The sequence below is a fragment of the Roseibacillus persicicus genome, from assembly GCF_014651675.1.
GTDB classification, from domain to species: domain Bacteria; phylum Verrucomicrobiota; class Verrucomicrobiia; order Verrucomicrobiales; family Akkermansiaceae; genus Roseibacillus; species Roseibacillus persicicus.
The window spans coordinates 1-57,671 of the sequence record NZ_BMXI01000006.1 but is presented as its reverse complement, the minus strand read 5'-3'; the positions used below and the strand labels follow the sequence as shown (position 1 = coordinate 57,671).

General features: G+C 55.0%; 49 protein-coding genes and 1 pseudogene (1 of these 50 running past the window's edge). 27 read left to right on the top strand and 23 right to left on the bottom strand.

The window, feature by feature from the left end; genetic code table 11:
- The 7 genes in view from nqrF to IE099_RS08230 are tightly spaced (at most 22 nt apart) and all read left to right on the top strand, a layout consistent with a single transcriptional unit that may run on beyond the window.
- Positions 1 to 343: the 3' portion of an NADH:ubiquinone reductase (Na(+)-transporting) subunit F gene (nqrF, locus tag IE099_RS08260; RefSeq protein WP_189569443.1), read on the top strand. 1,952 nt of this gene lie to the left of the window's left edge; the window shows 343 of its 2,295 coding nt (coding positions 1,953–2,295); the start codon falls outside the window, past its left edge; its stop codon occupies positions 341 to 343.
- 22 nt (positions 344 to 365) lie between these two features.
- Positions 366 to 1,346 (top strand): aldo/keto reductase, encoded by a 981-nt coding sequence (locus IE099_RS08255; protein ID WP_189569442.1) that lies wholly within the window; start codon positions 366 to 368, stop codon positions 1,344 to 1,346.
- A gap of 6 nt (positions 1,347 to 1,352) precedes the next feature.
- Entirely contained in the window at positions 1,353 to 2,042 is a 690-nt protein-coding gene (locus tag IE099_RS08250) for a polysaccharide deacetylase family protein (protein ID WP_189569441.1), read from the top strand.
- Positions 2,039 to 3,067 carry a Gfo/Idh/MocA family protein gene (locus IE099_RS08245; protein ID WP_189569440.1) on the top strand — a complete coding sequence of 343 codons (1,029 nt, stop codon included), beginning with the start codon at positions 2,039 to 2,041 and terminating at the stop codon, positions 3,065 to 3,067. Before IE099_RS08250 ends, IE099_RS08245 begins: the two co-directional genes overlap by 4 nt.
- Positions 3,064 to 3,966 carry a sugar phosphate isomerase/epimerase family protein gene (locus IE099_RS08240; protein WP_229809445.1) on the top strand — a complete coding sequence of 301 codons (903 nt, stop codon included), beginning with the start codon at positions 3,064 to 3,066 and terminating at the stop codon, positions 3,964 to 3,966. Before IE099_RS08245 ends, IE099_RS08240 begins: the two co-directional genes overlap by 4 nt.
- The gene (locus IE099_RS08235) at positions 3,963 to 4,172 is read left to right on the top strand and encodes a hypothetical protein (protein WP_189569439.1); all 210 of its coding nucleotides are present in this window, start codon (positions 3,963 to 3,965) and stop codon (positions 4,170 to 4,172) included. Before IE099_RS08240 ends, IE099_RS08235 begins: the two co-directional genes overlap by 4 nt.
- A gap of 9 nt (positions 4,173 to 4,181) precedes the next feature.
- Entirely contained in the window at positions 4,182 to 5,774 is a 1,593-nt protein-coding gene (locus IE099_RS08230) for a sodium:solute symporter family protein (RefSeq protein ID WP_189569438.1), read from the top strand.
- Positions 5,775 to 5,813: 39 nt separating this feature from the next.
- On the opposite strand, the gene IE099_RS08225 is transcribed toward IE099_RS08230, so the two are convergent.
- Positions 5,814 to 6,530: a metallopeptidase gene (locus tag IE099_RS08225; RefSeq protein WP_189569437.1), complete on the bottom strand. Its 717-nt coding sequence runs from the start codon at positions 6,528 to 6,530 to the stop codon at positions 5,814 to 5,816.
- 105 nt (positions 6,531 to 6,635) lie between these two features.
- Here IE099_RS08225 and IE099_RS08220 point away from each other — a divergent pair, with 105 nt between their 5' ends.
- Positions 6,636 to 7,232 (top strand): MBL fold metallo-hydrolase, encoded by a 597-nt coding sequence (locus tag IE099_RS08220; protein WP_189569436.1) that lies wholly within the window; start codon positions 6,636 to 6,638, stop codon positions 7,230 to 7,232.
- 60 nt (positions 7,233 to 7,292) lie between these two features.
- On the opposite strand, the gene IE099_RS08215 is transcribed toward IE099_RS08220, so the two are convergent.
- Positions 7,293 to 7,910 (bottom strand): outer membrane protein, encoded by a 618-nt coding sequence (locus IE099_RS08215; protein ID WP_189569435.1) that lies wholly within the window; start codon positions 7,908 to 7,910, stop codon positions 7,293 to 7,295.
- A 173-nt stretch (positions 7,911 to 8,083) separates the two neighbouring features.
- Between IE099_RS08215 and IE099_RS08210 the strand changes: the two genes are divergently transcribed.
- From IE099_RS08210 to IE099_RS08200, 3 genes are read left to right on the top strand one after another with little or no spacing between them, the layout of a single operon-like run.
- Positions 8,084 to 8,764 (top strand): succinate dehydrogenase cytochrome b subunit, encoded by a 681-nt coding sequence (locus IE099_RS08210; protein ID WP_189569434.1) that lies wholly within the window; start codon positions 8,084 to 8,086, stop codon positions 8,762 to 8,764.
- A 24-nt stretch (positions 8,765 to 8,788) separates the two neighbouring features.
- A complete protein-coding gene (locus IE099_RS08205) occupies positions 8,789 to 10,762 on the top strand; it encodes a fumarate reductase/succinate dehydrogenase flavoprotein subunit (protein ID WP_189569433.1) in 1,974 nt (657 codons plus the stop codon).
- Between the two features lie 33 nt (positions 10,763 to 10,795).
- The gene (locus tag IE099_RS08200; protein WP_189569432.1) at positions 10,796 to 11,548 is read left to right on the top strand and encodes a succinate dehydrogenase/fumarate reductase iron-sulfur subunit; all 753 of its coding nucleotides are present in this window, start codon (positions 10,796 to 10,798) and stop codon (positions 11,546 to 11,548) included.
- Here IE099_RS08200 and IE099_RS08195 read toward each other — a convergent pair.
- From IE099_RS08195 to IE099_RS08185, 3 genes are read right to left on the bottom strand one after another with little or no spacing between them, the layout of a single operon-like run.
- The gene (locus IE099_RS08195; RefSeq protein WP_189569431.1) at positions 11,512 to 12,528 is read right to left on the bottom strand and encodes an alpha-L-glutamate ligase-like protein; all 1,017 of its coding nucleotides are present in this window, start codon (positions 12,526 to 12,528) and stop codon (positions 11,512 to 11,514) included. The two genes, IE099_RS08200 and IE099_RS08195, sit on opposite strands and share 37 nt — an antisense overlap.
- The gene (locus IE099_RS08190) at positions 12,525 to 14,051 is read right to left on the bottom strand and encodes a UUP1 family membrane protein (RefSeq protein ID WP_189569430.1); all 1,527 of its coding nucleotides are present in this window, start codon (positions 14,049 to 14,051) and stop codon (positions 12,525 to 12,527) included. The genes IE099_RS08195 and IE099_RS08190 overlap by 4 nt, the downstream gene beginning before the upstream one ends.
- Positions 14,052 to 14,061: 10 nt before the next feature.
- A complete protein-coding gene (locus IE099_RS08185) occupies positions 14,062 to 14,799 on the bottom strand; it encodes an ATP-dependent zinc protease family protein (RefSeq protein ID WP_189569429.1) in 738 nt (245 codons plus the stop codon).
- Positions 14,800 to 14,958: 159 nt separating this feature from the next.
- Between IE099_RS08185 and IE099_RS08180 the strand changes: the two genes are divergently transcribed.
- Entirely contained in the window at positions 14,959 to 16,239 is a 1,281-nt protein-coding gene (locus IE099_RS08180) for an efflux transporter outer membrane subunit (protein ID WP_189569428.1), read from the top strand.
- A gap of 9 nt (positions 16,240 to 16,248) precedes the next feature.
- Here IE099_RS08180 and IE099_RS08175 read toward each other — a convergent pair whose 3' ends face one another.
- The 6 genes from IE099_RS08175 to IE099_RS08150 form a co-directional block, all read right to left on the bottom strand.
- Positions 16,249 to 16,827, bottom strand: a complete 579-nt coding sequence (locus tag IE099_RS08175) for a CAP domain-containing protein (RefSeq protein WP_189569427.1) — start codon at positions 16,825 to 16,827, stop codon at positions 16,249 to 16,251.
- Between the two features lie 325 nt (positions 16,828 to 17,152).
- Positions 17,153 to 18,718 carry a citramalate synthase gene (gene cimA, locus IE099_RS08170; protein WP_189569426.1) on the bottom strand — a complete coding sequence of 522 codons (1,566 nt, stop codon included), beginning with the start codon at positions 18,716 to 18,718 and terminating at the stop codon, positions 17,153 to 17,155.
- Positions 18,719 to 18,846: 128 nt separating this feature from the next.
- Positions 18,847 to 19,569: a ZIP family metal transporter gene (locus IE099_RS08165; protein WP_189569606.1), complete on the bottom strand. Its 723-nt coding sequence runs from the start codon at positions 19,567 to 19,569 to the stop codon at positions 18,847 to 18,849.
- Positions 19,570 to 19,698: 129 nt separating this feature from the next.
- Positions 19,699 to 20,361, bottom strand: a complete 663-nt coding sequence (locus IE099_RS08160) for a phytanoyl-CoA dioxygenase family protein (protein WP_189569425.1) — start codon at positions 20,359 to 20,361, stop codon at positions 19,699 to 19,701.
- A 105-nt stretch (positions 20,362 to 20,466) separates the two neighbouring features.
- Positions 20,467 to 20,862, bottom strand: coding sequence for a 50S ribosomal protein L17 (gene rplQ / locus IE099_RS08155; RefSeq protein ID WP_189569424.1), 396 nt, complete (start codon positions 20,860 to 20,862; stop codon positions 20,467 to 20,469).
- Between the two features lie 14 nt (positions 20,863 to 20,876).
- Positions 20,877 to 21,998 carry a DNA-directed RNA polymerase subunit alpha gene (locus tag IE099_RS08150; protein ID WP_189569423.1) on the bottom strand — a complete coding sequence of 374 codons (1,122 nt, stop codon included), beginning with the start codon at positions 21,996 to 21,998 and terminating at the stop codon, positions 20,877 to 20,879.
- A gap of 217 nt (positions 21,999 to 22,215) precedes the next feature.
- On the opposite strand from IE099_RS08150, the gene IE099_RS08145 reads away from it, so the two are divergent.
- A complete protein-coding gene (locus IE099_RS08145) occupies positions 22,216 to 22,476 on the top strand; it encodes a hypothetical protein (RefSeq protein ID WP_189569422.1) in 261 nt (86 codons plus the stop codon).
- Positions 22,477 to 22,485: 9 nt separating this feature from the next.
- Positions 22,486 to 23,919 (top strand): cryptochrome/photolyase family protein, encoded by a 1,434-nt coding sequence (locus IE099_RS08140; protein WP_189569421.1) that lies wholly within the window; start codon positions 22,486 to 22,488, stop codon positions 23,917 to 23,919.
- Positions 23,920 to 23,966: 47 nt separating this feature from the next.
- Here IE099_RS08140 and IE099_RS08135 read toward each other — a convergent pair whose 3' ends face one another.
- Positions 23,967 to 32,804, bottom strand: a complete 8,838-nt coding sequence (locus tag IE099_RS08135) for a tetratricopeptide repeat protein (protein ID WP_189569420.1) — start codon at positions 32,802 to 32,804, stop codon at positions 23,967 to 23,969.
- A gap of 190 nt (positions 32,805 to 32,994) precedes the next feature.
- On the opposite strand from IE099_RS08135, the gene IE099_RS08130 reads away from it, so the two are divergent.
- On the top strand, positions 32,995 to 33,804 hold the full coding sequence (locus tag IE099_RS08130) for a hypothetical protein (RefSeq protein WP_189569419.1): 810 nt from the start codon (positions 32,995 to 32,997) through the stop codon (positions 33,802 to 33,804).
- Positions 33,805 to 33,855: 51 nt separating this feature from the next.
- Here IE099_RS08130 and IE099_RS08125 read toward each other — a convergent pair whose 3' ends face one another.
- Both IE099_RS08125 and IE099_RS08120 read right to left on the bottom strand, forming a co-directional pair.
- Positions 33,856 to 35,631, bottom strand: coding sequence for a DUF6288 domain-containing protein (locus IE099_RS08125; protein ID WP_189569418.1), 1,776 nt, complete (start codon positions 35,629 to 35,631; stop codon positions 33,856 to 33,858).
- A gap of 48 nt (positions 35,632 to 35,679) precedes the next feature.
- Complete coding sequence (locus IE099_RS08120) at positions 35,680 to 40,902, bottom strand: glycosyl hydrolase (protein WP_189569417.1); 5,223 nt, start codon at positions 40,900 to 40,902, stop codon at positions 35,680 to 35,682.
- A gap of 358 nt (positions 40,903 to 41,260) precedes the next feature.
- Here IE099_RS08120 and IE099_RS08115 point away from each other — a divergent pair, with 358 nt between their 5' ends.
- Complete coding sequence (locus tag IE099_RS08115; RefSeq protein ID WP_194598377.1) at positions 41,261 to 41,869, top strand: hypothetical protein; 609 nt, start codon at positions 41,261 to 41,263, stop codon at positions 41,867 to 41,869.
- 67 nt (positions 41,870 to 41,936) lie between these two features.
- On the opposite strand, the gene htpG is transcribed toward IE099_RS08115, so the two are convergent.
- Positions 41,937 to 43,772: a molecular chaperone HtpG gene (htpG, locus tag IE099_RS08110; RefSeq protein ID WP_189569415.1), complete on the bottom strand. Its 1,836-nt coding sequence runs from the start codon at positions 43,770 to 43,772 to the stop codon at positions 41,937 to 41,939.
- 99 nt (positions 43,773 to 43,871) lie between these two features.
- Positions 43,872 to 44,750 (bottom strand): dihydropteroate synthase, encoded by an 879-nt coding sequence (gene folP, locus IE099_RS08105; protein WP_229809443.1) that lies wholly within the window; start codon positions 44,748 to 44,750, stop codon positions 43,872 to 43,874.
- Between the two features lie 26 nt (positions 44,751 to 44,776).
- Here folP and IE099_RS08100 point away from each other — a divergent pair, with 26 nt between their 5' ends.
- The 5 genes from IE099_RS08100 (at position 44,777) to IE099_RS08080 (ending at position 48,112) form a co-directional block, all read left to right on the top strand.
- The gene (locus IE099_RS08100) at positions 44,777 to 45,424 is read left to right on the top strand and encodes a hypothetical protein (RefSeq protein WP_189569414.1); all 648 of its coding nucleotides are present in this window, start codon (positions 44,777 to 44,779) and stop codon (positions 45,422 to 45,424) included.
- 12 nt (positions 45,425 to 45,436) lie between these two features.
- Complete coding sequence (locus IE099_RS08095; RefSeq protein WP_189569413.1) at positions 45,437 to 45,769, top strand: hypothetical protein; 333 nt, start codon at positions 45,437 to 45,439, stop codon at positions 45,767 to 45,769.
- Positions 45,770 to 45,884: 115 nt separating this feature from the next.
- The gene (locus IE099_RS08090) at positions 45,885 to 46,805 is read left to right on the top strand and encodes an ABC transporter permease (protein WP_189569412.1); all 921 of its coding nucleotides are present in this window, start codon (positions 45,885 to 45,887) and stop codon (positions 46,803 to 46,805) included.
- A 10-nt stretch (positions 46,806 to 46,815) separates the two neighbouring features.
- Entirely contained in the window at positions 46,816 to 47,796 is a 981-nt protein-coding gene (locus IE099_RS08085; RefSeq protein WP_189569411.1) for an ABC transporter permease, read from the top strand.
- Between the two features lie 7 nt (positions 47,797 to 47,803).
- Entirely contained in the window at positions 47,804 to 48,112 is a 309-nt protein-coding gene (locus IE099_RS08080) for a hypothetical protein (protein WP_189569410.1), read from the top strand.
- Here the strand turns inward: IE099_RS08080 and IE099_RS08075 are convergent.
- Both IE099_RS08075 and IE099_RS08070 read right to left on the bottom strand, forming a co-directional pair.
- The gene (locus IE099_RS08075; RefSeq protein ID WP_189569409.1) at positions 48,109 to 48,750 is read right to left on the bottom strand and encodes a trimeric intracellular cation channel family protein; all 642 of its coding nucleotides are present in this window, start codon (positions 48,748 to 48,750) and stop codon (positions 48,109 to 48,111) included. The genes IE099_RS08080 and IE099_RS08075 overlap by 4 nt on opposite strands.
- A 164-nt stretch (positions 48,751 to 48,914) precedes the next feature.
- Entirely contained in the window at positions 48,915 to 49,613 is a 699-nt protein-coding gene (locus IE099_RS08070; RefSeq protein ID WP_189569408.1) for a DUF4230 domain-containing protein, read from the bottom strand.
- A gap of 139 nt (positions 49,614 to 49,752) precedes the next feature.
- On the opposite strand from IE099_RS08070, the gene IE099_RS08065 reads away from it, so the two are divergent.
- Positions 49,753 to 50,253 carry a hypothetical protein gene (locus tag IE099_RS08065; RefSeq protein ID WP_189569407.1) on the top strand — a complete coding sequence of 167 codons (501 nt, stop codon included), beginning with the start codon at positions 49,753 to 49,755 and terminating at the stop codon, positions 50,251 to 50,253.
- A 72-nt stretch (positions 50,254 to 50,325) separates the two neighbouring features.
- Here IE099_RS08065 and IE099_RS08060 read toward each other — a convergent pair whose 3' ends face one another.
- Positions 50,326 to 51,621 carry an aminopeptidase P family protein gene (locus tag IE099_RS08060; protein WP_189569406.1) on the bottom strand — a complete coding sequence of 432 codons (1,296 nt, stop codon included), beginning with the start codon at positions 51,619 to 51,621 and terminating at the stop codon, positions 50,326 to 50,328.
- A gap of 424 nt (positions 51,622 to 52,045) precedes the next feature.
- Between IE099_RS08060 and menB the strand changes: the two genes are divergently transcribed.
- Positions 52,046 to 52,864, top strand: a complete 819-nt coding sequence (menB, locus tag IE099_RS08055; RefSeq protein ID WP_189569405.1) for a 1,4-dihydroxy-2-naphthoyl-CoA synthase — start codon at positions 52,046 to 52,048, stop codon at positions 52,862 to 52,864.
- Between the two features lie 54 nt (positions 52,865 to 52,918).
- On the opposite strand, the gene IE099_RS08050 is transcribed toward menB, so the two are convergent.
- Both IE099_RS08050 and IE099_RS08045 read right to left on the bottom strand, forming a co-directional pair.
- Complete coding sequence (locus IE099_RS08050; RefSeq protein WP_189569404.1) at positions 52,919 to 53,578, bottom strand: PIN domain-containing protein; 660 nt, start codon at positions 53,576 to 53,578, stop codon at positions 52,919 to 52,921.
- Positions 53,579 to 53,670: 92 nt separating this feature from the next.
- Positions 53,671 to 54,120: a YkgJ family cysteine cluster protein gene (locus tag IE099_RS08045; RefSeq protein WP_189569403.1), complete on the bottom strand. Its 450-nt coding sequence runs from the start codon at positions 54,118 to 54,120 to the stop codon at positions 53,671 to 53,673.
- Between the two features lie 253 nt (positions 54,121 to 54,373).
- Between IE099_RS08045 and menA the strand changes: the two genes are divergently transcribed.
- The 4 genes and pseudogenes from menA to IE099_RS21085 form a co-directional block, all read left to right on the top strand.
- The gene (gene menA / locus IE099_RS08040) at positions 54,374 to 55,273 is read left to right on the top strand and encodes a 1,4-dihydroxy-2-naphthoate octaprenyltransferase (RefSeq protein ID WP_189569402.1); all 900 of its coding nucleotides are present in this window, start codon (positions 54,374 to 54,376) and stop codon (positions 55,271 to 55,273) included.
- Positions 55,274 to 55,390: 117 nt separating this feature from the next.
- The gene (locus IE099_RS08035; protein ID WP_189569401.1) at positions 55,391 to 55,582 is read left to right on the top strand and encodes a hypothetical protein; all 192 of its coding nucleotides are present in this window, start codon (positions 55,391 to 55,393) and stop codon (positions 55,580 to 55,582) included.
- A 100-nt stretch (positions 55,583 to 55,682) separates the two neighbouring features.
- A complete protein-coding gene (locus tag IE099_RS08030) occupies positions 55,683 to 56,063 on the top strand; it encodes a hypothetical protein (protein WP_189569400.1) in 381 nt (126 codons plus the stop codon).
- Between the two features lie 4 nt (positions 56,064 to 56,067).
- A pseudogene (locus IE099_RS21085) lies at positions 56,068 to 56,154 on the top strand (IS66 family transposase); the annotation flags it as partial.
- A gap of 425 nt (positions 56,155 to 56,579) precedes the next feature.
- Here IE099_RS21085 and IE099_RS08020 read toward each other — a convergent pair.
- Complete coding sequence (locus tag IE099_RS08020; RefSeq protein ID WP_189569399.1) at positions 56,580 to 57,389, bottom strand: hypothetical protein; 810 nt, start codon at positions 57,387 to 57,389, stop codon at positions 56,580 to 56,582.
- A 14-nt stretch (positions 57,390 to 57,403) separates the two neighbouring features.
- The coding region (locus IE099_RS20785; protein ID WP_229809442.1) for a hypothetical protein at positions 57,404 to 57,671 on the bottom strand (268 nt) is incomplete at its 5' end.

The following is a 57,671-nucleotide window of genomic DNA, read 5'->3' as shown; positions in this document are numbered from 1 at the left end:
TTTGTTCGAGACCCTGCAGACCAACCGCAAGGTCAGCTTCTGGTATGGCGCCCGCTCGCGCCAGGAGGTTTTCTACCTTGAGGAGTTTCGAAAACTCGAGGCCCGCTTTCCCAACTTTACCTTCCATCTCGCCCTCTCCGAACCCCAACCGGAAGACCATTGGGACGGGCCCACGGGTTTCATTCACGAACATCTGCGCAACGACTACCTGGAGTCCCACCCATCCCTTCGGGAAGTCGAATTCTACCTGTGCGGTCCTCCAGTCATGTTGCAGGCAGCCCAGCGCATGCTTTCCGAAGAGTTCTCGATTGCCGAGGAACAGATCGCCTACGACGAATTCTAATCTAACAAACCTTTATACCAAAATGCACCTCAGAACCTTCGGCTCCACCGGCATCCCTGTCCACCCCATCGCTTTTGGAGCCATGCGGATTCAGCCTGACTCCCGGGGAATCTCGGAAACTCTCCTTCATGCTCTCGAACGTGGGGTCAACTTCATCGATACCGCGCGCAACTACGGCTCCAGCGAAGAAGTGGTGGCAAAGACCCTCAAAGAATGGAAAGGTAAACGGCCCTATATCGCCACCAAGGTCAAACCCAAGGACATCACCAACTGGCGCTCCTATGTCCCTATCGAGGAACAATTCACGCCCGCCAGCATCCGCGAGTCGGTGGAAACCAGCCTGAGAACGCTCGAGGTCGACTGCCTGGACCTCATTCAGCTGCACCAATGGTATTATCTCTGGTCGCACCGCTCTGAATGGCTGGAGACCCTCCATCAATTGCGCGAGGAGGGAAAAGTCCGCCATCTCGGTGTCAGCGCGCAGGACCATGAGCACGACGCGGTGTTAAAGTTGGTTGACGATCAGCTGGTCGACTCGGTGCAAATCATCATTAATGCGTTTGAGTCCCGGCCCTTTGTGAGTTGCATTCCACTCTGCGAGGAAAGACAGGTCGGACTCATCGCCCGCTGCATCTTTGATCACTCGGGCTCACTTGCTACCGGAGGAAGCCGCGAGACCCTTGCCAATGATGTGAAGCTTTCCAACGCCTCCCCCAAGCTTGTAACGGAATACCTGAATCGAATTCACCGACTCCAAGAAGACTGCTGCGATTCCTCCATGGACCTCAACGAACTTTCCATCCGCTTTGCCTTGAGCCAGCCAGGAACCTCCGTCCTCGCCCTTTCGCTAAGCTCAGCCAAACGGGTCGATCGCGCAATTGCTGCAGCCGAGAAAGGTCCGCTCCCCGACGAGCTCTTCCAAAGGATCTGCCGGGACCATGTCTGGGTGAAAAACTTCTACTACTTCAGCAAAGCCACCGTCGATGGCAACCCCGGCCGATAACTCTTCATGCGCACCCAAGTCAGCTTCATCTTCGACGACGGCTTTGCAAAAAGCTGCCGCCGAATCGCCGAAATATTCGAAGCTCGGAATCTTCAAGCCACCTTTGCCGTCCTCGCCAACCCCGTGGGATTCCTGGACGAGTATCCCAAGGGTAATTTCAAGTTCTGGAACGAGCTGCAGGCACGTGGCCACCACATCAATCCACACGGCTACGACCACAGCGATCTCTCTGCCCTCAGCTTCCCTGAAGCGACGCGCAAGATCGATCAGTGCCTCCAATACTTCGAGGACCATCTTGAGAATTTCGACCCAAGCCTGACGACCTACCCTTTAACCTACAATCGATCCACTCCCGAGATTGAGGATTACTTGTTAGAAAGAGTTAGCGCAATCCGAACCTGCGGCAAGAAGGGACTCCCGACGAGCGGCCTCAATCACGTGACCGATCTTCAGCGCCGCACATTCACCTCCGCCTGGCACGGCCCGGACTTCTGCGACACCCACCTGTTGGATCATTTGAAAATGGCCGAGAACTCGGACGCCCCCCTCTTTCTCTATATGCTCCACGGTCTCGATGACGAAGGCTGGGGCCCACTGCGTCAGGAAGGCCTTTTGAACGCGCTCGACTACATCGCCGAGTCCAGTTCTCTCTTCTACGCCCCGCTCGACCAGATCACTGCATCCCTTACGCCATGAACAATCCCATCCACACCGCCATCATCGGCTACGGCCGCAGCGCCCGATTTTTGCATGCCACCGGCTTGCTAGGAAACCCGCAGGCCTTCCAAGTGGTCGCCGTTACAAGCCGATCCGAGCCCAGCCTAGCGCAAGCCCGCGCTGACTTCGATTGCCCCACCTTTACCGACTACCACCGAATGCTACGCGAGTGCGAAATTGACCTCGTCGTCATAGTCACACGCAACGATCAGCATTGTGAGATGGCCTGCCACGTTCTCGCTGCCGGTTGCCACACCCTGATCACCAAACCGTTGGGAATCACCCGCGAAGAGGTCGCTCGGATCTACGGCACCGCCGAGCAGGCTGGCAAAAAGGTCTTCCCCTTTTTACCCGCACGTTGGGGCACGGACTATCGACGAATTCGCGAAATCATCGAGTCCGGAGAAATCGGCCGGGTCTTTGCCATTCATCGCTCCGTCTACGGCTTCGCAACCCGCGACGACTGGCAAACCGAAAGCAAATTTGGTGGTGGAATCATCCTGAACTGGGGAGCCCACCTCATCGAACCGCCCATGCTTCTGGCCAACAGCAAGCCGAAGCACCTCTTTGGCTCTTGCGCCCAAGTCCTCAATCCCGGAGATGCGGAGGACACGTTCTACTCCCTCATCACGATGGAGAATGGCGTTCGAGTTCACTCCCAGTGGTCCTTCTCCCCCCAAGCCCTTCCCCATTGGTTCGTGCAAGGCACCGGCGGCTGCATCATTGGCAACGACACCAAGCTGGAGATCACGACCGGCATCCCCACCCGGCCAGCCGACCCTACCAAGTTCAAGGACATGGAGGGCGAAGGAGCAGAAACCCGCAGCGAAACTGTTGGCGACGATCTCTACGGCGACCCGGTCGAAATCTACCGCGACGTTGCCGCCGACCTACTCGATGACCATCCTTACTCCGTCACGCGGGATGAGGCCATTCGACTGAGCTCCATCTTTGACGGCATCAAGAAGTCCCAACAGCAAGAAACCCTCATTCCACTCTCATGATTAAACTCACAGGATTCGCAGACGAAGCCGCCAATGAAATCGAAGGCCAGATCCGCGCCATCAAGACCCTCGGCTGGTCCCACCTGGAACTCCGCGCTATCAATGGTCAGAACATCACCGACATCCCGGAGGCTGACTTTGAGAATGTCGCCGAACAACTCGAAACCCATCAAATCAAGGTCAACGCCTTGGGTTCCACCATTTGCAATTGGGGAAAGTCCATACTCGAACCGATGGACCGCGACTGGGAGGAGATTGAGCGGGCCATTCCCCGTATGAAAGCCCTCGGCACCAAACACATCCGCATCATGAGCTACGCCGTCCTGCGCGACCGCGATGCCCGGGACCAGATGGTTGAAGAACGTGTGGACCGTCTGCGACGGGTCGTGGATCGGTTCGCCGAAGAAGGGCTCGAAGCCCTCCATGAGAACTGTGCCAACTACGGAGGCATGGGATGGCCTTTCACGATGGAACTTCTTGAAAAGGTTCCAGGACTGAAGCTCATCTTCGACACCGCGAATCCCGCCACCACTCTCGACCGCACGAAACCCGCTCCACATCCACCACAATCTTCTTGGGAATTCTATCAACAGGTTCGCCAGCACATTGCCCACGTCCACATCAAGGACGGCCGCTTCCTCCGTGACAACCCCGAGTCCGTCTTTGAAGATGCCGACTATGTCTGGCCGGGCGAAGGAGATGGTGAGGTCGTCAAAATTGTAGGCGATCTGCACCAGACCGGCTACGAAGGTTTTTTGAGCATCGAGCCCCACCTCTCGGTGGTCTTTCACGATGAGAGCCTGTCCGCCTCAGACCAGGCACGCTTCGATAGCTTCATCGAATACGGCAAACGGATGGAGCGCATTCTCGAACAAATCAAAGCCCCCCAAATACCATGAAGTTCAAAGCTCTTGCCGCGCTCTTTTTGTTCGCCCTATTAATGGGCCCCGGACCTGGAGCCATGCTCATTGACGGCACCGCCGAGAATCCTGCCATCTGGTTTGGCATCCCGGCCCTCTATCTCTGGACCCTCCTTTGGTTCGCCGTGATGGCGGGCTGCGTGGTCACAGCCGCCCAGACAATCTGGAAAAACGATGCCGAATAACACCCGCCCATGATTCTTTCCTCCTCAAGCAACCTCGGCAACACTCCCTACTTCGTTCTGGGCGGTTACCTCATCCTGCTCCTTGCCCTGGGGGTCTTCTCCCTACTCAAAAGCCGTGCCGCCAAGGACGCAGAAGCGGACTACTACCTGGCCGGACGTGGGCAGGGAATCCTGGTCACGTCCCTCACCATCATGGCCACCTATTTCTCAGGCTTCGCCATTCTCACCTTTCCGGGATGGGTCTATAGCAATGGAGTCTCTCCAATGCTCTATGCCCTCAATCTACCCGTTGCAGCGGCGGCCATCTACCTCATCGGAGATCGCATCCGGGCAGCTGGTCACAAGCACGGCTTCATCACCCCGGCCGACATGATCGTCCATCATTATGGCGAGTCCCGGATGCTCCGTTTCCTGGTGGTTCTCACCGGCGCGCTCTACGCCATTCCCTACATCATTATGCAGGTCAAGGCAGGAGGCGAACTGGCGGAGGGCCTTTTCAAAGACACTCCCCCTTTCGTCCTCCTCGGCACCGAGATTACGATTTACGATACCGGGGTCTTCGCTCTCGCTCTGATCACGATGGTCTATGTTCTCATCGGTGGCATGCGCTCCGTTGCGTGGACCGACGTGGTGCAGGGTCTCCTTCTGCTCACCGCCATGCTGGTATCCGGAATTGCCATCTTTCACGCGCTCGATGGCCCCGCCAACTACTTTCAAAAAGTGTCCCAACTCGACGGAAAATTTCTCACCATGCCGGAACCTGGCGCGCCATTCAATGCCACCGCCGCTCTCACCTTCTGTCTCTTCGCCTCCCTCGCCTCGGTGATTCAGCCGTCGCAATGGATGCGCTTTTATTCGGCCCGAGATCGGGACACGCTCCGAAAGACTTCCATCATCTTCTCCACCATTTTGCCCGTCTGCTTCTTGATGGGTGTCTTTCTAGTCGGACTCGGGGGACAAGTCCTCTATCCCACCGGCTCCGAAGAAGCGGCAACCCATCTCGCCCGCCCCGACCAGATCGTTATCGCAGTCATCACCGAGACCCTGCCCGCCATGCTCGGCTCGTTTGGAGTCTTTATTGTCACCCTGATTCTTGTCGCGGTCATGGCGGCCTCCATGTCTACCGCCGACTCCGCACTGCATGCGCTCTCCGGAATCGTCACTCGCGATGTCTACAAGCCGCTTCGCCCGCGCTCAACGGAATCAGAACGCACTTGGGTCGGGCGCATTGTTATCGTGGTCGCTACGATCGCCTCGGCTTACATTGCCCATAGCCTGGCCGACTCTCCCTTCCTATCGACTATCGCCCAGTTCTTTTTTCTAGCGATGGCATTTTCCGCGCAGTTGCTTCCCATCACCATCGATATGCTTTTTCTCAAAAAAGGAACCCTCACGGGGGCGGTTTCCGGGCTAGCAGCCGGAATCATGACCGTGTTCCTTTTCCCCGGACTCAGCCCCCTGCTCTTCGGAGAGGACGCGAGCATCGTGGAACTGACCACCGAGCTCAAGTCTCACCTCGATGTGGGCTTCTGCGGCCTGGTCGTAAACGTCTTGGTCTTCATCGTTGTTACCAAATGGTCTGCCCGCCAGCAGAGCTCTTAAGAGCCTTTCAATAGCAGAAACTCATCTGAGGCGCTCGCTTCAGTTGCCTGCCTTCGCCTCCCAGATTTTGCCAACAACTTCATACAAGGTCCCATCATGCGCTTTCAACTCCGGTCTCACGAAGGGAAAGAAATCATTCATGCCGAACCACGCCTCGGTCGCTTCCGCAAAGTATTCCTTGTGATCGGTCAGGGCGTAATGTCGCACCTTCTTTCCGCTGATATGAAGAACCTCTTCGTAGTCTCCTTTCTCCTGCGCTTTGGCGAAAGCCTCAACGATTGGGGGAAAGTCCCAGCCTAGAACTTGATCGTGATAAGCGTGGGCAAGCTCGTGAAGAACAACCGAAGGCTGCTGAAAGACATGCCTCTCCTCAATGAAAAAAGACGCTTTGGAAATGTGCACGCATTTGCCCAACTGCGGGTCATATCCATTCTCCTCCAACCAGCCCACTGAGGGATGATATTGGGCTGCGCGTAGTTTGGGATGTTCGTCCAGCACAATGGTCACCTTCTGCAAATCAAGCAGTTGCCTTTCAGGAACGAGAAGAGCAATGCGGATGAGACTCGCTTCCAGCAACGCGTGCGCCTTGACACCCAAGCCTTCGTAGAGATCGCCCTCGGGCAACAGACGTTCATTCACCCGAACGGTCCAGCCACGGAGTTGCTGCTCCTGATAGACAAGGGAGGGCTCCTTCTCCTCAGCGGCCGAGAGAGAGAACGTAAGCAAAAGCGAAAGGCTCAGAATTAATCGATTCATCGGAACACACCTTCAATCGGAAAAGACAAAAAGAGAAGAACTTTAACCGAAAATCAATTTTTCCTCATCATCGACAAGAGGGTCTCCCACCGCTTTATTCCCGCCATGAACTTGGAACAATATACCGGAGGCACCGTCGCCACCAACGGATACCTGCTGGAGGATGGAGGAACGACGCTGCTCATTGATGCCCCCGAAGGAATCTTTGAATGGCTCGAGCAAAAAGACCTCTATCCGGATCATCTCTTGCTCACCCATCAACACTTCGACCATGTCGAGGATGCCTCCCGCTTCAACTGTCCCATCCACGCCTTCGCGCCATTTTCCAGAGAGCTCACCCTCGACGAGCAAGCCCGGGCCTGGGGACTTCCAGTCAGCGTTGGAGAATTTGAAGTCACCGGGGTGTTGGAGGGAAAGAGAGAGCTAACCCTCGGTCAGTTCAAATTCGATCTCCTCCACGTGCCCGGGCACTCCCCCGACTCCGTGGTCTACTCGCTGCCCGCTCACGGCTTGGCTCTCTCAGGCGACACCATTTTTAATCACGGGTCTGGCCGAACGGACCTGCCAGGCGGTGACGGTCCGACCTTATTCGACGGGATTCGCACCAAGCTTCTCACTTTACCAGACGAGACCCGACTCTATCCGGGACACGGCCCTCACACCACTCCAGCGGCGGAGAAAGCCCGCTTTCCCTTGGCATAAAAAAAGACCGCTCCCTCAGTGGAAGCGGTCTCTTTCGAAAAAATTGTTAGCGTAAGGAACCTAGAACTTCACGCGCAGTCCGCCGCCAATCGACCAGTCGTCGAAGCCGTCGCCTTGGCCGATGTCATCGGACCAGAGATAGCGAACTCCTCCGTAGAGCTCTACACTTTCAGTAATGCAATAAGTCAAACCAGCGAAGGCTTGAATGACGAAGACACTGTCGTCGTCGCTATTGAATACTCCGGTCGGCTTTCCATCCTTATATTCTTGGAATTCGGAATCAACGAAAGCCACCCCCGCACCAGCGCCAACGTAGAAATTCAGGCACTTGAACAAAGCACGCTTGTATTCGTAATTCAAGGTGACAGGAACTGCCTCCAAGGAACCGAAATCACTGTCACTGTCCATCCAGCCGACTTCCAAGAAGAGAGACTGGGTGTAGTTACCAGACTTGCCAGCCCACTCATATCCGGCGCGGCCGTTGTAATACTCTTCTTCCGCATCGAAGAAGTAATCAACCCCTGCCCCGAGAAATAGTCCCGAATGCTTGAGACACTCTGCGCAGCCCGAAGATGTCTGTGGGATGACAGCAGCAGGAATCAAAGCGGCCTTGGGAGATTCGCCCGCGAAGCCGAGGCTCGCAGAGGCAACTAGGGTAAGTAGAGCAGTTGTTCTCATGACATTGTTAAGAATAACTAACTATCACCAAATCCACAATCACTTTTTTATAAGCCCTCCTCTTCAAACGAGACTGAGTCGCAATAGCCAACTGACAAAAGGAAGTCGAATTGTGCCACATTATCCCTTGCGAAATCAAGCAAGTCGGCGCACCTTCCCCCGCCTAGCACTCCATGACCGCACTCACGCAATCTGTCCGCTCACTCTGGGATTCTTCGATTGGCAAAAAGACGGTAGTTGCCGTCACTGGCCTAGTTTTTATCGGATTTCTCGTCGCCCACCTCATTGGTAACTTGCTCGTCTTTGTCGGCGAAGAAGCCTTCAACCACTATGCAGAGTGGTTGCATGGACTCGGTCACGGCGCTGCGGTTTGGGTCGCCCGTCTCGTTCTCCTCGGTTCTTTGGTGCTTCACGTAGTCGCCACGGTGTCCCTGACTCGTCAGAACCGCGCCGCGCGCATCGCCTACGCCCACGAGGACACCCTCCGGGCCAGCAAGTCTTCCAAGATTATGATTTGGTCCGGCCTCACGGTTCTCGCCTTCATCATTTTCCACATTCTCCACTTCACCGTCCGCACCGACGCCCAACTGGCCAAGATCGCAGCCGAAAGCCCCTATCAAATGGTGATTGTCGGTTTCCAGAATTGGCTCGTGGTCATCTTCTACGCCATCTCGATGACCCTGCTTTGCTCGCACCTCAGTCACGGTTTTTCCTCTGCCTTCCAGACTCTCGGCTTCAGCTCCTCCAAGACCCGCAGCCTTCTCGATAAGCTCGGCAAGGCCTATTCCCTCCTGATTCTCGTCGGGTTCCTTTCCATTCCCATCTCCATCCGGATTTTCGGTTACGGCAGCTAATTTTTCACTCCTTTTCCCAACTTCATGAGCACTCTCAATAGCAACGTTCCAGACGGTCCTCTTTCCGAAAAGTGGTCCCGTCACAAGCAGAACTCGAAACTCATCAACCCTGCCAACAAGCGGAAGTATTCCGTGATTGTGGTGGGAAGCGGACTCGCTGGAGGCTCGGCCGCCGCCACCCTTTCCGAGCTGGGTTACAAGGTGAAATGCTTTTGCTACCAGGACTCCCCCCGCCGCGCGCACTCCATCGCCGCACAGGGTGGAATCAATGCCGCCAAGAACTACCAGAATGACGGCGACTCTGTTTACCGTCTCTTCTATGATACTCTTAAAGGCGGTGACTTCCGCTCCCGCGAGTCCAATGTCTATCGTCTCGCCGAGGTTTCGACCAACATCATCGACCAGTGCACCGCGCAGGGAGTTCCTTTTGCCCGTGAATACGGTGGCCTGTTAGACAACCGTTCTTTCGGTGGGGCTCAGGTCTCCCGAACCTTTTACGCTCGCGGCCAGACTGGTCAGCAGCTCCTCATCGGTTGTTATCAAGCTTTGGAAAAGGAAGTCCAGAAGGGCGGCGTGGAGATGTATAATCGCCACGAGATGCTCGACCTCGTTGTCGTCGACGGGCACGCCAAAGGAGTGGTCGTTCGCGACATGGTGACGGGCGAAATCTCCTCCCATGCGGCGGATACCGTGATTCTGGCCAGTGGCGGATACGGCAACGTTTTCTATCTCTCCACCAACGCCATGGGCTGCAACGTGATGGCGGCCTGGAAGGCGCACAAGCGCGGAGCCTACTTTGCCAACCCTTGCTACACCCAAATTCACCCCACCTGCATCCCCGTCAGCGGCGACTACCAGTCCAAGCTGACCCTGATGTCCGAGTCCCTTCGGAACGATGGTCGAATCTGGGTTCCCAAGTCCAAGGAAGACGCCGAGGCCATCCGCAAGGGCGAGAAAAAGGCAGCCGATATCCCCAAAGAGGAACGCGACTACTATCTCGAGCGCAAATACCCTTCCTTCGGTAACCTCGCTCCCCGCGATATTTCTTCCCGCGCTGCCAAGGAAGCCTGCGACGATGGTCGTGGCGTGGCCGCTTCGGGGCTGGGGGTTTTTCTCGACTTCTCCGACGCCATCGAGCGTCTCGGCGAGGACACCATCCGCGCCCGCTACGGAAACCTTTTCCAGATGTATGAGAAGATCACCGGCGACAACCCCTATCAGACGCCGATGATGATCTATCCTGCGGTCCACTACACCATGGGCGGCCTCTGGGTGGATTACAATCTGATGTCCAACCTCAAGGGTCTGCACGTGCTCGGCGAAGCCAACTTCTCCGACCACGGAGCCAACCGCTTGGGCGCCTCCGCACTCATGCAGGGCTTGGCCGACGGCTACTTCGTGATTCCGTCAACTCTTCCCAACTACCTCGCGACCCAAAAGCCTGGCACGGTGACCACCGAAGACAGCGCTTTCAAGGAAGCGGAAAAGGCAGTCAAGGACCGCATCGACAGCTTGATGGCAGTCAAGGGCGAGCGCTCGGTTGACAGCTATCACCGCGAGCTCGGCCTCCTCGTCTGGGACAAATGCGGCATGGCCCGCACCAAGGAAGGCCTCGAAACTGCTTTGGTCGAAATCAACCGCATCCGTGAGGACTTCTGGAAGAATGTCCGCATTCCCGGCAGCGCCGAAGGAATGAACTCCGAGCTCGAGAAAGCGGGACGCGTGGCGGACTTCTTCGAGTTCGCCTACACTCTTTGCTACGACGCACTTCAGCGGGAAGAATCCTGCGGCGGTCACTTCCGCAGCGAACACCAGTTCACGGAGGCCGACCCCGAAGTGCAATCCGGACTCCTCGGAGCCGGCGAAGCGAAGCGCCATGACGACCAATATGCCTACGTGGCCGCTTGGGAATTCACAGGTGTCGGAGAACAGCCGACTTTGCACAAAGAAGAACTCGTCTTCGAAGAACTCAAGCCCAGCGTCCGCAGCTACGTCTAATTTTCAGCCTTTTTCAACCTCATCAGCTCTAAAATGAATCTCACACTCAAAGTCTGGCGCCAAGCGGGTCCTGATGCCCAGGGCCATATCGAAACCTATCCTGCGAACGACATTCCAGCGAGCGCCTCCTTCCTGGAGATGCTTGATATCGTCAACGAAGGACTCATCGCCAAGGGAGAAGAGCCCATTCACTTTGACCACGATTGCCGCGAGGGAATTTGCGGAATGTGTTCGCTCAACATCAACGGCGTCCCCCACTCCAAGGAAAAGGCGGTCACCACGTGCCAAGTACACATGCGTCACTTCAAGGATGGCGAGACCATCTGGATCGAACCATTCCGGGCAAACGCTTTCCCTGTGTTGAAAGACCTCGTAGTTGATCGCTCGTCCTTCGACCGCATCATCGCCGCTGGTGGCTACATCGACGTCCGCACGGGTTCCGCTCCTGATGCCAACAGCGTGCCCATCGGCAAAAACATCGCCGACGAAGCCTTTGAAGCAGCGGCATGTATCGGTTGTGGCGCCTGTGTGGCAGCCTGTAAAAATGCTTCCGCCATGCTCTTCGTCGCAGCGAAAGCCGGTCACCTCAATCAGCTGCCCCAAGGAAAGCCCGAAAAAGACAAACGCACCCTCGCGATGGTCCGGGCGATGGACGATGAGGGCTTCGGCAACTGCACCAACCAGTACGAGTGCGAAGCGGCTTGTCCGAAAGAGATTTCAGCCGACAACATCGCCAAGCTCAACCGCGACTACCTCGCGGCTTCCGCCAAAGAAGCTTTGGTCTGAAGCGCCTTCTGCACCAGCGGTCCCCGCGAGAAATCGATTCGCTCCTCCAATGATGCAGTGCGCTGCATCCGGAGGGCCTCGTCGTGGACGATTTGAAAGCGCGTTCGCAATCCTTCCCCATTGGCCAACTGAATGGCCAAGCCTGGTCGCGCATTGACCTCGATGATCATCGGCCCCACTTCCTTGCCGATCATGATGTCAGCTCCGAGATAGCCCAAGCCGGTCATCTCATAGCAAAGCCCCGCCAACTTCAGCACGGTGTCCCAATCGGGAATCTGCTGCCCCAAGAGCTCGGAATTCAGGTCGGGATGAATCTCAATGGGATGACCATGGCACACCGCATGATGGGTGATGCCTGTCGTCAAATCGATCCCGATTCCAATCGCCCCTTGGTGCAGATTCGCGCGACCATCCGACTCCTTGGTCGCCACCCGCAACATCGCCATCACCGGATAGCCGTGCAGCATCACCACCCGAACATCGGGCGCACCACGGTAGCTCATCGCCATGACTTCGTCGGCGCAGGAAATATACTGCTCCACCATCGCGACATCGCGCTGACCACCGAGACTGAAAAGCCCACCCAGTATGTTGGCAGCATGGAAGCGGACCTCCTCCATCGTGAGCGACGTTCCGCTCCCTTTTAAAAAAGCATCACCCGAGCGTCCTTGGATCACCAAGACACCCTTTCCACCACTTCCGCGGGCCGGCTTGATGACAAAAGCTTCTTTCCCCTTCACCAGCTTGGCGATTTTGCCCAAGTCTCCGGGACTCTCGATTGTGCCGTAGAGTTCGGGCACAGGAATATCCATCTCGATCGCCAGACGCTTGGACATGACCTTGTCGTCCACCGAGCGATAGAATTTTCGCGGATTATTCGGCAACAGGTATCGCCCATTGCGAGCATTGATCCCAACCACGCCCAGACGATTCAACTCTCCGGGGGTGAGGAACCAGCGATGCCACCACTTGCTTTTCATGACTTCACGAAGCTTTTGAAGCGAATCAGCTCAGACATCCGATAGCCCGTATAGCGACCGATGAGCAAAATCCCTGCGAGCAGAATCAAGAGAAGTTCAGGAAAATACTGGGCCCAGTAATCGACCGTGCGAATGCGCATCACGAGATAGGCCAAGACCGCAGCGGCCAAGCTTCCTCCCGCCTGCACCATGGCTGCACCCGCGCCTTCCTCATCCCAGAGAATGGACATCCGTTCGATGGTCCACGCTAGCACCACCATGGGAAAGACCGTTACTTCCAACCCCACCGTGAGCCCCATCCGCCAACTAAACAGCCCGAAGACAATCATCAGCAGGCTCACCACCACCACACACGCGGCAACCCGCGGCACGACTAACAAATTCAATCGACTTAAAAAGAAACGAAAGAATAGTCCAGCCGCCAGCAGCGCGGAAAACATAAGCAAAGCAGGAGCCAAGGGAATCTCGAGAAAAGACAACGCCAATAAGACAGGCATGAACGTCCCCAACATATTGAAGCCAACCAGATTTCGCAGCACCACGATCATGAAAGCCCCGACCGGGATCAAGGCGATGTAGCGAAAGACCCGTCGCTCGTTAACCGGCAATGCCGCAATCGAGCCGATCCACGCCGGCGCATTGCGCAGCGCATCCGTCGCCTCCAAGGGTGCCATGTTGCGAATGGTGGTAAAGAAGACCTGTGAATTATTACCTCCCCGCACGTCCAACAACGAATCTCCCCGCGACCATACCACCAGCTCACCGGCCTCCCGTGCGGCCACAGCTTCGACCGCTTCCCAGTCCCGCCCATCATAGAACTCAATCATCGGAACGGGTTTCTGAGATCCCAGGGTCTCGTTCAGAATGACACCCCAAGCCTTGCGATAGGCGATGCCCTCCATTTGCAAAAAGTCCTGCAAGAGACTCATCTCCCACCCTTCCCCAATGCGGGCCTCGTAGCTCCGACGGAGAAAGCCTGCCTCTTGGCTCAAACTTTCCCCGAAGAGGCGACTCCACAATTGGGTAACGAAGGTTTCCGGGTTGGCTGATTTCTCGCGGCATTCTTTTCGCAAGGTTTCACGCGCCAACATCTCGGACTCACTTCCTCCAATGCGACTGGGCTCCACCTCGGGAGCGGAACTCTTGATCTCTCCCAGCGACCGCAAATCTTCTTCGGCGAGACTGATTTGGTAGTAAAGCCGCTGAACCCCAGAGCGCGAACGAGCACTCCAGATTCCCCGTCGTCCTTGACCAACCAGATTCCTTTCCTGATATCCGTAACCCAGAGATGCCACCTCCTGGCGGACCTCCGAGTTCTCCTTCAATGGCGGCAGCCCCAATTCAACTTCGACTTCACGGCCATTGGCATCGAAGCGCACCGTCGCTTCAACCGTCCACGCATTTTGCCTTTGGCCTGGTAGAAAAGGCACTCCCAAAGACGTGCTCTTATAAACAGCCAAACCAACCGCTGTGCCACACAGCAGAATCACAAGACCCCAGAGGAGCGCGCTTTTTCGTTTCATTAAGGTAATCTCACTTGAAAATCTTCTTCGGAGCGAGATCGACGCGGCTGCAGTCAACGTAGCCAAGGTGGCGCAACGCGTTGCGGCCGATCAAAATCGGACAAGTCATTCCAGTCCGATCATTGAGGGTGAATTCCTCCCGCAGGTGACGGCCACCCATCTCGAAACCCAATTCCACCACGAAACGTCGCTCCATCGTCCCATCGGTATTCTTAACCTTTGCAATGCGCTGAACGGGGGCCTTGATTAAAATAGCCTTGGAGTCTTCTTCTTCGGGATCGCGCATCGAGAATCGCACCCAGCTCCGGCCGTCTCTCTCAAACTCTTCCACATCCTCCGCGTGCAAGGACGAAGTGCGGGCTCCACTGTCGAGCTTCGCTCTCATTTGCTCGGCCTTAGTCCCCACCTTGACCCACTCTTTCCATCCGAGGATCTGGCGCGCCTCCATCGGATCTTCCTCGTGCTTCTTATCCTCGGCTTCTTCAGCCGCCTCGGCCGTCTTTTCATCGACGGGCGCACTTTCGATGGGTTCCTCTTTGGGAACAGACCCAGAGTCCTTGCCAGACTCCAGAGGCACCTCTTCCGTTTTTGTGACGGACTCGGAGGATGACTTCGCCTCTTCTTTCGGGGCAACCTTTGCCTCGACAATCTCATCCAATGCTTTTTCAGATTCAGCACCACAAAGGCTGCCTCCCGCTAGAATTAAAAAAATAAGAGGAATTCCGGCCGTTTGTTGAAACCATTTCATCGTGTGCCCTGTATCTGAATGTTTTATTACAGAATGCAACTCAGAAGACAAAACTTCCAACATTTTAGTCACTACAAACTTGTTGGCATTCTGGCTTTCTCTATAGCCGTAAACTCCTGCAACCCAGTCTCTCAGGAACGCCCTAATGAAGGAATTTCTTTGAATATTCGCTCGGCATTCGCGGCGGCCCAGAGTGGACAGAACAGTCGCGTTTCGACCGGATGGCTTTCCAGCCTGAAAGACCGTCAATTGAGACAGATCGTTACCGAAGCTCTCGCTAAAAACCCCGATCTGCAGGCCACCGCGGCCCGGCTCAAATCCGCCCGCGAAGGAACGATTATCGGTAGAGCCAACCGCCTGCCGAGTGTCAGTGCCTCGGGAAACAGCTCGGTTTCACTCAGCGAGGACGACGTCTCCGATTCCTACGGGCTATCCCTGAATGCCTCCTGGGAACCCGACGTCTGGGGACGTCTGCGGGACCTGGAGGTGGCGACTGTTGCCGACTACGAAGCTGCCGTTGCCGACTTTCGCTCCGCCCGGCTTTCTCTGGCCATCAACACCGCCCAGAGCTGGTGCAACCTCGTCACTGCCGAGAAACAGTTGGTTCTCGCTCGCGAAACCCTCAAGTCATTCCAGCAAAATTACCAAATCATTCAGCGCGGCTACAAGCTGGGCACGCTCCGTCCCCTCGATGATGCCTTTGGCCGCAGTAATATCGCGTCGGCCGAACGCTCGCTGAAATCCCGCCAACTGGCCCGCGACGAAGCGGCCCGATCACTGCAACTTCTTCTTGGCCGCTACCCCGATGCCGACGTGGTTGCAAGCGGAGATCTCCCCGCGATTCCCAATATCCGCGCAGGCCTCCCCTCTGACCTCTTGGAGCGGCGACCTGACCTTTCCGCCCGTCGCCTCCGGATTTTCGCATCCGCCAAGCGCGCGGACGCCTCCCGCAAAAACTTACTACCAAACTTTCGCCTGACCAGCAGCGGCGGCAGCTCGTCTTCGGACCTTCTCAACATCCTCGACCCTGGCAACTTCGCCGCCTCACTGGCTGCCAGCGTTTCTCAAAATCTCTATTCGGGGGGAGAGCTGACCGCCCGAAGCCGCCAGTCTTTGGCTGAAAATGAAAATCAGATTCGCCTCTACGAGCGCGACGCACTCACCGCCCTTCGCGAAGTGGAATCAGCCCTCGCAACCGACACCTCCCTCAAGCAACAAGAGCAGCATCTTCTCACCGAAGTGGAAAATACTGCTCTTGCAGAAAAGTGGGCTGAAAGCAACTTTGTGGAAGGACTCGACGAAGGAAATCGCCCCAGCATTCTGGAGGTCCTGGAAGCCCAGCGGCGTGCTCTCAATGCCCGCGCCAGCCTTATTTCCTTAAAAAATCAGCGCCTCCAGAATCATCTCGACCTCCTTCTGGCGCTCGGTGGCTCATATTAAAGAGAATTCCTACCACTGGGAGGGACCACCAACAGTCAACACTTGGGATGGATCGGAACCAAAGGTCTGAGTCACGAATGCCCGTCCTTCTTTGTCGAAAGATACTCCGATGCCAGTCTGCTCCCACTTCGAATCAAGGTTCGCCTTATGGTTGGGAGAATTCAACCAACCACGCACCATTTTGGCCGCCAGGTCAGTCCCCTGTCCCATATCGAAACTTGCGATGACGTTCTCACTGAGAGACTCGATGCGGTATTTCCGATCCGCCAAAGTGCGGCGACCATCGAAACCATAGTGAGAAATCAGTCGGCCATCCACCGAGAAGGAACCGGCGTTGTCCCGCATGTAGTCCGAATGCTTCTTCGACATCCGGCCAAGTCCTGCATGGAACTTCAAAGAGCTCAAGCCCTTGCCTGTCCGGTAACGATTCACTTCATTGTGAATTTCCAGAGCCAATCGCTCTTCGCTGTTGGAAGCACGCAGGGAGGAACTCTCGGTCTCAGTCTGCTTGACGGCTACATTCGATGAACTACAGCTGCAAGCGACGAGGGCAACTCCTACAATTCCTAACAATTTAATATTCTTCATACTTGGATAGATAACAATGGGAACTTTTTAAGAATGCCGAAATAAAAGCTTTTTCCAAGTCATAATTTTAAAATCAGCCCCACGGCTTTCTGGTCGTTTTCACCTGTTGGACGGTCGCCTTAGAAAAAAATTCCCGATCGTTGCAAACAATTGCACGGATTCGGTAAAATATTACCAAGACAACTAAAGGCTTCTTAAATATCAACCAGACAAATGAGTAGAACATGTAAAAAATTGTTCCACGTCAGAAGATTCTAACAACCTCCTGAATTCCAATGAATCACGTCTTTTCGACGTATCAGCTCCCTCTGAATACCTCGAGAGCTCAGCCCTGCCGCTGCAAAAACAGATCGATTCCGTCCGTCAGCGCGATCCAGCTCGCCTCAATAATGGAATCGGAAACACCCACCGTCCCCCACGAACGCTCGCCATCGGATTGCACGATGAGCACCCGGGTCTTGGCCGCCGTCGCTTCCTCGCCATCAATGATACGCACCTTATAGTCGATGAGACGAATGCCCTCGATGGCAGGATAGAATGGCAAAAGTGCCTTGCGGAGTGCCTTGTCGAGGGCGTTGACCACACCATGTCCCTCGGCAACACAGAAGGCAGGTTCCCCTTCAACCTCCAGCTTCACAACCCCATCGCAGACCGGGCTATGACCGTCACGATACTGGCGGAACGAGCAGTGATACTCCGAAAGGCTCCACTTTTTCTCGTACGATCCCAGAGCACGCCGAATGAGCAACTCCAGGGAACCGCCGGCGGACTCGTAGGAATAGCCATCTTTTTCCAGCTCCTTGACGCGGCTGAGCACCTCCTTGGCCTCTTCGCTCCCCTTTTCCAGAGGTAGGCCGAGCTCTTCAGCCTTAATCAAAATGTTGGATTGCCCGCTGAGTTCACTGACCAATATAATCTGCTCGTTACCAACCAGTTCCGGGCGAATGTGTTCGTAGGAGTGAGCCACCTTTTGCACCGCATTCACATGCATTCCCCCTTTGTGGGAAAACGCGGTTCGCCCAATGAAGGCTGCGCGGGAAAAATGCGGGTTGTTGGAGAGATCGTCGACAAAGAAGGACAGGTTCTTCATCTGGGTTAGGTCAGGCACCACCTCCAGCCCCTTTTTGAGCTGCAGAATAGGAATCACGGACGTCAGGTTGCAATTGCCAGTTCGCTCACCATAGCCGTTGATGGTGCCCTGGACTTGCACTGCCCCGGCCTCAACTGCGGCAATTGCGTTGGCAACCGCCAACTCGCAGTCATTGTGGGTGTGGATTCCGAAAGGCACCGCAGGGATTCGCCGGGCAACCGCCCCGCAAATGTCCTTTACCTCCTCAGGCAAAGTGCCTCCATTGGTATCACAAAGCACAAGGATATCGGCCCCTCCTTCAGCCGCCGCCTCCAGCGTCTGAAGAGCATATTCGGGATCGTCCTTGTAGCCATCGAAGAAGTGCTCCGCATCGTAAACCACCTCACGGCCAGCCCCCTTGAGGTATTTGACCGAATCGCGAATCATGGCGCAATTCTCCTCCAGAGTCGTGCGAATGACTTCCAGAACATGGAGGGCCCAGGTCTTGCCAAAAATAGTGACCACGGGCGTCTCGGCATCGAGCAAAAGCTTGATCTGTGGATCTTCCTCCACCGCCAAATCGGCTCGCCGGGTCGAACCGAAGGCAGCCACCTTGGCGTGCTTCAATTTCAACTTCTTAGCCTCCTCAAAGAACTCGACATCCTTTGGATTCGAGCCTGGCCAACCGCCTTCGATATAATCCACCCCAAAGGCGTCCAATCGCTCGGCCAATCGAATCTTGTCCAAACCCGATAAGGAGAATCCTTCTCCCTGCGTACCATCGCGCAGAGTCGTGTCGTAGATGTTGACGGCTTTGTTCATCAGTGAATAAGAGTGGAAAAGAGGCGGAAGCTATCGGGAGCCCCTCCATTTCGCAACACGCGATTGCGAAATCTAGTGAAAGAAGACACGCCCAATGCGCCAGAACGGTTCAATCCCGCAAAAAAAGCTCATTTTGTGAGCATATATCCCACCAGACCCAGCAAAAATCCCGCAACAGCACCCAAACCGGGCAAGTGGTGATTCTTGAGCTGGGCTTGTGGCGCGATATCCTGAATCACTAGATAAAGAATTCCTCCTGCCGCAAAAAGCTGAATCCCACCGACCAAGGCCTCCTGTTCTCGTAAAAAGAAGTGTCCAGAGAGCGCACAGAGCGGACCCAAGAGCGCCATTAGGAAGAACACTCCAATGAGATGCCAGGGCTTGGATGAATCATCCTCCTGCAGCTCGCGAAAGGCATTGAAGCCCTCGGGCAGATTCTGCAAGGCAATGAGGGAAGCAAGCAAGATAGCAACCTCTGGCGTCGCCACAAAGACCGTCCCCAGAGCCAAGGCCTCGGGGACAAAATCAGACAACATCGCCACCAATTGACCGGCCTTGCTCTCATTGCGCGCCAGATACATATCGAGCAGCGCAAAGAAAATCCCCCCTGCTCCGAAGCACAGGGCCGCGACCGCTATCGAATTGCTCGCCGCACCCTCTGGCACCAGAACCAGGGCCACGGCTGAAACCAAAGCCCCTCCCCCAAAGGCGATCACCGCATGGCGAAATTCATCTTCCAGCCAGTAGGGGCGGATGCGCTCGATGCGAGCAAGAATCGCCCCCAATGGCATCGGAAGCCCGGCCATCAGGCTCAGAATCACGATGACGACCCATTCCGGCAAACTCTCCATGATTTCTCCCATCGCGACTAAGCTTACCCGTCCTTTGCGACTGTCAAAACTTATTGCTCGCAGGAGGTTCGCAACGACAGTTCACAAAAAGGAAAAACCCAATGACCTTCGGATGGATAAATCCCGAACTCATTCAAACCAATGAAGCTCCGGATCCAAATCCTCACGACGGGCATATTCAAAGTGAAGAACCCTTCGTCGATTGGGCGCTGTCGAACGTCGTGAGGAATGAACAATCAGCGGTGACATCATGAGCACATCCCCCGCCTGGCATTCGCACGTTTGGCTTTCCTCAATAAAAGACTCTCTAAGCAAATCTGATGGCAGCTTACCCCGCCGGTGACTTCCGGGACTCACGCGCAAGGCCCCATTTCCCGCCGGAGTCTCGTCCAGATGGAGACGAATCGTGGCCATATTCTCCAAAAGTGAAAGCGGTGGCTGGACATGGGGCGACCCGTCCTTAAACGACCAAGGGCCGTAACCGGACACACTTCTCTCCTCTACCACGGCAATCGTCAGGTCCTGATGCCAAGGAACAGGCCAATTTTCGGCCGGGGTTTTGTCGAAAAGGATGCTTCTAACTGGACTGACTCCCGGCGGCAAGAGGCGAAGAAAACTCCCACTAAGAGCCAGTTCGTCAAAAACCTCCGAACGCGAGCGCAAGTGCCGGACACAGGCCGAACCCGCAGCTTGAGCGACTCGGTCAGCCTCCCGACGAAAATGCTCGATTGTCCCCGTATCGAAGATCGCGCGATGAGTCTCGTAACCCCATTTCTCTAGCTTGCTGGACATCCCGTTCTCCGCATTATTACCCACTCGGAGGGGCTTTTCTTCTCACAAAAAAAAGCTGATCCAGAAGACTGGATCAGCTTTGTAAAAGGTTCAGCCTCGGAGGGCCTACTCGTCGTCGTCGTCATCTCCGCCACCAACGGTGACTTCGAGGTCGACGAATTCGATGTAAGCCATCGGAGCGGCATCGCTCACGCGTGGCCCCAGCTTGGTGATTCGGCAGTAGCCGCCCTGACGGTCGGCACAAGCTTCGGCGACTTCACCAAAGAGTTTGCTGACCACATCCTTCTGACGAAGGTAGGCAATAGCCTGACGACGGGAGTGCAAGTCACCCCGCTTGCCGAGAGTCACCAGCTTTTCCGCCACGGGGCGAAGAGCTTTGGCTTTGGCAAGAGTGGTACGGATGCGTCCGTGTTCAATCAGGGAGGCGGCGAGGTTCGTCAACAGGGCCTTACGTTGGGCCGCGTTGCGCTTCAGTTTGGGAGTTTTTCTACGGTGTTTCATGAACTCGTTCTAAATCAATCATCAATGTTCTGGGCAATCAGGTCGGCCAAGCCAACAGGTGCCTCTTCGTCAGCACCCAATCGTGGGGCTTGGAGTTGGGTTACAGGTCCGGATAGCAACGAAGGATCGATGCTCATTCCCAACCCTAATCCGAGTTCAGTGAGCTTGTCCTTAATCTCGTTCAAGGACTTCTTACCAAAGTTACGATACTTGAGCATCTCGGCCTCACTCTTCATCGCGAGCTGACCCACGGAAGTAATGTTGGCGTTGTTCAAGCAGTTGGCGGCACGGACCGAAAGCTCGATCTCGTTGACGCTCATGTTGAGAAGCTTCTTCAGAGCAGCATTCTCTTCGCTCTGAACTGCTGGTGCCTCTTCGAACTCAACCGCATCATCGTCGTAGTTGACGAAGACGTCGAGGTGGTGGCGAAGAATGCCAGAAGCCTGCAAAAGCGCATCATGGGGCTCAACCCGGCCATCAGTGTGGATGTCGAGAATCAGCTTGTCATAGTCAGTAATTTGACCAACCCGGGTGTTCTCAACCGAATACTTGACTCGGGTCACGGGGCTGAAAATGGAGTCGATGGCGATGACGCCGATCGGAGCGTCGGGGCGCTTGTTGTCATCCGCGATGCGGAATCCACGTCCAACAGAAACTTCGAATTCGCACTCGAACTTCACCTTGCGGTCAAGGGTGCAAATCACGTGGTCCTTGTTGATGACGGAATACATGTTGTCGTCCTCAATGTCTCCTGCGGTAACCGCACCTTCTTTGGTCACATTGATGGAAAGGACCCGGGATTCCTTACCGTGGTGCTTGAAGCGGACCTTCTTCAGATTGAGGATGATGTCAGTGACATCTTCCACCACTCCGGCGAGGGTCGAGAATTCATGCTGCACGCCGGAAATCCGGACGGATGTGATGGCGGCACCTTCCAGGGAGGAAAGCAAAACACGACGGAGAGAGTTGCCCACGGTGTGACCGAAGCCACGCTCGAAAGGCTCGGCTACGAACTGACCATAGAATTCAGTAGCAGTATCTTCGTCTTTAATCAGGCGGTTCGGCACTTCGAACCGATCCAGACGGATAGGTCCGTCCTTCTCTTCTTTCTGGTCCTCTAGGACTTCTTCAGACATATTATTTGTGGTTGCCGGGTTCCCCTTCGGCGAGTTCCACTTGCACTAACAAGCAGCGAAGGACCTACGGCGTTGATTGACTCGCGGGCGGGAAGCAACAGCACAGGCACACTATTTGCAACATTTTTTTACACCTGAAATCACGTTCATGCTTCCCACATCTTGCAAAAAGCAGTAATCTGTTACTGCATTCATTGATCTTTCGGTCTCTTTTGTCATGAAATCAAAACCCAACCTTACTCGATTCACCTACGAAACTGCCGCCTTTGAAGGGTGGCGCCTCTGCATCAGCCGAGGTGGCAAAACCTTCACCAAATACTTTTCTGATAAACGCTACGACGGCCCTAAAAAAGCCCTCAAGCAGGCGGAAACCAAGCTCTCCGAGTTACGAGAGCTTCTTGATAATTCCCGCAAGGTGAATGGCAAACTGACTCAGACCACGATAAAAAAGGCTGAAAAACTTCTGAAAGAGAGTTGATTGGGGCCTATGCCCGAATCCCCCTCCTTTATCATCCACTGGTTTCGCCGCGATTTGCGGGTGTCGGACAATTCTTCCCTTCTGGCTGCCAGTCATAAGGGAGAAAAGGTGGTTCCCCTCTACGTCGCGAGCGACTGGAAAAAAGCTCACGCTTGGACCGGACCGGGGCGCCAGCAATTTCTCTGTGAATGCCTGGAGTCGCTCGCGGGCAATCTCGCCAAACTGGGGGGTCGGCTCATTATTCGCTCGGGCGACCCGGTGGAAGCCATCGTCCGACTGCTCGACGAGGGCTCGGTCTCCGAAGTCCACTACAATCGCGATCCCGATCCGCACGGAAGAAAGGACGAGCTGCGCCTTGCCGAGATCTGCGAAGCCCGCGGTGTCGCCTGTGTGGGCCACGATGACGTCGCACTGCACACCTTCGACCAAACGACCAAGGATGATGGCACCGCCTACCGGGTCTACACTCCCTACAGCAAGCGCTGGCTGAAGTTGGAAAAGCGCAAACCGGCCTCGACCCCCAAGCAGCTGGCGACCCCCGATCAAATCGCCTCCGATCCCCTGCCCACCCTGGAGAATTGGCAGCTCAATCTCCCCTCCCATCTCGACTTGCTCTCCGGGAGTGAAGCGGCGGCCCGCTCTCGTCTCAAAGACGCAATTGCCAAGCGCCTGCCCAGCTATGCGCAGAACCGCGATCACCCCAGCGTTCCCGCAACCTCCCGGCTTTCGCAAGATCTTCGCTGGGGAACCATCTCAATTCGGAAGGCTTACGCCGAAGCGCACAAGGCCCACGAAGAGGCCCGCGATCCCGATGTTCGCGCCAGCTATCACACATTCATCAAAGAACTCGCTTGGCGTGATTTCTATCTCCACTTGTTAGAAGCCTATCCCGAGGTGTTGCAACATGAGTTTAATGCGGACTACCGCGGATTGCCGTGGGCCGAACCAGACGAAAAGTTTGAAGCTTGGAAAGAAGGGCATACCGGGTTTCCCATCGTCGATGCGGGTATGCGGGAGCTGAGGACCACCGGCTTCATGCACAACCGGGTGCGGATGATCGTGGCCATGTTCTTGACCAAAGACCTTCATCTCGACTGGCGCTTGGGCGAACAGCACTTTGCTCAACATCTCTTGGACGGCGAAATCGCCTCCAACAACGGAGGCTGGCAATGGTCGGCGGGCACGGGCGCCGATGCCGCCCCCTACTTCCGCATCCAAAACCCATGGACCCAGTCCAAGCGCTTCGACGCCAAGGGCGAATATATCAAAAAGTGGGTTCCCGAACTGGATGCCGTCCCGGCCAAGGCCCTCCACGAAGCGCCCGATTTGGTGAGTGGCCATGGGAAAAGCTACCCGCAGCCCATCGTCAATCACGCCCAAGAGCGCGATAAAACGCTTTCAATATTCAAGAAGCATCTCGATACCGTAAGAGGTAAAGCTTAGGAAAAAGTAGGTTTGCCCAAAGAAGGGATCCTCGAAGCGGGCCGGAATCACTCCTCTTCTTTGGCCGCTTGCTCGGCAGCCTGCTTCTCCCACTTCGCGACTTCGTCTTGATAGTGCTTTCGTCGCCCCTCGTCCAAGTGCTCCCAGTCCAGCTGCTCGCCCAAGGCCACCGCTTTCTCCTTCCAACCTTTGGGCTTCTTCTGCGCATAATAGTCCAACATGACCAGAAGAGCATAAGTTTCCTTGAAGCCATCGCCCTCGCTTCTCCCCTCGTCGCGGATGGCCCGTAGATTCTGCAGCCCTTTCTTTGCTTCTTTTCCGCGCAAGGCCGGAAAGGCAGCAAGCTCGATGCGCAGTTTGTCCAGATAGGGTAAGTCTTCCGGCAACTTCTCAAGCGCGAGAGTCAGACCTTTGCTATCCGCCAAGCGCCAATCCACGAGCTTGATGAGAGACCAGTAGTCGACCAGCAGGTTCTCATAGACATGCGGGTCGCCAAGCAAGCTCGACACCCAATTGCGCCGATAGGGAGCCATATCTTTATTCAGCCAACCTGGGATCTCCGCAAAGGGCTTAATCGGTGTCAGTGATTTTTTCTTCCAATAGTCATCCCAGGAATCGCCTGCTTTTCCATCCAAGGCCTCACCCCATTCAAAGAACTCTCGAGTGCGCCCCTGCATCAGGGCCACCTGAAGAGCAAGGCACGTCAGTGAGTTGTAATTCTCATTGTAATTCCGCCCCGTCGACAAGACTTGCTCCAACCACTCCCGGGTCATCTCCTCAAACTCGTCGGGAAGAGACTCCGTCGGTTTTTCCAAGTCCCGCTTTATCAAGCCTTCCAGGAGAGCGGGCACCAGGGACCGAATGCTCTGCGAGGATTCGTAGTGGTTTTGACTCAGTAGAAACTGCTGAGCGAGCAAGCTCATGTTCTTTGCCGTTATCTCCATCTCCCCGGAGCGAACTTCGCTCTGCATCGCCTGCCCAAGCACGCGAGCCAACCCTCTAACCTCGACTCCGGGAACAGATTGGTTACCACTGGCTTGTAAGATTGTCCAACGCCCACAGACGGCCCGAATCGCATCCTTCAGGTTTTGCTCCACCTGAGACTCTTGCAAAAGCGCGGCTAGGATTTGCAACTGGGATTGGGGAACCTTGCTCGCCCGTTGCGCAAACTCCTCACTCAAGCGAATCAAGCGCTGCTCCCGACTCTCACCATCAAAGTCTTTCTCATCATCCAAGGAAGAGAGTATCACTTCTATGCGGTATCGTTCGGCCTCATTGCGAATCATAGGCAACAGTTTGTCGACAGCTTCCTTGCGCATCGTATTCCATTTACCTCCTTCCGACTTGTAAGAGAGACCGGGTGCCTGGACCAGAGTGTTTACGAGCTTGGAATACCCTTGTCCGGCGAATGCCTGAATCATCTCCAAGTCGCCAACCAAATCCGGTCCGCCCGCTCGACAAAGCTCTTCGAGCACCTCTTCTTCATTGAGTTTGCAAGCCAAGAAAATCGAACCTTTGAGCAACGAGCCATAATAGTAGGAAAAGTTGTCTTCCAGACTGGCTCTCGAAAGAAGGTTTTTACTTTCCCCGACTACCTGAACCCAGGCTTGCTTGGAGGTAGAAAGCTCGACTTGCGCGAGTTGTTTGAAAAGCCCCCCCACACGCGCTCCTCCCGGATGCCAATCACCTGAGAAAAAAGTCCCGGCCAGTTGCGCGAGAGCGTTGAGAAGAGCCTCGTCTCGCAAGAGGTCTTCTCTCACTGCGGCCGCGCAAGCCACCTCCATTCTGAGAACAACAGATAAGTCTTCGTTCAGGAACAGGCTGCTCAACGCCTCCCGGGCATAGGCTCTCCCCTCTTCCGGCAAAGCATCCCAATCCCGGGTGGCCAACATCGCCGTGAGCGCCCCCGCCAGGTCAGGCTCAGCCTCGAGGAATCGCTCTTCAACCATCCAATCCCAGTATGAACCGCTCATTCCCTTGGCGTTCCAGTTGCGCGCCTCGCGAAGGTAGAGATACCACACCGCGGCCTGCTTGAGCTCAGGGGTGGCATCGGCAAAGAAGGCGGGAAAGTCCTTCCAATGGGAATTTTTGAAGAGTTTTTTCTCCCGCTCATCGGCAAAACTCTCCGGCTTCTTCTGCTTTCTCCAGAACTCGAGCATCCGTTCCTGGAAGTAGTATTCGCTCGAGTCGGGCAACCCAATCTTGCGAGCATTCTCGTGCTTGAAGAGCTCCTCCAAAAAGCCAATCCAGTCCAACATCGGCACCTTCGCGGAATGACCCTTTCTCATCACTTCCTCGAACTGCGAACGACTCCGCTGGACTAAAAAGTTCTCAGCTTGCTGAGAGTTATAGCCCCAGCTGGGCTGGACCTGAAATTCCAATAGGCCGGTAATGAGGTCCGCCGCTTTTCCTTTGTCCACGGCCATCGCTTCAGCGGCCAAGCCTATAACTTCAGAGCATTCCTCGTGGTTGTCCCGATTAATCCCATCCAACCCGCCATTCAAAAGCGCGTCGATTCTGGCCATCCGACCGAGGTTTCGTTCCTGTTCGAGTTGTTCTAACAGGAGGGAGAGTTGCTCTTGCCCCTTCACCTCTTTTAGTTCGGCAAAGTGAGGTTTCAGAATCGAGGCGAGACCGGCCCGCTCGCTGGCGTTTTCAGTCACAAAATCATCCGTGTAGTCTCCGAGCTCCTTACCAAGATCGACTTTCTCTTTTTCGAGTCTCTTAACAAAAAGCAACTGTCGCCCCCCACCCTGCTTCTTGATTCGATCTGCCAACTCACTTCGCCCTCCCTTCACATTCAAGTTACAGGCACTCGCGAATTGCTCCCAGAGAGTCGTGCCACCTAAGTCCGCTCCTAGCTCAGACCAGGAACGCGTCCAGAGACCGAGTTCGCTCAGATCCTTCTCGGCCTCTTCCACGCTGGTCCTGCTGATCAGATTCGCCAAGCATCGGGACAAGTAGTGGCTGGAAGTGTTTTGCGTATGCAACGGATGGTTATGAAGTCGGAGATAGAGTTCGAGATCATTGCTGCCTCGTTGAAACGAGGAGATGAGGTCTTGAACATGATAGCCCAAACTCGAGAGTGGTTGCGGAAGAGCATCATCGCGCTTGAGCGCCGCCCACTCTTCCCAAAGCTCATTCGGTCCCACGATCTCGGTCAAATATCGGTCTAACATTCTCACACTAGCCTCCTCTCCATGAGCGACTAGCTTTTGCTTGCACAACGGCAGGATCTTGCTGTTGTTGAAATTCTGTCCCTGTGCCAGCAAGGAGAAACACTCCTGCTCCAGAGCTCCCGCTGCCTCTTCGCTTATCCCGGCTAGATAGGACATTTTAAGCAACTCGGCATACTCTGCGGCTTTCTCATTCTGACTCTGGGGCAAAGAAGCCTTCCACTCATCCATCGCCTGTTGGACCTCACCTTCGCCCCATCCCGCAAGAAGAGCACTCAAGCTATAGAGCCGTTCTCTGGCAGGAGTCGCTTCGGTCAGCTTCTTCCAAAGTTCATTCCGCAAATTCTCATCACCGACGCCGGCGAAGTAGGTCATCAACCAATCATCAGATGCACGCCCTGCAATCTTCGGCCTGCCGTATCCAGACGAACTTCTTCCTACCCGGACGTACCAGTATTCATCGATGTTCAGCGCGTTTTGATGAGACAAGCATTGAACCGCGGCTTCCCTCATCTCCTCTTCACCTATTGCCAGCAACTCCTGACAACCTTCCAAAATGGCAAAACCCTGATTGGCTGTTTGCCCATGTCTCAGAGCAACCGTCGCCAACGACTTCAAGCTCTCCAATCTGATTTCTCTCAGCTTATTTTCCTGATCCGGCTCTTCCTCCGAAGCTCTCGAGTAATCTCCATCAAGAGAAAAGAAGATCGCGTTGACCCAAGTTAGATTTCTTTGCTGCTCATAAAAATTCGCGGACTTTTCTGCTGAAGGTTCCAATTCTTCTAAGAACTTCACCGCCAGATCGACCGCAGCCTTCACGCTCGTTTCATCGCCATCCCGTCCACTCTTGCCAACCAAACCGAGCACCACCTCCCCGACCGCATCGACATCGCCCTTCGCAATCAAGCCCTCCAGGTTCAGTTCACCTTCTTCTTTTGGCAAGATGACCATAGCCAATGCCTGCACCCGGGAATTGTCGGGCTCACTCTCAACCAAAGCCTGCAAATAGGGTACCCCTTTATCACCCAAACTCAGAGTCTCGCACAACTTTACGAACTCTATCCGACGCGAAACAGCAGAGTCTGGTCCCGGATCGGCAAGCTCGATAACTTTCTCAGCCAAACCCGACTTCTGAACCACCTCCAAGAACTGGCGTTGCTCCCAGTCGTTGCTCTGACTTCGCGAAAAGACTCTGAGAAGCCGCAATGCTTCTCGAACCGCTCCGTCCTCGTTTCCTTCTACCAGCAACTTGCTGAAGCTCTCGGATTGCCGCCTTCCTCCCTGACGAACGACAGAGCGGCCGCTGGGTCGATTGAGCTTGCGAACGAGACGGCGCGCCTCCTCATCCATTTTCAGATTTCGCATAGACTCTGCCAGCTCATTGATCTGCTGCTCACTACGGAAGTCCTTTTGCAGGCGGAGACAAGCTCGCTTCGCTTGCTCCAAGTCCCGTTCCGATTCTTCTCCTGCCAAAGCTGCACCTACAAAGATCAAGTAGCGGTCGACTTCCTTACGGCGGTTGCGGTCCAAAGAAATGGAACGCGCACGCTCCAGCATCTCGTAGGATTTCTCAAAGTCTTTCTGCTGCGCCGCATAGCCAGCCACTGCGAGCAAAACCTCCCCTTCGTTGCTCTCCTCCATTTTCCCCATAGCCTCCTGAACCTTGGCCTCATCCTTACACCACTGCCAGGCCATGGCTTGAGCCTCCAGACTGCTCAGCTCGGAGATCACTTTTCTGAAGTCGTCGGGGTTCATCCCCGGAAGCTTCTCGATGGCGTTGGGGTCCGCTGCAGCCTTCTTGCGCTTGGCCTCCTCCCACTTTTTATAAAAGGCAGCCCCTTCCATAGCCTGGCTTCCGGCATTTCCCCTTCGGTCGGTGTTGCTTGATACCAACATCAGGCGCCCCCAAACCGACGGCAGACTACCCCGATCATTCGGATAGGGTGGCGGGCTCAAGAGACCCCGACTACTCCCTCCTCCAAATGACGAGGAGGGATAAAAGTGCCCCTGATAAAAGACCCTCCCGGGCTTCTGGCCGCGGAATGCAACCTCGTTGGTTTCTAACAAATGATTGAAAATCCGAACAGTCTCCGCAGCATCGCCCCGCTGCCACGCATCCTGCAAGAGAACCTCCAACCATCCCAATTTCTGGCTGGCCTGACTGATTCGCTCCTTCTCGTTCCCAGCTGTTTGCCCAGTCTCCACAGCGTCCGTTAATACCTTGCGCACCTTTTCTTTCGTCGACCGGGTCACCACAATTCTCGTGGAACGCCCGTAGCCGTAAAAATGACTTCGATACATGCCGCTGGAATCGCCCAGACACAACAAGGCAATCTGCCCCAGCTTCTGCGCACGTTCCTCAGCCGGCTCCTTCAGCAAAATCTCGATCCACTTCTCCACCCACATGCCACCCTCATTCGGCAAGCGACGGAGGAGAATCTCGCAGGCCATGGCCGCTACTTCAGGTTCAACTTCGACCAGAGTGTTGGCCGCCTCCTTGAGGAGCTCGACGGGAAATTCATCATCATAGCCGCCCCTTCTCACCGCATCCTTCAGATCCATCCGCCCGGCTTCCAGTTCAGCGAGAAGCCAATCGTGCAGCTTGTCGAAATTGCGAAGCTGTTCGTAAAAAGGAGTGTTGGGAAACGGAATCGCATCGATGAGCGCTTGCTGATCTTCTCCCTCTTCCTTCTTCGCATCATTCAAGAGCAAAGCGAGGGCCATGCCGCGAGCTTCTTCCGCAGTCCCCGGCAGTGTGATCGAACTACCCCGGTTGCGGCTACCATAATTCTGGTCCTGCTTCCGAAGCAAAGTGCTGGCTTGGGCAAAAAGAAAGTTGTGACGGGCCGCCTCATTCTCGGTTTCAGGGCTCGCGCTCCTACTCGCATAGCGAACCCATTTCTTCAAAGTTTTCTCATCGACGGCCGGCTTGAGGCCTTCGATCTCATTGTTGACCGTCGCAACCGAGCGCCAAATTTCGCGCGCCTTCTCCTTTTCTTGTTCATGGAAAAAGGCAACTCCCCGTAGTAGGTCAAACCTCCAATCGTTATACGAGTCTCGATCCAAATAGCTGATCACCGTTCCCCACTCGCCGCTCATCCCCAAGTTCAGCGCAGTTCCCTCGATTGCTCTCGGGTCGCCTTGCTGCAGACCACTCAAGACTTCCAAGCCCAAGTCTGTCTCTCCAATGCGAAAGCAAAACGCAGCCAGCTTTTCCTTCGAGCGCGGACCAGGATTCTGGCGAACCGCTTCCTGCAAAGTGGCTAGAGCGCCATTGAGATCGCCCGCTTTCTCCTGCACCCGGGCCAGCTCTTCACGCAGGGTCACATCCTGCGGTTTCCGGCGCACCGCTTCATCCAAGGCCTCGCTCTGGGCCGCGAAATTATTGAGTTGTTCGTGAATCTTCGCCAAGGCCATCAGCGGAGCGGCCTCCCGCGAGTTCGTTCTCTTGCGCCGCTCGAACTCCGCAATCAGTTCATCAGTGCGCCCTTCCTGTTTGGCCAATTGCGATAGCTCCTGAATCCAACGGTTCTGGGCGGTAAAATCTTCGGCCTGCTCGTATAGCTTGCGATAGATGCGCTCACCCTCGGCGTACTCACCCGCGTGCACCAATGCCTTTGCCAGGGCAGCACGAAGCTCTTCCTCGTCGCCGAACTTGGCCAGCGCGCGCCGATACTCAGTCACCTTTTCATCCGGTCGACCGAGCGCTTCCAGCAGCTCCCCCCGCCGCAGCCAGGCAGTCTTGTCTCCCGGCGCCAACTGCTTCCAAGCGTCCACTTCCACGAGAGCCTCCTCTTTCTTGTCGTCCCTTTCCAGAAGGTCAACCAGCTTGCGCAAATGGACCGGCTTGCGTCCACCGGGTCGTTCGAGCAATTCCCGCATGGCCCCGATCGCTTTTGTGACTTCACCACGACGCTCCAAGTTCCTCACCCGCTGACTGGCAACCATGAGCCCATCATCCAGTTTTTGGGCCTTCGCGAGGGCCTCATCACTGGCAATCAGATCACCCCGCAGGCTTTCCAGCTCCGAAATCACACACCAGTCGACGAGTCCCTTTTCCTCCACGGCCCGACAACCATCGATGACATCTTGCAAGTCCAGACGACGGCCCAAAGTTCCAACAACCTTCAAAGCAGCATCCAATTCAGTGGGAGCCTTGGCCAGACGAGCCAACGCCATGGCATGGGGAAAGGCCTCCTCTTCCTTCTCCGCTGCGAGCGCAGCCTGGCAAAGCTGATTTAAGAGCAGAGCATTGTCAGGAAAGTCCCCGATTCTCTCCGCCAGTAAAGCATAGGCCACCGTTCCTCGCTTATTGGCCATCAGGCTACGGGCTACTCGGAGCACGCCTTCGGCATCAGCTCCGTCAGCCATTTCCAACCACAGCGAGGTCGCTTCCTCTTGCTTCGCCTCATCGTCCAAGCTCCCAACCAGATGCGAGGCCAAGGCTTCCTTCAACTCCACGACCTCGGCAAAACGCGCCATCCCCTCCCGCAGCAACTCTTCCGCCAGATCTGCTCGCTCGTAGTGCTGATACAGGGCAGCCACTTGCACCACCCCTTGGGCATCCCCGCTCCGGAGTTCACGAACTCTTTCCAAGGCTTGCAAGAGCCCGTCCTCATCGCGCATCAAGTCCCGCAAACGCGCCATGCGCTCCCACGGCTCGGCTTGATCCTCGTTACCCCGGATCATCACCTGCAATTCCTCGACGGCATCTTTGTATTTGCCCTCAGACTCCAGGAGCGCAATGAACTCCTCTCGATTCTTCAAATCACCGGGCGTTATTTTCAGAATCTCACGAAAGAGCGCGACAGCTTCATCAATCTCACCATTGGCCGCCATTTGTGCAGCCAGCCCTTTTCGCAGACTGACTCTTTGAGGAAAGTCCTCGCGCAAATCCTGATAAAGCTTTCTCAGCCCGGCGATATCCTGATCCCGGCGATAAACTTTCTCTATCTGGGCCAGCGCTTCACGTTCCAGCCAAGAGTCCTCGCCCGTCATCTTCAGGACGGTCCGGTAAGTCGCCACCCCTTCGTCGCGCTGGCCAGCCATCACTTCGATAGCACCCACCCGCATCAACCGGAGGGCTCTTTGGTAGGGGTCTTTGGTATTCCCGGCCAACTCCCGTCCCGTCGCGATAGCCTCATCATATAGTCCTTCCCCCACCTCCAACTCAATCAAGTCCTCGCGCAATTCCTCATCATCAGGATTCGCCTTCAGGAGCTCCTTCCAAGCGGCAACCGCTTCTTCCGGTCTGCCTGCGCGCGCCAGCCAAGTGCCCTTCAGGGCTGCGGCGTCCTCCCCCGCGCCCGCACCAGCTTTTTCGAGGTCGCCCAATGCACCTTCGAAGTCCAACATCAACGATTTCAGCTTGGCCCGCGCCATCAGCAACTCGCCATTCTCCCCATCCAAGGCAAGAGCCTTATCAAGGGCCTCCATGGCATCCTCCTCCCGCCCCATCCATTCCTGATAAGCAGCCAACAACCGCCATTCGGCCGCCCCGCCTCCTGCCGCACTGTCCTTTAAGAACGTTTCCAAATCTTCTTTGGAATCTGAATCCAACCAGGAGTCGACAAAGCGTTCGAACAGAGTGGTGCTTTCAGGCCTTTTGAGCAAAAGCTGATGATAGCGTCCCGCCTTTTCGTTAGGCTCTACCGCCCAACTCCCCATTGCAAACCCCAAGAAAATAGCCAACCCCCTACTCATTTTCATATCTTTACAAACGGTTGTTTCCTCTCCGCCGTAAAGTCCAAAGCGAACGAAAAGATAGAATTGACCGAATGAAATGCCTTTCTCAATGAGTTGCGCACATTGAAAGTCTATTCCGGCCTCTCTGTTTTCTTTCCCATCCCTGACAAACTCCCCCATTTCCCCCGCCCAAGGAGACGACTACTTTTCCCCCGTGCCGCATCAATCAGACAGCCCTGCCAAGAGACGCCCCAATTTTTTTTGGTGGACGCTCATCAATTTGCTGGCGCTGGCCTTTGCTGTCCTTTCTTGGACCGGCTGTTACTTCTTGTTCAACTTCCCCGAACGGCCATGGAACTACTCTGTGCTCGAAAGGCTTGGCCGCCTCCCTGAAATCACTTTCTTCAAAGGAGAGGAATTACCCAAGGCGACTACCCTTCCCCCACAGCAACTCTATGGGCTGATCTATCAGCGCAATAGCGAGGTCCCTCCCGGGCAGCATCCCAAACTTCTCGACCCGACCACCTTGCAAACCCTCAACGTCCAGTTGAAGCGGAACTACCTGACCAATTTCAAGAAGCCCATGAATCTGAATTACGTTCGGGGCACCTGGCGCATTCTTTCCCTGCGGCAATTGACCAAGGATGACTTCGTCCAACACGGCTTCGCGGTTCTCGCCCAAGCTCTCGCGGTTCCTGCTGAGCAGGAAAACTCGACCAACCCAGAGCTTCTGCCCTTTCCCGTTGAGCTCGAAATCATTTTGCCCACCGCTCCGGGCGTCGAGATTCCGCCCGATACAGAGATTACGACCGACAACCTCTTCGAGCTCGACCGAGTGCGACACGGCCTCATCATTATTCACATTGCCCGTTCCGGAACGGCCGACGAGCCAGTCAGCAGGATCACCACTATTCCTCTGCTCGACAAGCCCTTCCCTCTCAGCAAAGAAGCCAACATCCAACTGACTGTCCCGGACAAGGTGAACCCGAAGGGAACCTTTCCCCTCATGAATCTGGACGAATAGCCAGCGCTTTCTCTTTCGAGGATATCGCCAAGCACGGGTTCATCCTTTTTCTCACTGGGTCTTCTGCGCCTGCTCCTTCAGGTATTCCTGATCCTCTTTGCTAAGCGCAAGAAAGTCCAAATCACTGGTCTTTCCATTCTTCAGGCGAACCCGGACAATGCCGGAGTGAGGCTCGAAAATTAGTAACCGGCCTTCGAATGACTTCGTCCGGTCCGCATTGTAGAATTTGCGGAGCTCGCCCGCGTCTGCTTCAGGCTCAGTGGCCAGGCTTTCTTCCGCCAACATTGCCGCGGAGTCCTTGACGCCCTGAATCCGGCACTTTGGGGTCGAAAAACTATAGATAAAGGCGACCGCTGCGGTGGTGTGATTGCGGATATTCTTGCGATAATAAGAGGAATCCGCGTAGTCGCGACCAGGGAGAATCACATAGGAATCACTCCCATGACAGCGGGCCATGTTGAGCCAGGCCTTATAGTAATTCGTGATCTTTTTCTTGAGCTTCTGATCATCAGAGGCATAGACGCCCGCCAGTCCCCAGGTCATCCCCATCATGGCACAGGCGTGACCATCGGGCATATCCTTGTAGGCAGCCTCGATGTTCGTGAGGTGCAACTTCATGGCCCTCTCCGATCCCGAGCGTTCCCCCGCCAACATATGCACCAGATACGCCAGTCCCGACTTGTGGGAGAATTTGTGGCTTTGACTCGTCTTCCACTTGGCAGGATCGATTGGACCATTGTTGAGGGTGAACTCTCCACCGTAAGCGACCTTTCCCCCGTCCGTGGTGCCGTAGTCGAGGAAGCGGTAACTTCTCTCCGGCCCCTCGGGATCGAATTCCACCCCACACTCGCTCCCCAGACTCCACGCCATTAGGGCCAGGCAAGTCGGCCACTGCATGGGGCCATATCCTCCGCCCCCTCGACCGACGATGAACTGATAGGGGGCATGACCGAATCCCCCTTCGTAGAGCGCCTGATGCTTGTCCAACACGCTCTGTGAAACGGGATTCTTCATCTTCTCCGCCTGATAGTGATTGATGGGAGTCTTCCACTGGGCCCCCTCCATCAGCTCAAAAGTCGACTCCATCGTGTCCAGAACTTTCCGGTCTCCGGTCAAAAGATGATATTCCCCCAACACGATACCTTGAAATCCGAGATGCCACGACCAAGTGGTCTTGTTGTAAGGCTTGTTCCAAGCGAGGGCCATCTCTTGACCCGCCTTGAAGACCTTTCGATCATCGGAGCTAAGCATCGCCAGAGTGGCCACGCACCGAGCTTGCGAATCGATTCCGCCGGGATGCTCCATGAGATATTCATAGGCCCTTGCCTTGAGGATCTTCGTTTTCTCGCAATCCACTGGAAAGGTATCGGCGAAACGTCCCAATTTTTCCAATTGCACATCGACCTCTATCTTCCGACCAGCCCGCTCGACCATCAGGCTCAAGACTCCATCTTCCCCTTCGCTATCTTCAATCGCCAGACCCATATCTTGGATCGGGCCTTCAATTCCGTGAGCGCCTCCTCCGAATGTATGCTCTGAAAACCTCTTTCCATTGGCGCCATAGACCTCGTCATCGATCTCCAAAACTCCAGCGGCAGGAGATTTTTCAAAGATATACTTCACCACAAAAGACCGCTCAGTAAGAGTCCCGCGCGCTCCTGTTGGTCCCATATTGACCAAAAACCCCGGCACCACCGCATCAGGGCCGGTCGTGCATGGCTTGTTCCAACGTCCCTGGTTATCCGGATCCTTTAAAGCAAATGCACTACCGGAAAATCCAACGCAAACAACCCAACTCGCCAAGACTCCTCTTCGTAAAAAACTCATAATACCTCCTCCTCTTTCAAACACGACAAGCGACCCAAATCTTCACCCCTAATGTTCGATTTCCCAAATTTCCAACCGAAAGAACTTTTCAGAAGAATTCATTGGAATGCGCGCCTCCATCACCTCCACATCATCAAGCGTTTCGAGTAAGTTCTCGATCAGCCCGTCACCCGCATAGCGCCAGCTATCAGGCATCAGAGTAGTGGACCACGCCGCCCGAACATGGTGCCCGGCGGTCGATCTCCGGAGGAAATTCACGACTAGCTCGGAACCATCCTTTTGTAGAGTGAGGTCGGGAGAATCAGGAACCAATGGATCCAGAACCAAAGCCCATTCCTCGACATTGGAATAGGCATCACCATCAGGGTTTCCGCCTTCCGTGATATCCGCTCCGGCCGCCGCTCCACTCAATGCGGTCACCGCCCACAGCTCGTAGTCACTGAGTTCCTCTACCCGAATCAAGTCGAGCGCAGGGTCCGCTGAATGCCACTGTGCCTGTTGATGGGTGAAACGAATTGTCACCTCCTCGTTTCCAACAAAACTCGAGAGGTCAACACTCGCGGTGGACCAAGGGGCCTCGCTACTTTCATGCTGCTGCCCGTCTTTCCTCCAAACGTCCAAGGTCCATTCGCTCCCATCATAGATATCTACGGTCAGATAATCGATGAATGCTCCGAACATGTGATAGTCGAATGTCATTCTCGCTGAATTCACGGTGCTGAGGTCAAAGGAACATTCCAACGACGCGCTCTTGAATTGCTCGCCGGAATCATGCCCTTCGAAATAGACATACCAATTCCCCTCGGAAGCCGCTGCGGGTCCTGCCGCCGCGCTTTCAGTGGGACCACTCTGACGGGTCCAATCAATATCGTCACTCTGCACCTGACGCCAGGAACCCAGCCCCGCCTCAAAGGTTTCGATATATGGAAGAGCTCTCGGTCTTTCCTTAATCACAATATTATCGATCGCGGGGTCCGCTGAATTCCAAACAAGACGCGAGGTCCGGAAGCGAAGAGTGACTTCTTCATTTCCAGCAAAGGAAGAGAGGTCGACCTTGGCCTCACTCCATTCCTGCTCGCTGCTATCGTGTTGTGGTCCAATCTTGAGCCAGTAACCGTTGTTCCAACTCGTCCCATCGAAGACATCCAAGGTCAAATAGGCGATGTAAGGACCAAACATGTGATAGTCGAAACTCAACACCACACTGTCGGCTCCGCTGAAGTCGAAGGTGCATTCGACCTGCGAAACATCATTCTCCTCCGCGGAGTCATGACCTTCGGCATAGAGGTAGAATTCGCCATCAGAGGCCGAATTCGGTCCAGCAGCCGCACTCGGCGTGCCTCCCCGATTCAAGGTCCAGTTATAGTCGTCATCCACAGATTGAACCCAGTCACCGATCCCGTCCTCAAAGCTTTCCGCGTAAGGGATAGACACCGGCTCTCCCACTCTCACATTGTCAATCGCCGGGTCAGCGGAATTGTATTGGGTCCTCGCGGTGCGAAAACGAATTGTGACCTCGGAAAGTCCGGCAAAAGCCGAAAGATCGACCACCGCCCGTGACCAGCGTTCGGTGCTGCTGGTGTGCTGCTGATTATCCTTGAGCCAAACGTCAGTGGCCCAACTGGTTCCATCAAAGATATCGACTGCGAGGTAGTCGATGTAGTTGCCATACATGTGATAGTCGAAACTCAGCTTCACATCATCTGCGGAACTGAAATCGAACACGCACTCGACCTGAGCCATGTCCCCTGGAGAGGAAGAATCGTGGCCCTCCGCAAAAAGGTAGGAGTCCCCATCGGATGCCCCACTTGGTCCCGCAGCACCACTGGGAGTCCCACCACTCCCCACTTCCCAATCATAGCCATCATCATAGAATTGGCGCCAGGCCCCAACCCCGTCCTCAAAGCTCTCCGCGTAGGGCAAGCTCTGCACTTCTGCCAGCGAGATGGGATTGTAGTGCGTGATAAAGCGGAACCTCACATTGTCGTTCGTGGTCGATGCCGCGACGGTATCGACGAGGTTGGCGTTGCTGATCCGCAGACGCCGGTTCGAAGAAAGATGGTCGATGTAGAACCAGCCATGCTCGTATTCGGTCAGACTCCACTCCACCAACGAACCGGTGGTCCCCGCCGGAGACAAGCCCACATCGGAGCCATCGTAAGAAAGTCGTCGGCCATCGCTCAGCCCCACGATATACTTGCTGCCATTCGGCCCGCTTTGCAGCATAAATTGCTCGGTGGCGGTCCGATTCAAGACGTCGGCTGTCGTGACGGTGCTGGAATCCGGATGATCGAGCAAACGCAAGAAGCGCGCCTTGTTGTGGATGATGTAGGAAGTGTCGTCCACCAGTTGGTCAACCCCATCCCATCCGGCAAGGAGTAATCCACACTCGGAAAGATCTTCCCAGCCGGGATCGGAGGAATCATTGGCATAGTGCAGTGCCAGACGGGGAGAGTTCATATCGGCCGCTCCCGCACTACTCGCATCCGTCGTGTCGGGATTGCCTCCGAAAAGAGACCACTCGAAAACTGAATACTTCTTCAACCAGGAAAGGCTTTCCGCCCGCCACATAAACTCTGCCAAAAAGTTGAAGTTGTGATTACGGCTCCAAGTCGTCTTATCACCAACGAAATCGCGAGTCGAAAACTCAGTCAACCAAATCGGCTTTCCATAGATATCATAGAGAGCCTTCATGTTGTTGATCAGCGTGCTGGGGCTTCCTGTAGATGCGCCGGAGGTGGAATACCAATGCATCGTCATATACTCGCATCGATAACCCCGCTCCTCCGCCATTGCCTCGTAATTCTGCCGCCAGCTGCCTTTATAAGCCGCCGGCACGGGTCCCCCCAGAGGAAGGCGGGTTCGTTCCAGACGGGGCCACTGATAGGCAGCAGTCTCCTCAGTCATATTCGCTTGATCATGAAGATCCGGCTCATTGAATCCCAAAAGAGTCGTTTGCTTTGCCCTCCGAAACCACTCCGGCTGATACCTCAGAAGTCCGGGAGAAGCGGCCGCCATAGCCCCCCACTGCATCGGCATGTATTGTCCGTATTGAACCTGATTCTCTTCCGAAAAATTCCATCGGTAAGCCCAGCTCGGCTTGAACAAGGGGTTGAAGTGAAAGTGGGAAGCCTGCCCTTTCTTTGGATAATGGGTCTCATAGTTGATGCGCCATTGCTGCTCGGGACTGTCACTCACTTCCTGCTGCACCACATTGCTCCCATCCCATTCCAAAGCCATCCCCGACCAAAGGTTTACAATGCGAAAGAAGCCGTCGCCCACCGATTGAAGCTCCCACCGCTGATGCGGCATACTGGAGTAATCTCCTTCCACAATCGCCGCCCCCTCTTCGGTGGATGCCAACGCTACTTCGAAGCACTTCTCTGTCTCTTTACTTCGGATCCGGTAGCTCTCATCCCCCAGATTGCGAAGCACCTGAAAACATGGCTCTGCCGTAGTCAAATGGGACTCCGTATCTGACGTCGACAGGCGGGTTCCTTCGGCCCGATTCTCGATTGTAAAATAGGAGTCCTCGTAATCCAGAAAACTCCCCAAAGGAGGCCGCTGATTCCGCGCATCTGTTTCCAATGAAAAGGCCGCGCCCGACACTTCCGGCAATACCACCAGTTCGCGAACAACCGCTTGAGACAAATCGTTGGACCTCAAACGAATCTTGGAGGCGTTTACTGGACTGGTAAAGTTGACAACCCTTTCCAGCTCCGTATTCCCAGTGATCGTCCCACCGGGGATAGGCACCCAGCTTCCTCCGCTCTCATAGGCAATTTCGAAATCCTGAATCTGGGAGCCACTCTGTCCGGTGTAGCCCGAATAGAGATGAACACTCCCAATTTTCTCTGCATATGGAAAGTGAATCTCGAGGTCATGCGGACCAGCGGAATCAGCACTGGCCCAGAAAGAGGTGTTGTGCACGTATCCGTCGATCGCCAGCTTGGGATACGCCGTTCCAGCAACGGAGGAATACTCATATTGCCGCATCTTGGCCAAATTCAGATCCACATCCGTGCCAAAAGGAACCGCCGAACCATCCGGAGTCGGAGCATACAGCGCCAAGTCCACAACCCTCGCGATTGCATCAGTGGTATAGAGACGAAATCTCTGCGCGACAACCGGAGTGGCGAAAGCCAGTTCCACCAGGCGGGCTGTATTGCCCGAAAGAGTCGTGCCAGCGATGTCGACCCAGCCACCGCCGTCATGATATTGCATCACCGCATTGGCCATCGCGGAATCGAAGGTGCCACCTGTTAGAAGATGCGCACTACCAATCTCCATCGGGACGGCCAAGGCCACTTCAAGCCAGTGAGGTCCTCCCGAAGGAGTGACCCATCGGCTATCCTGGGTCAGAAATCCGTCCGAGGCAAACTGGGGAGGCCAGTTTGTCAGGGAGGAATCCGCGGTTGTGGTTTGGTATTTGGCCAAATTATAAAGAGTCTTCCCTCGGCCCCCCGTGGTCGCCTTGACATTGTCGATCCAAGCGCCCCCATTGCGGTTCGATAAGTTCGAGATGCGGAGCGAACTGATTTCTGTCACTCCATCTCCGCGGGTTGACAGATCGAACCCGCTCCATTCGCTGGAGTCTTCGTAGTCGCCGTCACCATTCCAATCGATACTCAAGGCCGCCTGCGAAGGCGCGGTGATATCGAGTTTTACTCCAATGAGACTTCCCGTTCCCCAAGTTAAAAACCCATCAACTGCAGGATTCTTAAATCCATTGTTAGACCCGGTCGCATTGACGGTCTCGAACGAGGCGGTTCCATCCGAACCAGTGGTGAAGAACTTCTTATTATTGTTCATCTGGAAGACGAACTCAAAGGCCTGATTCCCGCTCGCATCGTCCAACGAAAACACAACCGCCTGATTGTTGGCCTGCCGAACCGCGTAGAGTTCCAACTCCAGACTGAGCGTCTCCCGATAGAGGTCCACCCTCCGAACAAAGTCCGCACTCACCGAGTTCGAGGCCAAACCCGAGGTCGCTTTGTCGAATACGAAGGCATGATTTCCCGCTCCATCCGAAATCACCGCCCCGGGAGCGGAATCCCCAGCCTCCCAGCTGCCTATCTGTGATCCAACATCCAAGTTCGCGGCCGAAGCGTTCGCGGTGACTGTTCCTGACACGGCCGTCGAGGCATCAAAGTCCGCTTCGAAAACCACCGTTTGGGCTTCCGCCCCACTGCCCACAATGAGCACCGCGAATAATACGAAAAGCAAAGGGGGGATTCCGGCTTTCGGCTGGAATTGGAAAAACTTGTTCATTTCAAATAGGTTTCATGGCCAAAAGACCGGACGCGTCGAACGCTCAAAGCACATTCCGTCCCAAGAAAAAGGCAGAATGGCAATTTTTTCCAATAATTTCCAAATAAGCAGAACCAAAGGTCACGCAAAGGGGCTCTCGGACGACCGAGCCCAGGGCCAGCCGACTTGGTCGTTCATCCCTCTCCTTCCACATCCTTTAGTAACGATGGAAAGGCCTGATTATTAGAATAATGGGTCGGCTCGTTGAGACTTCTTTACTCAGCCAAGGACCTTGCCCCGTCCTCAGTTCGCGGATTCAAGCGAGATTAAGAGAGAGAAATTCCTTCTCATCACCTGGTGAAAGCGTGATGTTAGAGAGATGGAACTGGATATTCCAATTGTGCCTGAACCTCCGGAACTCCCCAAGGCGTTCTCATATCTGGCCCGCCTGAGCGCCTTGGAGGCGGAGCGCACCTACCAGATCCGTTCGGGTCACTTCACCATTCTTTCCAAGGGACTCGCAGACCGGACCTTTCCGCTCTCAAACATTGTTGAGCTCCGCTTGCGATTTCAGCCCACCCGAATTCAAACCAACCGCTACGAATGCCTTCTCAAGCAAAAGAACGGTCAGAGAATCAAGATCGCCAACGAACTCTATCAGGGGATCGCCGACTTCAGCGATCAGTCGAATAGCTATCGCGAGTGGATTCATCACCTCGTGCGGGAAGTCGGCTACCATTCCCCCAACTGCCGCATGGTCACGGGCTGCACTGCCCCGGTTTGGTGGGGCTACTTACTGATGCTGTTGGCTGTTTATGCCTTCTTGATCGCCTTGGTCATCATCTTCGCCATGGCCATTCCGGCCGCTGCGATTACCAAAGTCGTCTTCATGGTCGTGATGACTCCCCTCGCCTTCCGATGGTTTCGAAAGAATCGCGAACAACGATTCAATGCGACAGAAATCCCCAAGGATGTTCTGCCCTCATAAAAAAGGCCGACGATGAAATCGCCGGCCTTCGCAGAATTGATTGCGCAGTGAAAATCGTGGATGCGCTCTAGTCCATCAGCTCTTCGAGCACTTCGCCCATAGAGCTCACAACCTGACCAGGATTCTCGACCAAGCCTGCGGCAAGAAGTGCGTTGTCGCCGAGTTGCTTGGCGATCTTTTCCGCGAGTTCGGGCTTGGATTCATGGAAGGCGGCGAGCTTTTTAACGAGGCTGTGGCGTGGATTGACTTCCAAACGGGCCTTGGTTTCCGGCGCATCGCTGCCCATGGCCTTCATCATCGCGCGCATTTGGGCATTGGGGGCATCTTTGGGAGTCAGCGCAACCACCGCATGGCTCACGAGGCGCTTGCCTGCTTCCACCTTCTCAAAGCGCTCGCCAACAGCCTTGGTCATCCAATCTACTAGACCCGTAGTAGCAGCTTCGTCGAGGGCTTCGCCTTCCTCATCCGCCACATCTTCGAGCTCGATGTCCGCACGGTCGGCGGAGACGATCTTTTTCTCCTTCCAAGTCCCGAGAGTCTCGAGGACATAGTCGTCCACTCCGTCGTTGAAGAAGGCCACTTCGAGGCCGCGCTTCTTGAAGGCTTCAAGGTAGGGACCAGTCTCGATCGCTTCCCGGTTGGGGGCCACGAGGTAATAAATTTCAGTTTGACCGTCCTTCATGCGGTCCACGTATTCCTGCAAGGAAGTGGTGGTGCCAGCCTCGGTCATGGAGCTTTCGAAGCGCAACAGACCCGCGAGGGATTCCTGGTGCTCGTAGCTCTGCACCACTCCCTCTTTCAGGAAACGGCCAAAGCGCTGATAGAACTCAGTGTATTTTGCTGGGTCGGACTTGGCTTCTTTTTCCAGGAACTTGATGAAACGCTTGGTCATCACGTCACCCAACTTCTTCACGAGAGCACTGTCCTGCATGGACTCGCGGGAGATATTGAGCGGAAGATCCTCCGAGTCGATGACCCCCTTGAGGAAGCGCAACCACTCGGGCAGCAGGTTCTCGGGAGCGGCGTCGATGAGAACTTTCTTGCAGTAAAGACCCACTCCCGGAGGGGTCTGCCCCATGCCCATGCGCTCCATGGTGTCGTCGGGGACGAACAGGATGGAGTTGATCATCAGGGGCGCGTCGGCGGAGAAGTGGAAGGTGTAGCGAGGGTCCTGATAGTCCTTGCCCACGAACTTGTAGAACTCCTTGTAGTCCTCTTCGCTGACCTCATTTTTCGGCTTCAGCCAGATGGCATCAACGGTGTTGACCACCTCGTCATTGAGCTTCACAGGGAAGCCAACGAAGTTGGAATAACGCTCGATGATGGCCTTGATGGTCTCGGGCTTGGCAAACTCTTCGAACTCCTCCTTGAGGTGCACCACGACCTTCGCTCCCCGGCTGAGGTCGGAGCTTTCTTCGATGGTGTAGCCTGTCGCACCGTCGCTTTCCCAACGGAGATGTCCGCCGTCCTCCTGCCAAGAGTGAGTGTAGACCTCGACCTTGTCCGCCACCATGAAGGCGCTGTAGAAGCCGACCCCGAACTGGCCAATGACGTCCGCTCCTCCACCATTTTCCTTGAGAGCTTCGAGGAACTTCTTGGTGCCCGAGCTGGCAATGGTGCCGATGTTGGCGACCAACTCCTCGCGGGTCATGCCGATACCGTAGTCGGCGATGGTGAGGGTTTTGGCTTCCTCGTCGGTCGTAATTGAGATCTCGAGAGGCTTGTCCGCGTCGAAGATGGCATCCCCCTTCAACTGCTGAAGCCGCATCTTTTCCAAGGCGTCGGAAGCATTGGAAATCAGTTCGCGCACGAAGATCTCGCGGTCAGTGTAGAGGGAATGGATAACAATATCCAATAGCTGCCGCACTTCGGCCTGAAACTCATGTTTTTGAACGTCGCTCATAGTGTTTTTGTAAAGCGGCGGAAGATAGGAATCTTCGAGGGTCTGTCAACAGGGAGCTGGCATTTTTAGGAAAGGGATTGGCGGGAAAGGTTCGAGCGGTCAAACCGTGCTGTGGTCCGCTCCGCCGTAGGCCAACGCCTCCACCATTCGGATAGCCTCCCGATTGGGCTGCACTTCATGGACCCGATGGACAAGGGCCCCCAATTCGCGCGTCCAAGCGCTGAGCCCGACCGTGGGCCAATCGCGCGCACTCATCTCCGATTCATCGAGAAGCTTGGCGAAAAAGCTCTTACGTGAAAGACCGACCATCACCGGACGATCTCCTACCGCCAACTCGCCCGTCGCCCGCAACAAGGCCAGATTGTCCTCCAACCTTTTCCCAAAACCAATGCCCGCATCCCAACACAGCCGTTCGGGGGCGATGCCCGCTCGCCGCAAGGTCTCCAGCCGTTCCTCGAAAAAGCCGCGCACCTCGCCCACCACATCATCGTATTCGGGAGCGGCCTGCATGGTCTTGGGAACACCGCGCATGTGCATCACCACGATGCCGCAGTCGCTTTCGGCGCAGACCTTGACCATTGCGGGATCCCGTAAGCCGGAGATATCGTTCACAATTGTGGCCCCGACCTCCAAGGCCTGTCGCGCCACCTCGGCCTTGCAGGTATCGACCGAGATGGGAACGGGAGAATCCTTGGCCAATGCCGCGATGACCGGGATTACCCGCTCCAGCTCATCTTGCAGCGCCACCGCATCGGAACCCGGACGAGTCGACTCTCCCCCCACATCGATAATGTCAGCGCCCTCGGCAATCATCTCAGTCGCTCGGACCACCGCCGCTTCGCTGCGCGCCCACTTGCCTCCATCGGAAAAGGAATCCGGGGTGACATTGAGAATGCCCATCACCAGAGCTCCGTTTCGAAAATCATAGTGCCTGTCACCCACCTGCCAGAGAGCGATATTTTTCTGCTTTGACCTCACGCTGCGCTTTTCCTAGCTTGTCGGCTATGTCGAGACCATTACTTTTCGTAGCTCTCATCGCTTTGATTCAGTTTCTATCCAGCTGCTGCTGTTGGGCGGTAGAAAAAGAAGTGTGGGAAGAAGTGAGTCACAACGTGCGCATCATGCGCCACCGGGACGGAACGAATACTGAGTATCGTCGTTCCAATGATGAGAAGACCCTCGTCAAGAGGCGTCTCTCCAATGTCAAAGGCGGGCGGAATTCGATCCTCACCACCACTATCTATCGCATGGACAAACGCGGGAACCCTCTTTCCTGCAAGATTTTCGACGGCAAAGAGAACCTCCTTTATAAAGTTGCCTACGGTTACCACCGCGAAACAGGTCGTCTGGTAGCCGAGGACATGTTTGATGCCCGCGTTCCCCAGATCGACCCCAATACGAAGAAGGAAGTCCCCGTGCGTCGCATGTACTGGTTCTACGATGGAGCCGGTAACGTCACCAAGGCCTTTTCCTTTGTCTGGCGCAAAGGTCAGTATGCGGAAGAGCTCTATGACAAGCCCTCCGATGTCCAGGGCACAGCTCCCACCGACAATCCTTTCCGCAAAGCACCCGCTGCGGCACCTGCTGCCGGTCAAAATCAAATGGAGTTCGACGCCCCTCCACCGCTTCCCCCTCTTCCATTCGAACGCTAGGCGATTCTCGCAGTGAGCCACCGTCCACTCTCCCCTGAGGAAGCCTGCGAAAAGGGAATCGCGGCAGTGCTGGCCAAAGAGCACATCCGCGACCGGGAGAAAAAACGCCGGAATTACAGGACCCTTCAGCTGGTTTGTGTTCTTCTGGCGCTTTGCTCGCTCTATTTGATCTTCCGCATTCCCGTTCGGCCCATTCAAGTGGCGGCAATTCCAACTGCTTTCATCTTCCTTCTTCTGCGAGCCTTCGACCGCGATTACCTCTCAACCCATCAGAACTTCACTCTCGGGATCTTTTTTACCATCGCCATCGCGGGATTGGTTCGAGTCATGCTGCCACTTTTCTAGATTGAGGCGATGGCGGTGGGGTTTCTTGACTTTCGATATCGTCGCGTAGAAAACATCTCATCAGTTCCACGACTGTTGGGATTTTCTTGCCACAATCGACTCACCTTTTCACTTCATGCTCAAAACGATTCTCTCTCGCCTCTTTCAAACCGTGGTTGTGGTTTTCTTGCTGGTGACCTTCACCTTCTTCGCGGTTCGCGCCATTCCCGGCAATCCCTTCGCCAGCGACAAGGCCACCTCTCCCGAGGAGCAAGCCGCCCTGGACGCCTACTACGGTCTCGATAAGCCACTGGGGGTTCAGTATTTGAAGTATTGGGGAAATATTTTAACCCAAGGTGACTTCGGGGACTCCCTCTCGATGAAAGGGCGCAAGGTCTCGGACATGATCGCCGAATCCTTTCCGGTATCGGTCATGTTGGGTCTCATCTCCCTGACGATGGGCGTCTGCCTGGGGATTCCGCTCGGCATTATCGCGGCCCTCAATCACAACAAGAGTCTGGACTACTTTGCCATGTTTATCGCGATGGCGGGAATCTGCGTGGTGGCCTTTGTGCTGGGGCCGATTTTCCAAATCAACATCGCCAAACCCTTGGGCTGGCTCAATGTCGCGGGTTGGTCGCGTCCTTCCGACATCATCCTCCCCGCCATCACCCTTTCCTTCGGCGTCGCCGCCTATCTTGCCCGGCTGACTCGCGGCGGAATGCTCGATGTCTTATCACAGGATTACATCCGCACCGCCCGCGCCAAGGGGGTGCCTCCGCTCAAGGTCATCACCAAGCACGCTCTGCGCCCCGCCCTAATGCCAGCCATCACCTTTCTGGGACCAGCCTTTGCTGCAATCATCACCGGCTCCTTTGTGGTGGAAAACATCTTCCTCGTTCCCGGCATGGGGCAACATTTCGTCACCGGAATCACCTCCAAGGACTACAACCTCGTATTGGCTCTGGTCCTCTTTTACGGAATCCTGATGGGCGTCGCCAACTTGCTGTCCGACCTCGCTCTCATCTTTATGGACCCCAAGCTCCGCAACGCCTGATTTTCCCGCCATGTCACCCATTACCGAAACCGCTCGACCGAGCTCTCTTCCGGCCGCCGAAAAAGGCAGTAGCCTGTGGTCCGACGCCTTTGTTAGACTGAAAAAGAATAAGCTCGCCATGGTGGGCGGAGTCGTGGTCCTCACGATCCTAGTAGCCTGCTTCATCGTCGAGCCCATCCTCGCCGCCACCGGCATGGATGGCAACGAGCAGGACCTCTCCAATCAATTTGCCAAGCCCGGCGATGGCAGCGTGCTGGGCACCGACCAGCTCGGCCGCGACATGCTCATGCGCGTGTTGGGTGGCGGGCAGATTTCCCTTTTGGTTGCGATTCTTTCCACCCTGGTGACAGTCACCATCGGAATCATCTATGGCGGAATCGCAGGCTACGTCGGAGGTCGCACCGAGGCCATCATGATGCGTATCGTCGACGGCCTGCTGGCAATGCCTTTCCTCATCATCGTAATTCTCTTCCGCGAACTCATTTCCGCACGCATGGATCTGGTCTCGGCGTGGTTGGTGGACAACTGGAGCGTGAACCCGGACTTCGTCCTCAAGTTCTCGAACCTCATCCCCCTCATCTTTGCAATTGCGGCCTTTGGTTGGTTGACGATGGGACGAATTGTTAGAACGGCCGCGGCCTCTCTTCGCCGACAGGAATTCGTGGAAGCAGCCCGCTCCCTCGGTCTCCCGCATCGCCGCATCCTCTTTCGACACATCCTGCCCAATATGCTGGGACCTGTGATCATCTACGCCACCCTCACTATCCCCAGCTTCATCCTCTACGAAGCCACCCTTTCCTTCATTGGATTGGGCATCGAGCCCCCCAACTCTTCATGGGGAATCCTGATTAAAGAAGGCGCCAATTTCCTCGAGACCTATCCCGTGATTCTGGCAATCCCTGCCGCCATGTTCTCCATCACCCTCTTCGCTTTCAACTTCCTCGGGGATGGACTCCGCGACGCTCTCGATCCCAAGTCCTCGAAAGACTGATTCTGCCGTGAGTGGGACCAACAATCCCAATGACCCAAAAGTGCGGGCCAGGGCCTTCCTCCTTCTCGCAGGAATCCTCCTTCTCTCCCTCCCAATCCTGCGCCTGCTTGAAGTGGGGCTGCGCCTCCGCTTCATGCGGGAGCACTACGGCGACCTCTGGCAAGCCCTAACCAAGGATCTCTGGCTCAGCGGTGGCTGGTGGAGCTACTTTGCCACTCCGCTGGGATTCGTCATGACCATTCTCCCTCTGGCTCTCATACTCGGCATCGCTCTCTGCCTCTTTGCCGCAATCCGCATCACGAAGGATCGAGGCTAGTCTTTCTCCTCTGCAATCAATCCCGAAAAGCGGTTGAGCGGTCCAAGCGTCCAGTGAAAACGGACTGCCAGAATTCTCATCACAGTCACCACCGTCACGCCCAGAGTCATCGCCCAAGGCCGGGGCAAATTCCAGTGATAGGAGAGCAGAAAAGCCCACGCTCCCACGAAACAGCAAGTCAAATTGAGTGGCGTGCCGGGCTTGAAAGTGGTCGGCACCCGGGCGCACATGATATCCGCCACAACCCCGCCAAAAGCTCCGGTCATCACACCAAAGAGGGCAGCCAAAAACAAAGTGGTTTCGGCATCATGCGCAATCGCCGCCCCCGCAATCACAAACAGCCCCATCCCCAAAGCATCCGGCACCACCAGATACCTTTCCATTCGCAAAACCAACTTCGGAACCACGATCGAGAAGAGGCTTAGGAAAAAAACAATTACGGGGTAATGCGAGTTCCCCACCCAGAAAAGAGGCTGCCGGTCCAAGCAAAGATCCCGCAAAGTCCCTCCACCAAAGGCGGCCGCAAAGGCCACCGCAAAGAGTCCGGTCATATCCAAGCCCGAACGCGCGGCCAACAGGATACCATAGATGCTTGCCGTCACCACGGCCATCAACTCGATGATTTCGATGGGAGCCATTCTTAATTTCTAAGGGATTTTCAGGGTGCGGGAGGTCTCACGAGCAGCGCAAGCGCGGCCCCGTGGTCAAACGCCCAGCGTCCTCCACAGAAAACCACCGAAAAGAAAAAAGCAATCAGCATAAAGAGGCTGCCCGGCAAATGAACGACCTCCCTTTCCCCAACCTAAGGCACCACCACCGGAGATAGCTCACCCTCCATCAAGATGTCCTCCACCCCTAACAGGGCCTTCATATTCTGCTGCATCAGGGCATCCATCTGCTCCAGCATCCCGCTCTCCTTCACGTCGCGGATTGCCTGCAGTCGCAACTGGTTCACCAATTCATCACGATCCTGACCGTCGACCTTGTTCCAGATCCCACTCTTGTCCTCCACGGTTTTCACCGACTCCATTTCGGCGGAAAGCACCTGGGGTTCTCCCAAGCCCTGAATCACAGCTTTGCCCTCATCATTGTAGCCGACCGTCAGACCGTTCGTGATGTCATAGCCAATCTTCACCTTGAATCGACCTTCCATCCGAAGTCGCTTGGTGCTGGTCAAGGGCCCGATCACGACGGCTTCGCTCTCGATCTCCTTGTTCACCTTCATATCAAATTCCATCAGCGCCATTTCCCCCACGTCGGTTACTTTCAAGATGGAAGAGGAGTCCAGTCGCGTCACCGTACCACCACCTCCCAGCAAGCCGCCGAAGAACTGTTCCACCTTCGCCATTGTCGAATGCGCCATCGACTCCGCTGGCCGAACCATTACGAAATACCAAACCACCCCCGCCACCGCGATCAAGAGAGCCAACCCCGCAAAGGCGCCGAACGAACTTCGCTTACGGGTTTCAGTCTTTTCGGAGCTTACTTCGATATCACTCATTCCAGACACCGTAACGAAGCAGGAGCGATAGGTCTGTCTCAAATCGTGTGCTCCCTCCCTACACTTGTCTGCCACCTCTCGCTTTCGCGCTTGCATCCCCTACCACTCGCAAGCAATTCTCCCTCCCACGCAAATATCTGTGAAAGCTCACCAAATTTACCAAGAAGTCGACCCCGCTGTCATCCAGGACATGTTTCAATGGATGCGTGTGGAGGAACGGAATCTCTACAAAACCACCCTTTCTTCCCTGGGTCAGGCTCGCAATTTGCGCTTGGTCTTCTTGCAGAAAAAGTCGGTGGCCGATCAAATCGCCTTCATGCACAAGATCCTGAAGCTGAAGACACAGGATTTGGTCGGAGAGCATCTGCTCCAAGTCTGGTTCATGAAAGGCCAGCAGGACCTCCTGCGCACCTTCTGCGACCGTATGGAGATCGAGCACGACGGCAACGGACAAGTCATCGGAGACCTCCCCGAGACTCTCGATGACACCAAGCTGGCCGAGACCATCAATCGCCTGCTGGAGATGTTCGATTCCAAGGTCGTGACCGTTTACCTCTACGTTTTCAATCTGCAGACTCCAGATGGCTGGGACAACCTCAGCAAGATTCTCGCCGAAGACGACCGTCTAAAGCTCGCCTAATCAAAGAAAAAACCGCTGCTCCCCATTTCGGAGAGCAGCGGTTTTCGAAAAAGAAGTTGGCCCCTGGCCGACCTAAGAGGCCGCCATCAAGGCCTCGATTTCATCGACCTCGATAGGAATATTGCCCATGAGGTCAAAGTTGCTGTCCTTGCCGATCACCACATCGTTCTCGAGACGGACTCCGAGGTTTTCTTCCGGAATGTAGATTCCCGGCTCAATGGTGAAGACCATCCCTTCGCGCACGGGCTCGTTGTGGGGCATGACATCATGGACATCCAATCCCAAATGATGGGACGTGCCATGCATGAAATACTTGTTCACCAGCGGGAGCTTCTCCCGATCCTGCTCGGCGGCCTCTTTCTCATCAATCAGCCCAAGCGAGATCAATTCTTTCTCCATAAAGAGACGAACCTGTTGCTGGTAGTCTTTGGGGGTGATTCCCGGCCGAAGAATTTCATCCGCCTGACGAAGCACGCTCAACACCGACTCATAGACAGCGCGCTGACGGGGGGTAAACTTGCCATTGACCGGAACAGTCCGGGTCATGTCGGCGTTCCAATTGCCATACTCGGCAGCGACATCCATCAAGACCATCTCCCCATCTTCACAGACCTGATTGTTCTCCAGATAGTGCAATACGCAGGCATTTTTCCCACTTCCAATGATGGGCGAGTAGGCGAAGCCACGGGAACGGCTTCGCACGAATTCATGCAGATACTCGGCCTCGATTTCCCATTCTCCGACCCCGGGCTTAATGAAGCCCAGGATTCGGCGGAAACCAGCCTCGGTGATATCACAGGCCTTCTGCAGCATATCAATTTCAACCTGTTCCTTGATGATACGGAGCTCGGCCAGCAGTGGAGCGAGGCGCTCATACTTGTGTAGGGGAAAACGGGCCTGACACTGCTTGATGAAGCGGTCATTGCGTGTTTCCACCACCCGCATGGCCCGCAGGTGCTCGTTGGTGGTGAGATAAATGTGCTCAGCTTGAGGAGCGAGAAAGCTAAAGGTGGCCTCAAAAGATTCGCTCCACTCCACTCGCTCGATACCAGAGACTTCGGCGGCCTGGTCTTTGTCGAGCTTCGCGCCCTCCCAAACAGCCAGGTGTTCACTGGTCTCACGAACGAACAGAATCTCACGGTCTTTCTCAATCTTCGCATCAGGGAAAAAGACCAGCACGGTCTCTTCCTGATCGATTCCGCAGAGGTAGAAAAGATCACGATTTTGCTGCAGCAAGAAAGTGCCATCCGCATTGGTTGGCAGGATGTCATTTGCTAAAACAACAACCATGGAATTGGGCTTAAGCATCCCGCGAAGTTTTTCGCGATTGCGGACAAAGAGAGTTGGATCAATTGGGTCGTAACGCACGCTCAAGAACTAAGCTGCCCTGAGGACGGGAAAAAGGACATTTCTCTCCCAATTGATTGTCCCAAAGCTGATTGGAGAGTTCCCTCGAGCATTCCACGGCAACAAAAATCTACGTAACACACTGGTAATAAAAAGAAAACAAAATCGGACAAATCCAAACCATCACCTTTGCCCTCCCTCATCTCATCTTACCAGCATCTATTCCCAAAAAGGGACCAGTAACATACTTTGTGAATTCTTTGTCCAGAAATCTGACTTCCTCAACAGCAGATTGGTTTAATAAACTCTATGAGTGAGCATTTGCGCTTTTCTCCCTGATTCACGCAAGTCCGATCAAGGAGTAAACATGGTTGCGCCCCGCCCTCCTTCGCGTACTCAAAACCCCTTCGACAGCCTCCAAAAACGCGCTAAGGTCTGGCCATCTATGAGCTGGACCACCAAAGCTGAATTCGAAGACATCAAATACGAGACCACCGACGAGGGCGCGATTGCGAAAATCACCATCAACCGTCCCGAGGTGCGCAATGCCTTTCGCCCCCAGACCGTGCGCGAGCTGTTGGCCGCCTTCGATAAGGCTCACGAGGATCCCCAGGTCGGAGTGATCATTCTAACAGGCGAAGGCGAAAAGGCCTTCTGCTCCGGAGGGGACCAGAAAGTCCGTGGCCATGCGGGATACATTGGCGAAGACGGAGTTCCCCGCCTCAACGTCCTCGACCTCCAGAAGAAGATTCGCTCCCTCCCCAAGCCTGTCGTCGCGATGGTGGCCGGATACGCCATCGGGGGCGGACATGTCCTCCACATCGTCTGCGACCTGACCATCGCCGCCGACAATGCCCGCTTCGGCCAAACCGGCCCCAAGGTCGGCTCCTTTGATGGAGGCCTCGGCTCCAGCTACTTGGCCCGCATCGTGGGACAGAAGAAGGCCCGCGAAATCTGGTTCCTTTGCCGCCAATACGACGCCCAGGAGGCACTCGACATGGGCCTCGTCAACACCGTGGTCCCCTACGCCGAGCTGGAAACCGAAACCATCAAGTGGTGCCGCGAGATGCTTGCCCACTCCCCCCTCGCCCTCCGTTGCCTCAAGTCCGCTCTCAATGCCGACTGCGATGGCCAAATGGGTCTGCTCGACTTGGCCGGCAACGCCACCCTGATGTATTACATGTCCGAAGAAGGCAAAGAGGGTAAGAACGCCTTCATCGAAAAGCGCGCCCCCGACTTCAGCCAATTCCCTCGAGTGCCATAGGGCAATCACTCTGCTGAGCCAGTCGCGGACTGGCTCAGTTCTTTCCATCCGTAGCTATTCAGCGTAAGCGACCTTACCGTCGGCAATGCTCACGAACTCGGAGTTCTTCACGAACCGCAGTACCTGCTCAAACTCTTCATCCGACAACTGCCGCTGGTAAAAAGCCCTGAGCGCTGAGCGCATCGCTTGTTCGGAGGCGGGCCGGGATGCATTCCCCTTGCGGAGCCGGGCCAAGAACTTTTCTCCTTTTTGCCTAGGATTCATCTTGGAGATTTCCTTGCGGAACTTCACCACTGGAATCCCTTCAATCGCGGCCACACGCTTAACCCGAATAGTCTTTTCTCTAAGATGTTCTAACAGAGGATCATAGCCCGTATCTTTGCTCACGACGTGGAAGTATGCCTTTGGATCCTTCATCGCCAGGACGCCCAGATAGCAAGCGATATGAAAATCCAGGGCATTCTTACCATTTCCAGAAATTTTGATATACTCTCCCCCACCCCTCAATCGCTGAAAGGACGAGACAAAATCGTAAGAAAGCCGGTTCTGACTATTGCCCACGAAAACGAAAACAGAAAACTGTTCGTCCGCGACTTCATCTAAGGACTCAGCCAATGGTTGGACATTCTCATAGTCCACTAACACATAGTTTTTCAGCATCCCTCGAAGCCCAATTTCCCATAAAAGACAGGATAGTTCAAGATTCTTTAACATCGAGAACTCCTGAACAATTGAACTCTCCGATGAGAGCCATGCGGACTGCCAGTTCCTTATCCCTTTCCCGAACCAATCAGGCCACCCTCGATCTACGCCGCCCGCTTGGGGAGATGGGGCTTGGTCGGTTGGTCATCAGGCTGGAATGGAACGATTTCCGGATTGGGTAGAGGGGGCAGTCCGTGGGCGGCGCGTGCGCGGTCACAGTCGGGATTATGCACTCCCCCTTCCCAAGAAGGCGGAAATTCGCGGCAGACTGAGGCCCGCACCGCATGGATGGTACAGCCCACACATTGGCCAATCTCGCCCTGGAGCGCGATGCACCGGGGACTCTTTTGGTTCGTCCCTTTCATCACCAGACGGTGGTGCGTGAGCGACTCCGTCAAATCGGCAGGGACCGTTCCCCAAGGGGATTCGGCGCTTTCTCCTTGGTAGAAGGAAACACGAAAATGAGCGCAACAAGCTCCGCACGAGGTGCAAGGATTGTTGTCGTCATTGTGCCACGGAAAGGCGGGATTCCCCCGCTCGTTCGAGTTATTCATGTGAAGGCACGAAGCCGCTCGCAAAATGAGGCTGCGGAATCGAATGTCAAGATTGGCGCATCTTCTCAAGCGAGTTTGATCGATCGCCCGGCGGCCTGCGCGCCCCCTGAGTCTCCCCCCAAGGCCTGGACCCGGGTGCGATCGGCCAAAATGCGGTCCTCCCCAGCGATTTTGCGAAAACATCCCTGCGCTTTGACACCGCAATGGTTGACCTGAGGAGCGACCCTAGCCCACCCTCTCGCGACCAGAAATCATGCTCAAGTCCCTCCTCCTCGCAGCCCGTCCCAAGACTTTGCCCGCCGCCATAGTGCCCGTTTGGGTCGGCTGTGTCTTGGCTTGGAAAGCCACCGGCTCCTTCAGCTGGCTCCTCGCTCTTGCCACGGTCGGCAGCGCGATTTGTATTCAGATTGCCACCAACTTCTTCAATGACGCCATCGACGACGCCAAGGGCGCCGATACCGAGGCCCGACTGGGACCCACCCGCGTCACTGCCAGCGGACTGCTTTCGCGCAAGACGGTCTACCTCCTTGCTACGATGTTTCTAGTAGCGGCAGCCTTCTGCGCCTGGCCCCTCATTGCCGCGCGAGGCTGGGTGCTCCTTGCGATTGGAATTCCCAGCCTCTTCCTCGCCTACGGCTACACCGGTGGACCGTTTCCCCTGGCCTATCTGGGACTGGGCGAAATCTTCGTAGTTCTCTTCTTCGGCATCATTGCGGTGACCGGAACGGTTTTTGTGCAAACCGGTTTGTTTTTTCCCCAGGCAGCTTGGCTCGGGCTGACTGTCGGTTGCCTTTCCGCCGTCCTCATCACCATCAACAACCTGCGTGATATCGAAGAAGACACGGCGTCCAACAAACGCACTCTCGCGGTGCGATGGGGCTTTGAAAAGGCCTCCAATCTCATTCGCATCGAATACCTCGTCGCCATCGTCTCCTTCTACATCGCCCGAAAGGTCCAACTGGGTGAGCCCCCAATCACCGACATGTTCTTCGCCGTCCTCATCCTCGCCTTCCCCGCCATCCGCGTGGTCAGTTCGGTCAAGGAAAACGGGCCCTCTCCCGCCCTCAACGGTCAACTAGCCCTTGCCGGAGCTCACCTCCTCATCTTCGCGCTTGGCTGGCAGATGCTGGCTCTCTTTAGTCGCGGCGGCTAGCGACCTGGCTGTGTTGTTAGGTTTTGCGAGGTCAAGGACCTGTCCCAGTATTGAGAATTAGTCTCATGGCCTTTCTCTTTGCCCCACTGCAAAAAATCGAGTAATGATTAGCTGATCATGACTACAACTGAAACAAAAGCGAAAACCTGCCAAGCCTGTGCCTACTGGGAAGCCTCTTCTGACAAAGGCGAATGCCGCCGCCACGCTCCTCAGAACATCGTCTTCGAAGTGAACGAGAAAGTCAGCGTGGAATCCCGCTTCCCCATCACCAGCGCCTCCGATTGGTGTGGTGATTTTTCGGAGAAATAGTCGATTTAGCCCCTTTTCTCCCTTTAAGCCTCAATTTTTTGAGACTTTTTTAGCAGTTAGAGTTGCGAATGAGTCTCAATAGCGTCATGTTCACCTCGCTATGGAATCCAGCGAAGTGAACGAGTTGCTCAGCCAAGCCCGTCCTCAAACCTCGGAAGGAGCCGATCTCCTGCTCGACCTCCGCGACCTTTTGCTCAACGACGGTCATCCCGGGACCTGCGTGCAGTGCTTCTTTTCCCTGCTCGGCAATCTGGACCGCCCCGGCAGCCTCACTCCCCTGCGAATCTGGCTGGAAGAGCACCTCGAGGTCGCTGTCCGCATCAACGGCGAAACCCGCGAACGCTTCCCCGTCCGCTTTGGTAAAAGCCGAAACCTACAGGACTACTGCGAAAACACCTTTGAATTTATACGCTCGGACCGCTCGTATCAGGAGGACAAGATTCACCTTTCTTTTCAGTATCGGGTAGCGATGGCAGCTTAGAGAAATCTGCTTTTCTCGCCGCAACCTCATCGAGAACGCGATTCGACCCACAAAACTCGGCCAAAAGAACTGGCTCTTTTTAGAATCCGAGCGCGGAGGCGAACTCGCCGCCGTCGCCTTCACTATCATTGAAAACTGCAATCGTTACGGGCTCGACCTGCGCGAATACTTGTCGAGCACGATGAAAGCGATCATCGAACAAGGCCCCGCCTCCGCGTCACAGCTGACTCCAAAAGCCCTGACGACCCATCCCGCCAGAAAAGCGGACAAAGTCGCAGCCTGAAGTTCGTCAAGGAGGCCGCGTTTCAGTCGTTTACTTATCGACAATGCCGTTGCGCAAAGCAACTGCGACATCGCCGCTCGTATCCTCCGTTCGGGGAAGGCTAGCTCGGCGGAGCTTGGCCGACTCCACGACCTTCTCGAGCACTCGTTGGACACCGCACCCAAGAAGCAGCCAACGTGACGGCACGGCTTTACGAGGACAAACTTGAGCGTACCGCGTTTTCAGCGATAGCATTACCGCACTGATGAGTTCTTCCGACTATTCCAAACTAACACGCCAACCCCTCCCAAAATCAAAGCACCTGAGATCCAGTAGAGCCATGTCAGGGAGTGGGGTTTATTTTCTAAACGATTATCACTGTTTGGAAAAGCTCTAGATTCTGTCGGCTTAGAGCTCAAATCTTCTGCTCGTTCTTTACGAGGATTCTCTTGCGAAGATTTGTGAATAGCCTTCCTTTCTACTAAAATTGAAGCTCTGTTGTTAGCATTGCTAACAATATTTAAGACATCTGAGCTAAGCCCTTCCTGGTCAATTTCATCTAAAAACAATTTAAGTTCCGAACCCGTTTCCCCCTTCAAATCATTCTCAATGAGAAATTGAGATACGCTACTGATTAGATGACAAAAACTCCATTCTTTACGCCCTAAATCACTAAAAGACTTACCATCCATACTGAGCATTTCGACAACTTCTTGGTTCGACAAGTTGTTCGGATCGCTTAGAATATCTCTAAAAGTCGAACTAAATTCAGTTGCTTTTTTTTCGGCTAAGACAAAGCGCTGTATCTCGTTTCTCTTGGCCTCATCGATATCAGGATTCGCAAAAAAGCTTAATAGCCGGCTAACCGGAAAATCATTCTTTTCACTAAAAATTATTTCTTTCACTTTCTCTAAGTCCTCTCCTATCCCTTTGATAAGAATCTCACGATCATAACTATGCTCCTCTCCATTTGCATGCGTGTGACTTCCATGAGAATACATAAACTCCAAAAGCTCTTCCTCAAAATTCGTGCTTTCATGCCCGAAGAGCATCGGGTTAATCATCGTGAAAAATAAGATTACTCTTCGCATTCTATTAAAGGTGAGGTTAGTATTTTGCCAATTTGCGAAATCGAAAAGCGTTTGGGAACAAAAATATTGTTATTCTCTAAGGCTAATCGATACAGGATTCTAGTAGCCGAATCTGAAGTGGTCCCGTTATCGTTGCCAGTAAATTGCGTCTTTAGTTGATGCTGGTCTGGGGGCGGTTGTTTTTGTTTAGCTCCGTAGTTGGAGAGGTGGAATGGAGGGACTGGAGCGTAGCGGAAGGCCCGGAATGGAGCCTCT

Coding starts and splice junctions, on each gene's coding strand:
- IE099_RS08210 (WP_189569434.1), top strand. CDS start 8,084: ATGACCGCACTCACGCAATCTGTCCGCTCACTCTGGGATTCTTCGATT.
- htpG (WP_189569415.1), bottom strand. CDS start 43,772: ATGAGCGACGTTCAAAAACATGAGTTTCAGGCCGAAGTGCGGCAGCTA.
- IE099_RS08230 (WP_189569438.1), top strand. CDS start 4,182: ATGATTCTTTCCTCCTCAAGCAACCTCGGCAACACTCCCTACTTCGTT.
- IE099_RS08070 (WP_189569408.1), bottom strand. CDS start 49,613: ATGAGTGATATCGAAGTAAGCTCCGAAAAGACTGAAACCCGTAAGCGA.
- IE099_RS08220 (WP_189569436.1), top strand. CDS start 6,636: ATGAACTTGGAACAATATACCGGAGGCACCGTCGCCACCAACGGATAC.
- IE099_RS08090 (WP_189569412.1), top strand. CDS start 45,885: ATGCTCAAAACGATTCTCTCTCGCCTCTTTCAAACCGTGGTTGTGGTT.
- cimA (WP_189569426.1), bottom strand. CDS start 18,718: ATGAACAAAGCCGTCAACATCTACGACACGACTCTGCGCGATGGTACG.
- IE099_RS08030 (WP_189569400.1), top strand. CDS start 55,683: ATGGAATCCAGCGAAGTGAACGAGTTGCTCAGCCAAGCCCGTCCTCAA.
- IE099_RS08185 (WP_189569429.1), bottom strand. CDS start 14,799: ATGAAATGGTTTCAACAAACGGCCGGAATTCCTCTTATTTTTTTAATT.
- IE099_RS08135 (WP_189569420.1), bottom strand. CDS start 32,804: ATGAAAATGAGTAGGGGGTTGGCTATTTTCTTGGGGTTTGCAATGGGG.
- rplQ (WP_189569424.1), bottom strand. CDS start 20,862: ATGAAACACCGTAGAAAAACTCCCAAACTGAAGCGCAACGCGGCCCAA.
- IE099_RS08045 (WP_189569403.1), bottom strand. CDS start 54,120: ATGAATAACTCGAACGAGCGGGGGAATCCCGCCTTTCCGTGGCACAAT.
- IE099_RS08240 (WP_229809445.1), top strand. CDS start 3,064: ATGATTAAACTCACAGGATTCGCAGACGAAGCCGCCAATGAAATCGAA.
- IE099_RS08115 (WP_194598377.1), top strand. CDS start 41,261: ATGGAACTGGATATTCCAATTGTGCCTGAACCTCCGGAACTCCCCAAG.
- IE099_RS08175 (WP_189569427.1), bottom strand. CDS start 16,827: ATGAAGAATATTAAATTGTTAGGAATTGTAGGAGTTGCCCTCGTCGCT.
- IE099_RS08140 (WP_189569421.1), top strand. CDS start 22,486: ATGCCCGAATCCCCCTCCTTTATCATCCACTGGTTTCGCCGCGATTTG.
- IE099_RS08150 (WP_189569423.1), bottom strand. CDS start 21,998: ATGTCTGAAGAAGTCCTAGAGGACCAGAAAGAAGAGAAGGACGGACCT.
- menA (WP_189569402.1), top strand. CDS start 54,374: ATGCTCAAGTCCCTCCTCCTCGCAGCCCGTCCCAAGACTTTGCCCGCC.
- IE099_RS08190 (WP_189569430.1), bottom strand. CDS start 14,051: ATGAAACGAAAAAGCGCGCTCCTCTGGGGTCTTGTGATTCTGCTGTGT.
- IE099_RS08075 (WP_189569409.1), bottom strand. CDS start 48,750: ATGGCTCCCATCGAAATCATCGAGTTGATGGCCGTGGTGACGGCAAGC.
- IE099_RS08255 (WP_189569442.1), top strand. CDS start 366: ATGCACCTCAGAACCTTCGGCTCCACCGGCATCCCTGTCCACCCCATC.
- IE099_RS08225 (WP_189569437.1), bottom strand. CDS start 6,530: ATGAATCGATTAATTCTGAGCCTTTCGCTTTTGCTTACGTTCTCTCTC.
- IE099_RS08125 (WP_189569418.1), bottom strand. CDS start 35,631: ATGAGTTTTTTACGAAGAGGAGTCTTGGCGAGTTGGGTTGTTTGCGTT.
- IE099_RS08050 (WP_189569404.1), bottom strand. CDS start 53,578: ATGTTAAAGAATCTTGAACTATCCTGTCTTTTATGGGAAATTGGGCTT.
- IE099_RS08235 (WP_189569439.1), top strand. CDS start 3,963: ATGAAGTTCAAAGCTCTTGCCGCGCTCTTTTTGTTCGCCCTATTAATG.
- IE099_RS08035 (WP_189569401.1), top strand. CDS start 55,391: ATGACTACAACTGAAACAAAAGCGAAAACCTGCCAAGCCTGTGCCTAC.
- IE099_RS08250 (WP_189569441.1), top strand. CDS start 1,353: ATGCGCACCCAAGTCAGCTTCATCTTCGACGACGGCTTTGCAAAAAGC.
- IE099_RS08120 (WP_189569417.1), bottom strand. CDS start 40,902: ATGAACAAGTTTTTCCAATTCCAGCCGAAAGCCGGAATCCCCCCTTTG.
- IE099_RS08215 (WP_189569435.1), bottom strand. CDS start 7,910: ATGAGAACAACTGCTCTACTTACCCTAGTTGCCTCTGCGAGCCTCGGC.
- IE099_RS08160 (WP_189569425.1), bottom strand. CDS start 20,361: ATGTCCAGCAAGCTAGAGAAATGGGGTTACGAGACTCATCGCGCGATC.
- IE099_RS08165 (WP_189569606.1), bottom strand. CDS start 19,569: ATGGAGAGTTTGCCGGAATGGGTCGTCATCGTGATTCTGAGCCTGATG.
- IE099_RS08145 (WP_189569422.1), top strand. CDS start 22,216: ATGAAATCAAAACCCAACCTTACTCGATTCACCTACGAAACTGCCGCC.
- IE099_RS08245 (WP_189569440.1), top strand. CDS start 2,039: ATGAACAATCCCATCCACACCGCCATCATCGGCTACGGCCGCAGCGCC.
- IE099_RS08020 (WP_189569399.1), bottom strand. CDS start 57,389: ATGATTAACCCGATGCTCTTCGGGCATGAAAGCACGAATTTTGAGGAA.
- IE099_RS08205 (WP_189569433.1), top strand. CDS start 8,789: ATGAGCACTCTCAATAGCAACGTTCCAGACGGTCCTCTTTCCGAAAAG.
- menB (WP_189569405.1), top strand. CDS start 52,046: ATGAGCTGGACCACCAAAGCTGAATTCGAAGACATCAAATACGAGACC.
- IE099_RS08200 (WP_189569432.1), top strand. CDS start 10,796: ATGAATCTCACACTCAAAGTCTGGCGCCAAGCGGGTCCTGATGCCCAG.
- IE099_RS08195 (WP_189569431.1), bottom strand. CDS start 12,528: ATGAAAAGCAAGTGGTGGCATCGCTGGTTCCTCACCCCCGGAGAGTTG.
- IE099_RS08085 (WP_189569411.1), top strand. CDS start 46,816: ATGTCACCCATTACCGAAACCGCTCGACCGAGCTCTCTTCCGGCCGCC.
- IE099_RS08100 (WP_189569414.1), top strand. CDS start 44,777: ATGTCGAGACCATTACTTTTCGTAGCTCTCATCGCTTTGATTCAGTTT.